Origin of the sequence: Streptomyces sp. NPDC048290, from assembly GCF_040652095.1 — a bacterium.
GTDB lineage: Bacteria > Actinomycetota > Actinomycetes > Streptomycetales > Streptomycetaceae > Streptomyces.
The window spans coordinates 131053-188723 of the sequence record NZ_JBEZLM010000011.1; the positions used below are offsets into that span (position 1 = coordinate 131053).

49 protein-coding genes are annotated in these 57671 nt (G+C 72.6%); 30 read left to right on the top strand and 19 right to left on the bottom strand.

Annotation, left to right across the window (positions count from 1 at the left end; all coding sequences use genetic code 11):
• Positions 1-379 precede the first annotated feature (379 nt).
• Positions 380-1318, top strand: coding sequence for an acetamidase/formamidase family protein (locus AB0D49_RS20610; RefSeq protein ID WP_362759130.1), 939 nt, complete (start codon positions 380-382; stop codon positions 1316-1318).
• 75 nt (positions 1319-1393) lie between these two features.
• Here the strand turns inward: AB0D49_RS20610 and AB0D49_RS20615 are convergent, their stop codons facing one another.
• Positions 1394-1918, bottom strand: a complete 525-nt coding sequence (locus tag AB0D49_RS20615) for a hypothetical protein (protein ID WP_362759132.1) — start codon at positions 1916-1918, stop codon at positions 1394-1396.
• A gap of 388 nt (positions 1919-2306) precedes the next feature.
• Between AB0D49_RS20615 and AB0D49_RS20620 the strand changes: the two genes are divergently transcribed.
• Positions 2307-3056, top strand: coding sequence for a trypsin-like serine protease (locus tag AB0D49_RS20620; protein WP_362759134.1), 750 nt, complete (start codon positions 2307-2309; stop codon positions 3054-3056).
• A 103-nt stretch (positions 3057-3159) separates the two neighbouring features.
• Here AB0D49_RS20620 and AB0D49_RS20625 read toward each other — a convergent pair whose 3' ends face one another.
• Complete coding sequence (locus AB0D49_RS20625; RefSeq protein ID WP_362759136.1) at positions 3160-4113, bottom strand: XRE family transcriptional regulator; 954 nt, start codon at positions 4111-4113, stop codon at positions 3160-3162.
• A 274-nt stretch (positions 4114-4387) separates the two neighbouring features.
• On the opposite strand from AB0D49_RS20625, the gene AB0D49_RS20630 reads away from it, so the two are divergent.
• Positions 4388-4954 (top strand): L,D-transpeptidase, encoded by a 567-nt coding sequence (locus AB0D49_RS20630; protein ID WP_362759138.1) that lies wholly within the window; start codon positions 4388-4390, stop codon positions 4952-4954.
• Here AB0D49_RS20630 and AB0D49_RS20635 read toward each other — a convergent pair.
• The gene (locus AB0D49_RS20635) at positions 4846-5454 is read right to left on the bottom strand and encodes a LysR substrate-binding domain-containing protein (protein WP_362759140.1); all 609 of its coding nucleotides are present in this window, start codon (positions 5452-5454) and stop codon (positions 4846-4848) included. The two genes, AB0D49_RS20630 and AB0D49_RS20635, sit on opposite strands and share 109 nt — an antisense overlap.
• A gap of 126 nt (positions 5455-5580) precedes the next feature.
• On the opposite strand from AB0D49_RS20635, the gene AB0D49_RS20640 reads away from it, so the two are divergent.
• Positions 5581-6657 carry a nuclear transport factor 2 family protein gene (locus AB0D49_RS20640; RefSeq protein WP_362759142.1) on the top strand — a complete coding sequence of 359 codons (1077 nt, stop codon included), beginning with the start codon at positions 5581-5583 and terminating at the stop codon, positions 6655-6657.
• A gap of 213 nt (positions 6658-6870) precedes the next feature.
• Here AB0D49_RS20640 and AB0D49_RS20645 read toward each other — a convergent pair whose 3' ends face one another.
• Positions 6871-7401, bottom strand: coding sequence for a hypothetical protein (locus tag AB0D49_RS20645; protein WP_362759144.1), 531 nt, complete (start codon positions 7399-7401; stop codon positions 6871-6873).
• 9 nt (positions 7402-7410) lie between these two features.
• On the opposite strand from AB0D49_RS20645, the gene AB0D49_RS20650 reads away from it, so the two are divergent.
• The 5 genes from AB0D49_RS20650 to AB0D49_RS20670 all read left to right on the top strand — a co-directional run bounded on the left by AB0D49_RS20650 (position 7411) and on the right by AB0D49_RS20670 (position 13758).
• Complete coding sequence (locus AB0D49_RS20650) at positions 7411-7683, top strand: hypothetical protein (RefSeq protein WP_362759145.1); 273 nt, start codon at positions 7411-7413, stop codon at positions 7681-7683.
• A gap of 174 nt (positions 7684-7857) precedes the next feature.
• Complete coding sequence (locus tag AB0D49_RS20655) at positions 7858-8301, top strand: Lrp/AsnC family transcriptional regulator (RefSeq protein ID WP_362759520.1); 444 nt, start codon at positions 7858-7860, stop codon at positions 8299-8301.
• Between the two features lie 244 nt (positions 8302-8545).
• Positions 8546-8878: a trypco2 family protein gene (locus AB0D49_RS20660; RefSeq protein WP_362759147.1), complete on the top strand. Its 333-nt coding sequence runs from the start codon at positions 8546-8548 to the stop codon at positions 8876-8878.
• 43 nt (positions 8879-8921) lie between these two features.
• Positions 8922-12347, top strand: a complete 3426-nt coding sequence (locus AB0D49_RS20665) for a tetratricopeptide repeat protein (protein ID WP_362759149.1) — start codon at positions 8922-8924, stop codon at positions 12345-12347.
• A 49-nt stretch (positions 12348-12396) separates the two neighbouring features.
• Positions 12397-13758 carry a hypothetical protein gene (locus AB0D49_RS20670; RefSeq protein WP_362759151.1) on the top strand — a complete coding sequence of 454 codons (1362 nt, stop codon included), beginning with the start codon at positions 12397-12399 and terminating at the stop codon, positions 13756-13758.
• 36 nt (positions 13759-13794) lie between these two features.
• Here the strand turns inward: AB0D49_RS20670 and AB0D49_RS20675 are convergent, their stop codons facing one another.
• Positions 13795-14220 carry a VOC family protein gene (locus AB0D49_RS20675; protein WP_362759153.1) on the bottom strand — a complete coding sequence of 142 codons (426 nt, stop codon included), beginning with the start codon at positions 14218-14220 and terminating at the stop codon, positions 13795-13797.
• Positions 14221-14339: 119 nt separating this feature from the next.
• Here AB0D49_RS20675 and AB0D49_RS20680 point away from each other — a divergent pair, with 119 nt between their 5' ends.
• From AB0D49_RS20680 to AB0D49_RS20755, 16 genes are all read left to right on the top strand, one after another.
• Positions 14340-15395, top strand: coding sequence for a WYL domain-containing protein (locus tag AB0D49_RS20680; RefSeq protein ID WP_362759155.1), 1056 nt, complete (start codon positions 14340-14342; stop codon positions 15393-15395).
• 207 nt (positions 15396-15602) lie between these two features.
• Positions 15603-16694: a hydrogenase expression protein HypE gene (locus AB0D49_RS20685; RefSeq protein ID WP_362759157.1), complete on the top strand. Its 1092-nt coding sequence runs from the start codon at positions 15603-15605 to the stop codon at positions 16692-16694.
• A 146-nt stretch (positions 16695-16840) separates the two neighbouring features.
• Entirely contained in the window at positions 16841-18625 is a 1785-nt protein-coding gene (locus AB0D49_RS20690) for a nickel-dependent hydrogenase large subunit (RefSeq protein WP_362759159.1), read from the top strand.
• Complete coding sequence (locus AB0D49_RS20695; RefSeq protein ID WP_362759161.1) at positions 18622-19170, top strand: hypothetical protein; 549 nt, start codon at positions 18622-18624, stop codon at positions 19168-19170. Before AB0D49_RS20690 ends, AB0D49_RS20695 begins: the two co-directional genes overlap by 4 nt.
• Positions 19167-19814: a DUF5947 family protein gene (locus AB0D49_RS20700; protein ID WP_362759163.1), complete on the top strand. Its 648-nt coding sequence runs from the start codon at positions 19167-19169 to the stop codon at positions 19812-19814. Before AB0D49_RS20695 ends, AB0D49_RS20700 begins: the two co-directional genes overlap by 4 nt.
• Positions 19811-20488, top strand: a complete 678-nt coding sequence (locus tag AB0D49_RS20705; protein ID WP_362759165.1) for a DUF6084 family protein — start codon at positions 19811-19813, stop codon at positions 20486-20488. Before AB0D49_RS20700 ends, AB0D49_RS20705 begins: the two co-directional genes overlap by 4 nt.
• A 114-nt stretch (positions 20489-20602) precedes the next feature.
• On the top strand, positions 20603-22027 hold the full coding sequence (locus AB0D49_RS20710; RefSeq protein WP_362759167.1) for a hypothetical protein: 1425 nt from the start codon (positions 20603-20605) through the stop codon (positions 22025-22027).
• Positions 22024-22563, top strand: a complete 540-nt coding sequence (locus AB0D49_RS20715) for a hydrogenase maturation protease (RefSeq protein WP_362759169.1) — start codon at positions 22024-22026, stop codon at positions 22561-22563. The genes AB0D49_RS20710 and AB0D49_RS20715 overlap by 4 nt, the downstream gene beginning before the upstream one ends.
• Positions 22564-22912: 349 nt before the next feature.
• Complete coding sequence (locus AB0D49_RS20720; RefSeq protein WP_362759171.1) at positions 22913-23311, top strand: hydrogenase maturation nickel metallochaperone HypA; 399 nt, start codon at positions 22913-22915, stop codon at positions 23309-23311.
• A 2-nt stretch (positions 23312-23313) separates the two neighbouring features.
• Positions 23314-24054, top strand: a complete 741-nt coding sequence (gene hypB / locus AB0D49_RS20725; RefSeq protein ID WP_362759173.1) for a hydrogenase nickel incorporation protein HypB — start codon at positions 23314-23316, stop codon at positions 24052-24054.
• Entirely contained in the window at positions 24051-26453 is a 2403-nt protein-coding gene (gene hypF, locus AB0D49_RS20730) for a carbamoyltransferase HypF (protein ID WP_362759175.1), read from the top strand. The genes hypB and hypF overlap by 4 nt, the downstream gene beginning before the upstream one ends.
• Before the next feature lie 46 nt (positions 26454-26499).
• A complete protein-coding gene (locus tag AB0D49_RS20735) occupies positions 26500-26802 on the top strand; it encodes a HypC/HybG/HupF family hydrogenase formation chaperone (RefSeq protein WP_362759177.1) in 303 nt (100 codons plus the stop codon).
• Positions 26799-27923, top strand: a complete 1125-nt coding sequence (gene hypD, locus AB0D49_RS20740) for a hydrogenase formation protein HypD (RefSeq protein WP_362759179.1) — start codon at positions 26799-26801, stop codon at positions 27921-27923. Before AB0D49_RS20735 ends, hypD begins: the two co-directional genes overlap by 4 nt.
• Positions 27916-28983, top strand: a complete 1068-nt coding sequence (gene hypE / locus AB0D49_RS20745) for a hydrogenase expression/formation protein HypE (RefSeq protein ID WP_362759181.1) — start codon at positions 27916-27918, stop codon at positions 28981-28983. Before hypD ends, hypE begins: the two co-directional genes overlap by 8 nt.
• Positions 28984-29059: 76 nt before the next feature.
• The gene (locus AB0D49_RS20750; protein ID WP_362759183.1) at positions 29060-30622 is read left to right on the top strand and encodes an SDR family oxidoreductase; all 1563 of its coding nucleotides are present in this window, start codon (positions 29060-29062) and stop codon (positions 30620-30622) included.
• Between the two features lie 90 nt (positions 30623-30712).
• Positions 30713-31516 carry a hypothetical protein gene (locus AB0D49_RS20755; protein ID WP_362759185.1) on the top strand — a complete coding sequence of 268 codons (804 nt, stop codon included), beginning with the start codon at positions 30713-30715 and terminating at the stop codon, positions 31514-31516.
• A gap of 63 nt (positions 31517-31579) precedes the next feature.
• On the opposite strand, the gene AB0D49_RS20760 is transcribed toward AB0D49_RS20755, so the two are convergent.
• Positions 31580-32572 (bottom strand): translation initiation factor 2, encoded by a 993-nt coding sequence (locus tag AB0D49_RS20760; RefSeq protein WP_362759187.1) that lies wholly within the window; start codon positions 32570-32572, stop codon positions 31580-31582.
• A gap of 70 nt (positions 32573-32642) precedes the next feature.
• Between AB0D49_RS20760 and AB0D49_RS20765 the strand changes: the two genes are divergently transcribed.
• From AB0D49_RS20765 to AB0D49_RS20775, 3 genes are read left to right on the top strand one after another with little or no spacing between them, the layout of a single operon-like run.
• Complete coding sequence (locus AB0D49_RS20765) at positions 32643-37148, top strand: peptidase C14 caspase catalytic subunit p20 (protein WP_362759189.1); 4506 nt, start codon at positions 32643-32645, stop codon at positions 37146-37148.
• 52 nt (positions 37149-37200) lie between these two features.
• Positions 37201-38610, top strand: a complete 1410-nt coding sequence (locus AB0D49_RS20770; protein WP_362759191.1) for a hypothetical protein — start codon at positions 37201-37203, stop codon at positions 38608-38610.
• 31 nt (positions 38611-38641) lie between these two features.
• Positions 38642-40627, top strand: a complete 1986-nt coding sequence (locus AB0D49_RS20775) for a pentapeptide repeat-containing protein (RefSeq protein WP_362759193.1) — start codon at positions 38642-38644, stop codon at positions 40625-40627.
• A gap of 28 nt (positions 40628-40655) precedes the next feature.
• Here the strand turns inward: AB0D49_RS20775 and AB0D49_RS20780 are convergent, their stop codons facing one another.
• From AB0D49_RS20780 to AB0D49_RS20810, 7 genes are all read right to left on the bottom strand, one after another.
• The gene (locus AB0D49_RS20780) at positions 40656-42221 is read right to left on the bottom strand and encodes a carbamoyltransferase C-terminal domain-containing protein (protein WP_362759195.1); all 1566 of its coding nucleotides are present in this window, start codon (positions 42219-42221) and stop codon (positions 40656-40658) included.
• Between the two features lie 72 nt (positions 42222-42293).
• Positions 42294-43127 (bottom strand): histidinol-phosphatase, encoded by an 834-nt coding sequence (gene hisN, locus AB0D49_RS20785; RefSeq protein WP_362759197.1) that lies wholly within the window; start codon positions 43125-43127, stop codon positions 42294-42296.
• Between the two features lie 88 nt (positions 43128-43215).
• Entirely contained in the window at positions 43216-43905 is a 690-nt protein-coding gene (locus AB0D49_RS20790) for a methyltransferase (protein ID WP_362759199.1), read from the bottom strand.
• 2 nt (positions 43906-43907) lie between these two features.
• Entirely contained in the window at positions 43908-45221 is a 1314-nt protein-coding gene (locus AB0D49_RS20795) for a DegT/DnrJ/EryC1/StrS family aminotransferase (protein WP_362759201.1), read from the bottom strand.
• Between the two features lie 145 nt (positions 45222-45366).
• Positions 45367-46341, bottom strand: a complete 975-nt coding sequence (locus tag AB0D49_RS20800) for a Gfo/Idh/MocA family oxidoreductase (protein WP_362759203.1) — start codon at positions 46339-46341, stop codon at positions 45367-45369.
• Between the two features lie 221 nt (positions 46342-46562).
• Entirely contained in the window at positions 46563-47087 is a 525-nt protein-coding gene (locus AB0D49_RS20805; RefSeq protein ID WP_362759205.1) for an NUDIX domain-containing protein, read from the bottom strand.
• A gap of 397 nt (positions 47088-47484) precedes the next feature.
• The gene (locus tag AB0D49_RS20810) at positions 47485-48312 is read right to left on the bottom strand and encodes a methyltransferase domain-containing protein (RefSeq protein WP_362759207.1); all 828 of its coding nucleotides are present in this window, start codon (positions 48310-48312) and stop codon (positions 47485-47487) included.
• 556 nt (positions 48313-48868) lie between these two features.
• Between AB0D49_RS20810 and AB0D49_RS20815 the strand changes: the two genes are divergently transcribed.
• Positions 48869-49384: a lytic polysaccharide monooxygenase auxiliary activity family 9 protein gene (locus AB0D49_RS20815; protein WP_362759208.1), complete on the top strand. Its 516-nt coding sequence runs from the start codon at positions 48869-48871 to the stop codon at positions 49382-49384.
• A gap of 110 nt (positions 49385-49494) precedes the next feature.
• Here AB0D49_RS20815 and AB0D49_RS20820 read toward each other — a convergent pair whose 3' ends face one another.
• Complete coding sequence (locus tag AB0D49_RS20820; RefSeq protein ID WP_362759210.1) at positions 49495-50283, bottom strand: trypsin-like serine protease; 789 nt, start codon at positions 50281-50283, stop codon at positions 49495-49497.
• A 630-nt stretch (positions 50284-50913) separates the two neighbouring features.
• On the opposite strand from AB0D49_RS20820, the gene AB0D49_RS20825 reads away from it, so the two are divergent.
• Positions 50914-51867, top strand: a complete 954-nt coding sequence (locus AB0D49_RS20825; protein WP_362759212.1) for a hypothetical protein — start codon at positions 50914-50916, stop codon at positions 51865-51867.
• 25 nt (positions 51868-51892) lie between these two features.
• Here the strand turns inward: AB0D49_RS20825 and AB0D49_RS20830 are convergent, their stop codons facing one another.
• The 5 genes from AB0D49_RS20830 to cseB all read right to left on the bottom strand — a co-directional run bounded on the left by AB0D49_RS20830 (position 51893) and on the right by cseB (position 57514).
• A complete protein-coding gene (locus tag AB0D49_RS20830) occupies positions 51893-53236 on the bottom strand; it encodes a Vps62-related protein (RefSeq protein ID WP_362759214.1) in 1344 nt (447 codons plus the stop codon).
• Positions 53237-53412: 176 nt separating this feature from the next.
• A complete protein-coding gene (locus tag AB0D49_RS20835; protein ID WP_362759216.1) occupies positions 53413-54393 on the bottom strand; it encodes an endonuclease/exonuclease/phosphatase family protein in 981 nt (326 codons plus the stop codon).
• Entirely contained in the window at positions 54390-55388 is a 999-nt protein-coding gene (locus tag AB0D49_RS20840; protein ID WP_362759218.1) for a D-alanyl-D-alanine carboxypeptidase, read from the bottom strand. Before AB0D49_RS20840 ends, AB0D49_RS20835 begins: the two co-directional genes overlap by 4 nt.
• A 96-nt stretch (positions 55389-55484) precedes the next feature.
• Complete coding sequence (locus AB0D49_RS20845) at positions 55485-56762, bottom strand: HAMP domain-containing sensor histidine kinase (protein WP_362759220.1); 1278 nt, start codon at positions 56760-56762, stop codon at positions 55485-55487.
• 5 nt (positions 56763-56767) lie between these two features.
• Positions 56768-57514 (bottom strand): two-component system response regulator CseB, encoded by a 747-nt coding sequence (gene cseB / locus AB0D49_RS20850; RefSeq protein WP_362759222.1) that lies wholly within the window; start codon positions 57512-57514, stop codon positions 56768-56770.
• Positions 57515-57671: the final 157 nt, after the last annotated feature.

Here is a 57671-nt window from a genome sequence, read left to right on the forward strand (position 1 = left end):
CCGTCTACCCGTCCGGTGGGTCCGGGGCACCGGGACAGGTGACCGGCAGCGGTGTCCACTGTGCCGTCTACCCGTCCGGTGGGTCCGGGGCACCGGGACGGGTGACCGGCAGCGGTGTCCACTGTGCCGTCTACCCGGCCGGTGGGTCCGGGGCACCGGGACGGGTGACCGGCAGCGGTGTCCACCGTGCCGCCCACCCGTCCGGTCGGTCCGGGGCACCGGCACATGCGGCCCGCAGTGCTCCCCGTGCTGCCCCTGAGTCACATCGATTTGCCCCACAGGCTTGATTTCCGGTCGGCCCGAAGGCAGAGTCCAGGGCAGTCGACAGCAGGTGCCCCGAGGCGCCCCGACAGGTCCCCGACCAGGTGAGGACGGTCCCATGACCCACCACCCCGTACCGAAGCGCCCCCATCGGCTCTGGTCGTCTGAGCATGAACCGGTGCTGGAGGTGGCGGACGGCGACACGGTGGAGTTCGAGCTGACCGAGGCGACCGGCGGACAGTTCACCCCGGACTCGACGGCGGGCGCGGTCGCCGGGTTCGACTGGGACCTGGTCTATCCGCTGGCGGGCCCGATCATGGTCGAGGGGGCCGAGCCCGGGGATGTGCTGGAGGTGGAGTTCCTGGAGATGCGGTCCGTCGACTGGGGCTGGACGGCGGTGCTTCCGGGGCTCGGGCTGCTCGCCGAGGACTTCCCGGACGCTCATCTGCATCTGTGGGACCTGAGCGACGGGCGGCACGCCGACTTCCTCGGGGTCGCGTCGGTGCCGATGCGCCCCTTCTGCGGGGTCGTCGGGGTCTGTCCGGACGCGCCGGAGCCGCAGAGCGTGCTGCCGCCGGGGCACTTCGGCGGCAATGTCGACTGCCGGGACCTGGTGACCGGCACCAAGCTCTATCTGCCGGTCCAGGTGCCCGGCGCGCGGCTGGCCTTCGGCGATCCGCACGCCGCCCAGGGCGACGGCGAGCTGTGTGTGAGCGCCATCGAGGCGTCGATGACCGGGGCGGCCCGCGTCCGGCTGCACAAGGGACGGCGGATCGCCGGACCGCAGTTCGAGACGGCCGGACCCGTGCGGGCCGGGGACGACCGGGCCGGGTTCTACGCCACCATGGGCGTCGCACCGGATCTGATGGACGCGGCCAGGGACGCCACCCGCGCCATGATCGACCATCTCGGCCGCACCTACGGGCTGGCCCCCCTCGACGCCTATGTGCTGTGCAGCGTGGCCGTCGACCTGCGGATCACCGAGCTGGTCGACGCCCCCAACTGGGTCGTCTCGGCGTATCTGCCGAAGGCGTTCTTCCCGGCGGGCGGCAAGTAGGGCCGTCGTCACCGGCCCGCCCGGGGTCCCGTACGGGAGGTACGTCACGGGGACCCGGGGCCGGGTGACCCGGTGTCAGCAGCCGCCGCAGTTGTAGTAGAGGACGTCCCAGTGGTTGCCTTCGTCGGCGTAGATGTTGCCCGCGCCGGACTGGTACTGGGGGGCTCCGTCGCCGCGCAGCCCGATATAGGTGAAGGTGCCCTTGATGTAGTTGGTGACACAGGTGTTCTTGCCGTAGTCCAGCTTGTAGCCGTTCCAGTGCGAGTAGGTGCCACTGGCGTGGCCCGTCTCCGTGCCGCCGGTGATGTTCAGCGCGCAGCCGGAGGACCGCTTGAGGGTCTGGGCGCCCTGTGCGGTCGCGAGGTTGAGCTGGTCGAAGGACGTACAGGTCGGCACATTGCGGTTGGAGCAGTTGCCCGACGACGACCAGGTGATGCCGACCGAGCTGAACATGGAGGTGGCGGTCGCGTGGGAGACCTTGGTGACCGCGGCTGCCTGGGAGCCGCTCTGGGCGGCCAGGGCGTCGCCCGCGCCGGCGAGCACCGTGAGAGCGGGGGCCGTGGCGAGCGCCAGGGCGGTGAGGGCGGAGCGGATCTTCATGAGGGGGGACCTTCCTGCGGGGGGCCGTACTGTCCTTGGGGGGCGGCTGGGCAGGTCGTGCAGGGAGATGGTGCCCGAGGTCTACGCGTGTCCGCCAGAGGGTGCGGCGCGCGTGATGAGCGGCCATGGCGCCGTCACCGTGGCTTCAACCCGCCGTCCGGCCAGGGGCCTTGCGGTCCGGCTGGCCGGTCTCCGCTGTCCTGATGTCCCCTTTACACGGCACACGGCACACAAGTCACTCCGGACGACCCCTTGTGCGGGCGGCGCGGGGTCTGTCAGATTCTCTCCCACGCCAAACTTGTCATGGACGTAACAGTCACCCCTGTCCGTCCATGCGTCTCCTGCGTATCCCCGCAGGGCTCCACCCCCCACATGATGGAGAAGACTCGTGCGTATCAGCAGACTCGTCCCCGCCCTCGTGACCGCCGCGCTCGGCGCGGTCGCGCTCGCGCCCACCGCCGTGGCGCAGACCCCGGCCCCCGCGCCTGCCGCCGTGAGCGGCTCCCAGGCCGAGGCGGGCACCAAGGCCCTGCCGATCATCGGCGGCGGCTATGCGAGCAACGCCCCTTGGGCGGCCCGGCTGTTCTCCAACGGCCGTCAGACGTGCAGCGCCACGATCATCGCGCCCACCTGGATACTCACCGCGAAGCACTGTGTCAGCGGCGGTGGACTCTCGTTCCGGATCGGCAGCCTCGACCAGACCAGCGGCGGCACCCTGGCCAACGGCAGCGCCGTCTACAACCACGCCTCCTCGGACCTCTCGCTGGTCAAGCTCGACCGCTCGGTCAGCGCGACCTACGCCCGGCTCGGGCAGCCCGGCTCGGTCTCGGTCAACCAGACCGTGCAGGTCTACGGCTGGGGCGCGACCTCGCAGTGCGGCTCCGAGATCAACTGCCAGTCCCAGTACCTGAAGGTCGCCAATGTCATCGTGACCGGCGGCTGCCGTGACGCCTACAACGGCAACGCGATCTGCGCCCGCCGCGGCGACGGCATCACCGCGGGCGGCGACTCCGGCGGCCCGATGATGGCGGGCGGCATCCAGGTCGGCGTCGCCTCCACCAGCGACCGGCAGACCACGACCGCGTACACCAACGTGACGGCGTACCGCTCCTGGGTCCAGTCCATCGCCGGGGTCTGACCGCCCCTGACCCGACGCGTCCCCGGGGGACCGCTCACGGCGACGGCCGGGGCGGTCCCCTGTGCGGTGCTTACGGTGCCGTGTGCCGCCGGTGGACGCGTGGTCAGCCCGCGCGGACCTGGAACACCTGGTCGGCGCCGCCGGTGCAGCGCTCCTCGATCGCCTCGGCGCCCTCGGCCGTGTCGTCCTCGACGAGTCCGATGCACCGGCTGCTGGTCGAGGGACGCAGCCGGAACCCCGGAGTACCGGAGGCGGTGGCCGACTCGAAGCGGAACAGTGTGCCCTGGGCGCAGTTCACCCGGGGCTCCAGCATGCCCTTGAGCTGATCGGCGCCCATGACCGCCAGACACCCCTTGCCCTCCTGGGGGTGGTGCCACTGGATGCGGTACAGGCCCTCGCCCATCGGCTCCAGATAGGTGCGCGGCACCGTGGCGTGGGCGCAGGGCAGTTGCACGGTGACGGCGCTGCCGTAGGCGCCCTCCCGGTCGCGTCCGTCGGTCAGGCAGAGGTCCGGGGTGCGGACCGGGTGGATCGTGACCCAGCCGTCGGGGAGCGCCGACGGCGCGGCGGCCCCGTCGTCGCCGTCCAGGGACAGCCCCCAGACGGCCAGCGCGGCGACGGCGGCCAGGGCGACGGCGATCCACAGTGTCTGCTTCGCCCCGGACCGGCCGGTGTGCGCCGCCGGGGTCGCGGTCGCCGTCTCTGTCGCTGTCGCGGGGGAGCCCGCCGGGGCCGGGGCCTGTCCGGGTCCGGGCGCCGGTTCCGGTGTGAACACGGCGTCGGCGGCGATGCGTTCTCTGGCCTCCAGCCAGAGGCCCACCCGCTCCTCCTCGCCGCAGGCACGGACGAACGCGGCCAGCAGATCGGGCCGCGGCAGTGTCGAACGGCTCAGCACATCGGCCAGGGTGCTGCGGGCCAGCACATCCCCGTTGCGGGCGGCCTTCTCCTCCAACTCGCGGTAGGTGAGCCCCGATCGGAGTTTGAGCTGCCGCATCAGTGTGAGAAGGGCGGCGGTGTCCTCGGTCTCGTCGGGCGATAAGCGCCCCAGATTCCCCATGGAGATCAGTCTGTTCCGGGCCCGGCCGGGCGGACAACGGCGGATTCCGCCATGCTCGGCTGTCCGGGACGGTGTCCGGACACCGCGCTGACCAGCCCGGACAGCCCGTGCGCTGTCCCGGACTGCGGGGGCTGTTGCGGGGCCCGGTGGCACCTCGGCAGGGTGAGGGAGCCGGCCGGGCGAACGCTCGCCACGGTCGGCTGACATCCGACCTCCGCGCGAACACACCGGCCGTCGCCGGTACTTCCTCGCGCCTTCTCACAGGGGACCACGTATGCGCAAGCACCTCACCACACTCACCGTCGCGACGGCGCTGACGTCCGGTCTGCTCGCCGGGGCGGCCGGTCACGCCGCCGCGGACCCCGGGGCGAGCGCCGCCGCCTCGTACTACCTGGTGTTCGACAAGAGCGGCGTGACCAGCTCCCGGCTCTACCTGAAGCAGAGCGTCCCCGGGCGGGACAAGGTCATCGCCGACTACAAGGCCGGATCGGGCACCATCAAGAACACCTGCGCCGTCGGGAAGGGATGGCTGCCGAACGGCGACTACAAGATCGAGTTCCACCGGAAGAACTTCGACGGGATCATCAACGGCTATGTCATCAAGCTCTCCGACAAGAGCTGCCACGCGGGCACCCGGCGCACCGAACTCTTCATCCACAGCGAGATGAGGCCGAACGGGCAGCAGGGCCGGATCGAGTCCGAGCGGTGGACCGACGAGAACCCGAACGACTACTACTCCAACGGCTGCATCAAGCTCAGGCCGTCCCACATCAAGAACCTCTTCAACCGGCTCGACGACCTGGGCTGGAGCAAGCTGAAGAAGCTGAAGGTGGTCAGCTGACGCGGTCGGCGCGTCCTGAGCCGGTCCCGCGGCGACACCGCGCGGGACCGGCTCCCCTGCCGGGCGCTCAGGGCCGGGTCGACACGAACTCCTGGGCCGGCTCCGTCATCGCCGCCACGGCGGCACCGGGCGGACGGTCCGCGCGCACCGCGAGGGACCGGAATCGCCGTCACCCCGGGGACCCCGGCCAGGGCGAACCGGGGCAGCAGGGCCACGCCGAGCCCATGGCGGACGAACTCGGCGCCGGTGGCGATGCCGGTGCTCTCCACGGCGATCCGGCGGTTCAGCGAGGCCACGGTGAAGGCGCGGTCGGTGACGGCCCGGTTCCCGTGGCCCACGGGGGAGTCCACGAAATCGAGGTCGGCCAGGTCGGTGAGCGGCACACTCGTCCGGTCGGCCAGCGGATGGCCCGCCGGTACGGCGAGGTCCAGCGCGGATGTGGTGAGCCGGGTCAGCGCCACACCGGCCGGGCACGGGCCGGGCAGAGACACCAAGGCCATGCCGGACGGCCATCACCCGGAGCGATGGGAACGGTCACCTCCTTTCATTGGACTTGATGGCGGAATGGCGGAAGCCTATTCAACGTTCATTCAACGTTCAATCAAAACGTTCGGAAGGAGCCCGCCATGAACACCGCGCCCCGCACGCCGTTCGCCCCCTCACAGCAAGCCCCGGACGGCGCCCCGCACGCCGGACGCACCGCCCCGGCGCGCCGTCGGCTGCTCACCGCCGCCATCGCCACCGCCGCCACGGCCGGTGCCGTCGCCGCCCTGCACTCCGTGCCCGCCACCGCCGCCCCGGCGACCGGCGCCACCGGCCAGGGCCAACTGCCCGGCACCACCCGCGTCCTGGGGCACACCGTCGACATCAGCAGAGCCACGCCCCGGACGGTCGGGCGGCTCGCCCGCTACTTCACCGACAAGACGAACCGCGATGTGGACGCCACCGTGGCGCACTTCACCCGGGACGTGACCTACGTGGACGCGATCCTCGGCTGGTCGTTCACCTGGCAGCCGCTGAAGGACATGTTGGGCCAGATCATGCCGACCTGGCCCGCGACCGCCGAGTCGTACCCGGTGAAGATCCTCGGGGACTCCAGCGGCGCGGTGGTGCTGTTCGTCGACAGCCCCGAACTCTTCGGTCATGAACTCAGACCGCTCGGGTTCGTCGACTTCCGCGACGGCCGGATCACCCGCTGGGTCGACTACTGGGACGGCCGCCAGCTCACCCTGGAGGACATCGCCGAACAGCGCACCCCCGCCGACCAGTTCCCCGAGGACTTCGGCGAGGGCATCGCCGGGGAGAACGCGGCGCCCGCGCTGCGGCGCACCGCGCACGCCCTGGCCGCCGCGCTGGCCTCCGGCGACGTGGACGCCGCGGTCGCGCTGTTCGGCGCCGACGGTGTCTTCGAGGACATGGTCCTGCACACGAAGGTCACCGGACCGATCGCCCTGCGCGCCTACCTCACCCGCGCCCTCCCGTCCCTGCCCTACGGCCCCGGCACCCGCGTCCGGCATGTGGTGGGCGGCGCACTGGGCGGCGGCTACGAATGGACCCGGGCCACCGGCCCCGTACGGCGCGGCGCTACCGCCCTCGAACTGGATCCTGACGGCCGTATCACCCACCTCACGGCGGTCTGGGACGGCTCCCTCGTACCGGAGGCGGAACTCAATCGCCTCCAGTCGCTGACCATCGAGTCCTGACGGCCCGCAGCGCGGCCCGGTTGATGCCGCGATGTGATGCCGTGCGGGGCGGCTGGACGCACCCGGGGCGGAACAGGTACGTGCGCGGGACCGGCGCGAACAGCGCGCTCTCCGCCTCGCCCTCGACCCGCGTCCGCCTGGCCCGCCCGGCGCTGTCCGTGCCCTGCCCCGAGACATACACGCACGTGAGGTCCGGGTTCACGGTGGCGTGGGTCAGACCGGGTAGACGACACCGGTCAGCCGCTCGGAGACGGACCACAGGCGGCGCTGGAGCCCGGTGTCGTAGGACTTGCCGTTGGAGCGGGTGACCCGCGGGTGGCCGCGCATGCCGAGGACGCGGTCGGGGCCGTAGTACTGCCCGCCGCTCGCGTGCGGGTCGGTCGCCGCGCGCAGCGACGGCAGCGCGCCCATCTCGGCGCTCTGGGCGGCGAGCGGGAGGACCAGCCGGTCGATCAGCAGCCGCAGCGGCGGGAAGGTGTCCCGTGTCAGCTCCGTGCTGGCGCCGCCGGGGTGGGCGGCGAGCGCGACGGTGGTGTGCCGGTCCGCCAGCCGCCGCTGGAGTTCATAGGTGATCAGCAGATCGACGCGCTCATGGCGCTCGCGCAGCTCACGGGCGGCCGTGCGTACGGAGGCGAGGTCACTGAGGTCGAGGCGCTGGAGTGAGAGGGCGGCGCCGGGGGTGCGGGCGGTGATCCGGGCGGCGGCGTCCTCGCCCTTGCCGAGGTCGCGCACGGCCAGCACCACCTGGGCGCCATGGGCCGCCAGCGCCGCCGTGGTCTCCAGGCCGAGGCCGGTGTTGACAAGGTGCGGGTCGCCTCCGCGACCTGCGCGGACCTCCTCCTCGGGCTGTTCGGCGACGAGGACGCCCCGGCCGGCGACCCCGAGCGGTTCGGCGTGATCCTGCTCGCCGCGCTGCACGGCATCGCCGCGCTCGCCGCCGCCGACTCCCTCCCGCCGCAGCACCGCCCCGACGACCTCGCCGCCGAGGCGGTACGCCAACTGCTGCGCGGGGCACGGGCTGACTGACCCGGGGCGGGACCGGGCGGTCCGGTGGGGGTGGCCGGACCCGGCGGGCGGCGCGGACTGCGGGGCGATACGGCCAACGTTCCCGGAGCGCCCGTCCCGGGGCCGTCGCCTTGGTACGGTCGCGTCCTCATCCCCGGGTGAAGGAAGTGCGATCACGTGGCGGCCCGTATCGAACTGGACGCAGTCGACAGGATGGTGATCCGGCGGCTCCAGCGGGACGGCCGGACGTCCTACACCGACCTCGGCAAGGAGGTGGGCCTGTCCGCGCCCGCCGTACGCGCCCGGGTGCAGCGGCTGAGGGACCGCGGGCTGCTCCAGGTCGCCGCCGTCACCGACCCCCTGAAGGTCGGACTGCCGGTGATGGCGCTGCTCGGCGTCAAGGTCGACGGCGACGTCCGCGAGGTCGTCCGGGCGCTGGAGCGCCTCGACCCCGTCATCTACCTCGTCTCCACGGCGGGCTCCTTCGATGTGTTCGCCGAGGTCGTGTGCCGCACCATGGACGAGCTGTCGACCCTGATCAACGACGGCGTCCGCGCGGCACCGGGCGTCCGCGCGGTCGAGTCGTTCCCGTACTTCGCCATCCACGCGCACCGGTTCACCTGGGACATTCCTGACTGAGCCGGAGACCCGGAGACCATGTGCCCGTTCCGGGGACCGGGTGCCCGCCTTGCGGAACACACGGATGGGACGCGCCTCCACCGTGCGAGCACGACGACCACGGCGGCATCGGGGAATCCCCAACTCCCGCCCACGCGACGCCCGTACGCGGGACGACCCGCCCGTCCGGTCGCGCGGTGTGATCGGGCGGGGCGGGTTTTGCGAACGACCGGTCCCCGCCGCGCCGGGACCGTACTGTCCTGCCATGGGATGGTGGGGACGCGGACGGCGGCGGTCCGGGCACGACGACGCCTGGGGGCTGGCCGACGCGCTCAAGAGCCTGCGGGCGGAGCTGACCGAGGCGACGGCGGCGGGCGCCGACGCGGGACTGCGCTTCACCGTCGAACAGATCGACCTGGAACTCGCCGTGGACGTACGGCGTGAGGCGGGGGGCGACGGGGGATTCAAGTTCTGGGTCGTCTCGCTCCAGGGCAGGGGCCAGCAGGCGCGCCAGACCACGCACCGCATCAGCCTCACGCTCGGCCTCGCCGGAGACCCACTGATCAGCGGCGCCGAGGACCGTATCCCGGACGAGTGACGACACGGCGGCGGGCAGCGTTTTGCGGGGGAGAGGGGGAACGGTGCGAGGGGGACTGCGCAGCGCGCGGGTGGCCGAGGTCTGGTCCCGTGCCCCGGCGCCGGGCACCGGCGGATACCGGGTCGGCAGCGGCTATCTGATCGGCGACCGCACGATCCTGACCGCGGCCCATGTGGTCGTGGACACGGACGGCACGGCGGCACCCCGCCAGGAGATCAGACTCCGGGTCGGCGGACATCGCGCGCTCCTGGACGGCGTGGTCCGCTGGTGGCGGCTCGACCGGTCCGTGGACGCCGCCCTGATAGAGATCACCGACCCGCACGGCCGACGGCTCACCAGGGCCCGGCCCGTGCGCTGGGGCTTCCTCACCGGTCAGCGGCCGGCCGTCGGCTGCGAGGCCATCGGCTTCCCGTACGCCGTGCGGCGGCCCGACGGAGGGGTCCGCGAACCGGAACACATACGCGCCGCCGTCGACGCGCAGAGCCTCGCCAAGAGCCGCACCTACCGGGTCGACGTCCTCGGCAGTGTCCCCGCCCCCGACGGGGACCCAGGCCACCTGGACCCGGTTCCCTGGTCCGGGATGTCGGGCGCCGCCCTCCTCGCGGACGACCTCGTCCTCGGACTGTGTGTCCAGGAGGCGAGCGGCTTCGCCCACCGCAGACTGATCGCCACCCGCGCCGAGACCCTCGCCGAGGACCCCGAGTTCACCGCCGCCGTGGCCACGGCGACCGGACGGCCACCGGTCCTGGAACCCGTCGAACTCGCCGGTCTGCTCGCGCCCGCCACCCCCGCCGAACCACCCCGCTCACCCGCCGGACTGCTGCGCGCGGAACACGCCGTCGTGCCGTTCCACGGCCGTCAGCGGGAGCTGGCGGAGCTGCGCACCTGGTGCGACGGCCCGGCCCCGCTCGATCTGCGGCTGCTCACCGGCCAGGGCGGACAGGGCAAGACCCGCCTCGCCCTGCGCCTCGCCGCCGGACTGCGCGCCCGGGGCTGGACCTGCGGTGTCGTCTCGGACGGGCTGCGCCCGCCCCTGCTCCCGGACACCACCGCCCTGGCGGCCGTGGCGAGCACCACCCGCCCCCTGCTGATCGTCGTGGACTACGCCGAGATCCGCGGCGAACTGATCCACACCCTCGTCGACCACGCGGCCCCCGACACCCGAATACGGCTCCTGCTGCTGGCGCGCGCCGCCGGGGACTGGTGGGACGCCACCCGCCGGGCCTCCCCCCGCCTGGCCGACCTGCCGGCCGGGCGGCGGACCGTCCATCCGCTCGGGGCCCTGGCGACCGGCGAGCGCCAGCGCCGGGACCTGTTCACCGACGCGGCCACCGGTCTCGCCGGACAGCTCAGCCGCCTCGACTGGCTGCCACCCGCCGACTGGACCCGCCTGGCCCACACCCTGCCCCCGCCCCCCGATGTGTCGCACGAGCGGTACGACAGCGTCCTCGCCCTGCACATGGCGGCCCTCGCCGCGCTGCTCCAGGCCGGGCCCGTCCAGGTGGAGACCGAGGACGGCGACGGCCCGGAGGACGTACTGCTGGCGCACGAGGAACGGTACTGGCGGCACAGCGTCACCGCGGCGCCCTACCGGCTGCCCCTGCCCGGCCGCACCCTCGCCACCCTGGTCGCCACCGCCACCCTCTGCGGCGCCCAGGACGAGCGGGAGGCCGTCGAGACCCTCACCGGCCTCGACGACCTGGCGCCGCTGTCCGACGCGGAACGCCACCGCGCCGCCGCCTGGCTCAGCGACCTGTATCCGGGCGACTCCCACTGGGGAAGCCTCCAGCCCGACCGGCTCGGCGAACACCACATCGCCCGGCAGAGCGACCGCGAACCCGCCCTGCTCGACCGGGCCCTGTCCAGGGCGGAGCCCCATCAGGCGCTCCGCGCGCTGCTGGTGCTCGCCCGCGCCGCCCGCCACGCTCCGGCCCTGGCGTCCCGGCTGCGCACGACCGTGGTGAGCCGCCCCGACGCCCTGGGCCCGCTCGCGGTGGAGGCCGCCACCCGCACCGGCCACCCCGCCCCCCTGGTCGCCACCGTGCACACCCTGGCCACGGACGAGACACTCGGCCTCGACACCGTGGCACGGCTCTACCAGGCCCTGCCCGCCATGACCCGCGCGCTCGCCGACGACGCCGTGGATCTCGCGCGCCGCCTGGTCGACGCCGTCGGCTACCCGCCCGGCACCGACGATCCGGAGCGGGCCACCCGGCGCGCCGTCGCGCTCAACAACCTGGCGAACCGGCTCGGTGCGGTCGGCCGCCACCACGAGGCCGTCCCGCTCATGGAGGAAGCCGTCGAGATCCGGCGCGGTCTGTGCGCCACGGACCCCGACACCCATGAGACCGACCTGGCCCGCCATCTAATCAACCTCTCCAACCGGCTCGCGTACGTGGGCCGTACGGCCCGCGCCTTCGAGACCGCGGAGGACGCCGTGCGCATCCTGCGCCGCCGCGCCGCCACCGACCCGGACGCCCTGCGCCCCGTCCTGGCCATGGCCCTGCCCGCCGTCGTGGACCGGCACATGCGGCTGGGCCGCCTCGACACCGCCGCAGCCGCCGCCCGCGAAGCCGTCGACCTGTACCGCGCGCTGAGCGCCGACGACCCCGACACCTATGACTCCGAACTCGCCCTCGCCCTTAACAACCAGGCCAATGTGCTCGGCGAACTCGGCCGCCACGAGGAGGCGTTGGACGCCGCCGCCGAGTCCCTGCGCCTCACCCGGCGACTCGCCGAGGACCGTCCCGACGCCTACCTCCCCGACCTCGGCATCTGCCTCAACAACATCGCCCTGCGCCACGCCGTGCTGGGCCGTCCCGCACAGGCCGCCGAGGCGGGCCGGGAGGCGGTCGCGATCCGGCGCGCCCTCGCCGAGGCCCACCCGGAGCGCCACCTCCCCTACGTGGCCACCTCGCTGAATGGGCTGGCCTGCGATCTCGCCGACTCCGGCCAGGACGAGGAGGCGCTGGAGGCCGCGGCGGAGGCGGCCCGGATCTACGGCACGCTCGCCGCCGACGACCCCACCGCCCACGAGGGGGACTTCGCGATGGCCTCGCACACCCTCGCCCAGCGGCTGCGGTCCCTGGGACGCCTGGCGGAGTCCGTCGAGCACAGCATCCGAGCGGTCGACATCCGGCGTCGTCTGGAGCGGTCGAGCCCCGGCGCGTACACGGCACAACTGGCCAAGGCGCTGCACGGCCTGGGCGCGTCGCTCGCCCCGCTCGGCCGGACCGACGAGGCCGCGTCCGCCCTCGCCGAGTCCGTCACGGCGTGGCGCACCCTCGCCGCGACCTCCGGTACGAGACCGGTGTCCCCGGCGGAACTGGCCGACGCGGCGACGGACTGGGCGGAACTCCTCCTCACCACGGGCCGCGCGGAGGCCGCCACCGCACTGGAGATCGCCCGTGGCGCGGCGATGGACAGCGGCGACACGGCCCGGATCGCCCGCGTCGAGGCGCTGGGGTGAGGGGCGGGAGCGCGCCCCTGTCGAACAGGCCCGCGCCTACAGGGAGCCCATGACAAGCCTCGACCATCCCCAATTGTCCGGGCTGGGCCGGAACCCGGCAGCCGCTCAGGACGTCCTGGTACGCCTCGCCGCACACAGGGCGGGCCGACATGGGATAGCCCTGCGGGGCGGGCGGCTGGCGGACGCCGTGGTCGAGGCGCTGCTGACACACGGCGACGCCGACACCGCGGTGCGCCTGCACGGGGACCGGATCTCCCCGGAGATGCGCCGCCAGATCGCCGGGCATCCCGATCCGGCGATCCGTGACGCGTACGCGGGCTTCGTCCGGCACATGGTGGACCGCGAGGTGTCGATCGGCATCGACGCCCTGGAGGAAGCCTATGGCCGGCCCCGGACGGCACTCGTGGGCGCGGACGGTCCGCGCCTGCGCGCCGCGGTCGCGCGAGCCTGGCCCGACCGCCCTCCCGCCGTACAGCTACGACTGCTCGCCGACCCGGCCGCGCAGGTCCGTGCCGCCGCCACCCTTCACAGGGAACCGGGTGTCCCGCCCGACCGGCGGGACCGCTGCCTCGCCGACCCCGCCGTGCGGATCAATGTGGCGGCCTACATCCCGCTCACCTGGGAGCAGTTCACGCGGCTCATGCAGAGCGAGGGAGAGAAGGTCCATCAGGCTCTCGCCGGGAACCCGCATCTCTCGGCGGAGATGGTCGCCCGGCTCCTGGACAGCGACGACCCGTGCGTGCGGGTCGCGATGGCGCAGAGCCGCCATGTGGACGCCGAGACCAGGGACCGGCTGTACGCACGCGTGGAAGCGGAGTACGCGGACGGCAGCCTCGACGCCGATGTGGCTCTGCACTGGAACTTCAGCGAACCGGACTGGCTGCGCACGGCGCCCCTCAGCGAGCGGTTGACCTATCTGGACTGCCGCCACCCGCAGTTCCGGCGTGTACTGGCCTCCTGCCGCGACCTGCCGGAGGAGGCATGGCGTCGGCTGGACGACGACCCGGACCTCGCGGTCCGCCGGGCCGCCGCCCGCCGGCCGACCACACCACCGGAGGTGCTGGAACGGCTGGTACGGGCACACGGCGACATGTTCCACATCCGACCGCTCCTCGTGGAGCACCCCAACTTCCCCCGGCACACACTGCGCACATTCCTCGACGAACCGAGCCCCGGCGTGCGCCACCTCGCCCTGCAAGACCCGGAACTCCCCGTGCCGGGCCTTGAACGACTCGCCGCCTCCACCGAGCCCTTCCTGCGCCGAGGGGTCGCCGGTCATCCCCACATCACGGACGGGCTGCTGGAGCGACTGCTCACGGACCCGGACCCCGAGGTCGCCGACGCCGCCGCGGCCAACCCCGTGCTACGGCCGACCCGGATGCGCGGCATCCTCGCCGCCGTCGACCTGTGACCCCCGCAGGGGAGCGGCGCGGGCCGGTCCGGATGCTCAGGGCGCCGGATACGGCTGCGCCACATCCACGACCCATGTCACCTCGAAGCGGTCCCGGAGCATCCCGTACAGCGGAGCCCACGGCGCCGGGCCCAGGGGCCGTACGACGGTGGCGCCGTCGGCGAGGCCCGCCCAGAGGTCGCTGATCTCGTCCGCGGACCCGCCGCGCAGGGAGACGAAGAACGCGTTCTCCCCCTGGTCCCAGGGCAGGTTCCCCGGCACGTCGTAGGCCATCACCCGGAATCCGTTCGGGGCGTCGACCTGACCCCACATCACCTGGTCCGCCTCGGACGGGTCCTGGACGGCGCCCGCGTCCTTGTAGGTGACCAGTGCCAGGTCGCCGCCGAAGACGGACCGGTAGAAGGTGAGCGCCGCACGGGCCTCACCCCGGAAGTTCAGATGGGTCACTGCGCTGACGGTCATGGGGAACTCCTCGCTGTTCGGTAGGGGAAGGGACGGTGTCGGTGCTCCCTCCCGGTGCAGGTGACTCTCGCACCGGTAGCGGCCAGGATGTGTCCGCTACCTGGGGCAGCCTGGCCCGTATGCCGAAGACGTCCGCCCGACTGCTGTCCCTGCTCTCCCTGCTCCAGACCCGCCGGGACTGGCCGGGAGCGCTGCTCGCCGAACGACTCGATGTCAGCCCGCGCACCGTGCGCCGTGACATCGACCGCCTGCGGGAACTCGGCTACCCCGTGCACACCACCAAGGGCCCCGACGGGGGCTACCGCCTCGCCCCGGGCACGGAGCTGCCGCCTCTGCTGTTCGACGACGAACAGGCCGTCGCCCTCGCCGTCGCGCTGCGGACCGCCGCCACGACCGGCGCCGGTGTCGAGGAGGTGGCGCTGCGCGCGCTCACCACCGTCCGCCAGGTCATGCCCGCCCGGCTGCGCCACCGCGTCGACACGCTCGCCGTCACCGCGATCGACCGTGCCGCCGCCCGGCCGTCCCGTCCGGTCGACAGCCGGGTCCTCACGGCCCTCGGCGACGCCGTCCACGGCCGGACGGTACTGCGCTTCGACTACGCCGCCCCCGGCGCGACGGACGACGGGGCGCCGCCGCGCCGGGCCGAACCGCACCACCTGGTCACCTGGAACGGCCGCTGGTACCTCGTCGGCTGGGACCTCGACCGCGAGGACTGGCGGACCTATCGCGCCGACCGGATCACCCCGCGCGTCCCGGCCGGGCCCCGCTTCACGCCCCGGCCGCTGCCGGGCGGTGACGTGGCGGCCTTCGTCACCCGCCGCTTCCGGGGCGCCGACGGCTCCGTCAGCTCCGACGGCTGCGACGGCTCCGATGACTCCGGATGGTGGCCCTGCCGGGGCGAGGTGCTGCTCGGTCTGCCCGCCGCCGCGGTGGCCCCGTACGCCGGTGACGCGGTGGTCGAGGCGTATGGCGCGCACCGCTGCCGACTGGTCGTCGGCTCCTGGTCCTGGACGTCCCTGGCCGCCGCCGTCGGCCGGTTCGACACGGACATCGAGGTCGTCGGCCCACCCGAGCTGAGCGCCGCCTTCGCCCGGCTGTCCCGGCGCTACGCCCGCGCCGCGCACGGGGACGCCATGGACGCCGGGGATGCCCAGGACCCATCCGCCCGGCGATGAGCCCCACGCCAGCCCCCCCAGCCCCCGCGTCCGTCTCCACCCCAGGTCACCGGCCGTGCGGACGCACCAACCCCCACCCCCCGATCGAGCCCGATGTCACCGGAACGGCCCGTGTCGGCATCCCATCCGCTCCGAACCTCTGGTAGCAAGAGACGAGGCAGTCGGAAAATCCGCCTTTGTCCCCTACCTCCCTGAGGAGGCGGTCTCATGACTCCGGCCAAGCCCAGCGGTGTGGACGCGGCACCCGACGACGGCGCCGCGTCCACCGACGAGACCCCCACCATCCATATCCTCTGGATCAACGCCGGGCTGAGTTGCGACGGCGACTCGGTCGCGCTGACGGCCGCCATGCAGCCGAGCATCGAGCAGATCGCCCTCGGTGTGCTGCCGGGGCTGCCGAAGATCCAGGTCCACTGGCCGCTGATCGACTTCGAGTGCGGTCCGGTCGGCGGCGCCGACACGTTCATCGAGTGGTTCTTCAAGGGGGAACGGGGCGAGATCGACCCGTTCGTACTGGTCGTCGAGGGATCGGTGCCGAACGAGGCGATCAAACCGGAGGGCTACTGGTGCGGGTTCGGCGACGACCCGGAGACCGGCCAGCCCATCACCACCAGCGAGTGGATCGACCGGCTGGCGCCCAAGGCGCTCGCGGTCGTCGCCATCGGCACCTGTGCCACGTACGGCGGTATCCACGCCATGGCGGGCAACCCGACCGGCGCCATGGGCGTGCCCGACTATCTGGGCTGGGGCTGGAAGTCCCACGCGGGCATCCCCATCGTGTGTGTACCGGGCTGCCCCATCCAGCCCGACAACTTCGCCGAGACGCTCACCTATCTGCTCTACCAGGCGGCGGGCTCGGCCCCGATGATCCCGCTGGACGACAAGCTCCGCCCCAGCTGGCTGTTCGGCGCCACCGTGCACGAGGGCTGCGACCGCGCGGGCTACTACGAGCAGGGCGATTTCGCGGGCACCTACGACTCACCCAAGTGCCTGGTCAAGCTCGGCTGCTGGGGGCCGGTCGTCAAGTGCAACGTCCCCAAACGCGGCTGGATGAACGGCATCGGCGGCTGCCCGAACGTCGGCGGCATCTGCATCGCCTGCACCATGCCGGGCTTCCCGGACAAGTTCATGCCGTTCATGGACGAGCCACCCGGCGCCACCCTGTCCACCAAGGCCAGCGGCGCCTACGGCGCGGTGATCCGCAGACTGCGCCATGTCACCGAGCAGACCGTCGACAAGGAACCCAAGTGGCGCCGCACCGGAGTCAAGCTCACCACCGGCTACCAGCCCCCATGGTGACCGCGGCCCCCGGCACCGACCCCCGCCACTGACCCGCCACCGGCCATCACGGCGACCCCGGCCCCCCGCCCCGTCGCCGTGGTGGCACACGCCCACCCCCAGCCGCACGCACCCCCACCCCGCTTCCGGAAGGCACGGCACAGACAATGGCACCGACGACCAAGGCGGCCGGCGACGGCAGTGGCCTGATGGAGATGTCCTGGGACCCGATCACCCGGATCGTGGGGAGCCTGGGCATCCATACGAAGATCGACTTCAAGCAGAAGCGGGTCGCCGAGTGCTACAGCACCTCCTCGGTCTTCCGCGGCTACAGCGTCTTCATGCGCGGCAAGGACCCGCGCGACGCGCACTTCATCACCAGCCGCATCTGCGGCATCTGCGGAGACAACCACGCCACCTGCTCGGTGTACGCGCAGAACATGGCCTACGGGGTCAAGCCCCCGCACCTCGGTGAGTGGGTCATCAACCTCGGCGAGGCCGCAGAGTACATGTTCGACCACAACATCTTCCAGGAGAACCTGGTCGGGGTCGACTACTGCGAGAAGATGGTCAAGGAGACCAACCCGGGCGTCCTGGAACTCGCCGAACGCACCGAGGCCCCGCACGCCGCCGAGCACGGCTACCGCACCATCGCCGACATCATGCGCTCGCTCAACCCCATGGAGGGCGAGTTCTACCGCGAGGCGCTCCAGGTCAGCCGCTACACCCGGGAGATGTTCTGCCTGATGGAGGGCCGCCATGTGCACCCCTCCACGCTCTACCCGGGCGGCGTCGGCACCAACGCCTCCGTCCAGCTCTTCACCGACTACCTCAGCCGCCTGATGCGCTATGTGGAGTTCATGAAGCGCGTCGTCCCGCTCCACGACGACCTGTTCGACTTCTTCTACGAGGCCCTGCCCGGGTACGAGGAGGTCGGCCGCCGCCGGGTACTGCTGGGCTGCTGGGGCGCGCTCAACGACCCCGAGTACTGCGACTTCACCTACGCCAACATGACCGACTGGGGACGGCGGATGTTCGTCACCCCCGGGGTCGTCGTGGACGGCAAACTCGTCACCACCGACCTCACCGAGATCAACCTCGGCATCCGTATCCTGCTGGGCAGCTCCTACTACGACGACTGGCAGGGCCGCGAGCAGTTCGTCACCCACGACCCGCTCGGCAACCCCGTCGACCCGCGCCACCCGTGGAACCAGCACACCCTGCCCGCCCCGCAGAAGCGGAACTTCGACGACAAGTACAGCTGGGTGATGTCGCCGCGCTGGTTCGACGGCAAGGACCACCTCGCCCTGGACACCGGCGGCGGCCCCATCGCCCGACTGTGGGCCACCGCCCTGGCCGGACTGGTCGACACGGGCGGGGTCAAGGCCACCGGACACAGTGTCGTCATCAACCTGCCCCGGACCATGACCCGGCCGGAGACCACCTTCGAGTGGAAGATCCCCAAGTGGAGCAACGCCCTGGAACGCAACCGGGCGCGCAGCTACTTCCAGGCGTACACCGCCGCCCTCGCCCTGCACTTCGCGGAGAAGGGCCTCGAAGAGGTCCGCGCCGGACGCACCCAGACCTGGGAGAAGTTCGAGGTCCCCGACGAGAGCATCGGGGTCGGCTTCACTGAGGCGGTACGCGGGGTCCTCTCCCACCACATGGTGATCCGGGACGGCAAGATCGCCAACTACCACCCGTACCCGCCGACCCCGTGGAACGCCAGCGTCCGCGACCCGTACGGCACTCCCGGCCCCTACGAGGACGCCGTGCAGAACACGCCCATCTTCGAGGAGAACCCGCCGGACAATTTCAAGGGCATCGACATCATGCGCGCCGTCCGCAGCTTCGACCCCTGTCTGCCCTGCGGGGTCCACATGTACGTCGGCGGCGGCCGGACCGTGCAGAAGATGCATGTGCCCACCGGTCTGAGCGGACTGGGCGGATGACCGCGGCCCACTCACCGGCCCACGCCGAGCGGGCCGGACGGCGTATCGAGGAGTCGCTCGACCGGCTCCGGGCCGGCGGCGACCCGGCCGCGTCCGCCGCGGCCGAGGAACTGGTCAGCTCCCTCATGGAGTTCTACGGCGCCGGACTCGCCCGGATCGTGGAGCTGCTGGCCGCGCCCGGCGACCGGCGCGGCCCCGCCGACCTGTTCGGCGACGACCTGGTGGCGAGCCTGCTGGTGCTGCACGATCTGCACCCCGAGGACCTCACCACCCGGATCGGCCGCGCCCTGGACCGTGTGGGCAGCGCCCATGGCACCTCCCTCGACCTCACCGGCTTCGACGAGAGCACGGGCACGCTGCGGCTGCGCGCGGTCTCCGGCGCGGGCTGTGGCTGTGCCGCCGGGACACCGGACGTGCGGCGGGCCGCCGAGGAGGCGCTCGCCTGTTTCGCGCCCGAGGTGACCGCCGTAGAGGTGACCACCGAGTCCGCGCGGCCCGAACCGGCGCTGCTCCAGATCGGCACCCGTCCGGGGACCCGCGCATGACCTCTGCCCCGGCCGCGAGCCCCCGGCACGGTCTGCGCCGGTTCCTCACCGAGCGCCCGGCACCGGCCGAGCGCTGCGGACTGTGCGCGGCACCGGTCCCCGACCCGGACCACCGCCACTTCGTCGACACCGGGCGGCGGGCGCTGGTCTGCGCCTGCCGGTCCTGCTTCCTGCTGATGGAACGGCCCGGCGCGGGCGGCGACCGGTTCCTCCCGGTGCCCGCCCGCTGGCTCACCGACCCCGCACACCGCCTGGACGACCATGTCTGGGACACCCTGCGCATCCCCGTCGGTGTGGCGTTCTTCTTCCGCAACACCGCCCTCGACCGGCTCGTCGCCCTCTACCCCAGTCCGGCGGGCGCCACCGAGAGCGAACTGGAACCCGAGGCATGGACCGCCGCCCTCGGCACCAGCGCCCTCGCCGGGCTCCTCGCCCCGGACGTGGAAGCCCTGCTGCTGCGCCGCACCGGCGACGGCTACCGCTGCTACCTCGTCCCGATCGACGCCTGCTACGAACTCGTCGGCCGGATGCGGATGCTGTGGCAGGGCTTCGACGGCGGCGCCGAGGCACGCGCCGCCCTGGACGCGTTCTTCGCCCGCACCGAGGAGCGGGCCACACCCCTGACCGCGACGGAGGGGACATGAGCGCCCTCGACTTCCACTGTGTCTCGGTGCGCGCCGACCGCTACGCCGCCGGGCCGACCCTGGTCTTCCGGCTGCGGATCACCCACGGCGGCGACGAACCGGTGCACGCCCTCGTACTGAACTGCCAGCTCCGGGTGGAGCCCGCCCGGCGCGGCTACGACCGGGCCGAGACCGACGGCCTGGTCGATCTGTTCGGGGAGCCGTCCCGGTGGGGGAGCACCCTCCAGCCGCTCCAGTTCGCCCAGGTCCCGCTGATGGTGCCCGGCTTCACCGGGGAGACCGAGACGGACCTCGTGGTGCCCTGCACCTACGACATGGACGTGGCCGCCGCCCGCTACGCCGCCGCCCTCCACGGCGGTGACGTACCGCTGCTGATGCTGTTCTCCGGGACGGCGTTCACCGGGGCGGGCGGCTTCCGGGTGCAGCCCGTGCCCTGGGACCGGGAGGCGTCCTTCCGGCTGCCCGTGGCGACCTGGCGCGAGATGGTCGAACAGCACTTCCCCGGCTGCGGCTGGCTGCGACTGCCCCGCGACACCATGGACGCCCTGCTCGCCCACCGCTCCCGCGAGGCCCTGCCCTCCTGGGAGGCGACCGTGCGCGACCTGCTCGCACGGGCCCGCGCCACCGGCCCCGCCGCCGCCCTCACCGGCACGACGGGAAGGACCGCCCCGTGACCGCGACCGTGTCCGCCCCGCACACCGGGACGCGTACGACGGGAAGGACCGCCCCGTGACCGCGACCGCGTTCGCCCCGCACACCGGGACGCGTACGACGGGAAGGACCGCCCCGTGACCGCGACCGCGTTCGCCCCGCACACCGAGGCCCGGCTCGCCCTCGCCCGGCAGGTCGCCGACGCCGTGCTCTTCGAGGGCTATGTCCTCTACCCCTACCGGGCCTCCGCCGCGAAGAACCGGCTGCGCTGGCAGTTCGGTGTCCTGGTGCCGCCCGGCTGGGGCGCCGAACGCGGCGAACACTGCCTCCAGCAGACCGAATGCCTGCTGGAACCCAGGGCCGACGCCACCCTCGCCGTGGAACTGCGCTTCCTGCGCGCCCGCCGCCGCACCGTCCAGCGGGCCCGCCCGGACGGCGGCTTCGAGACGGTCGCCGAACTCCGCCTCGACGACCGGACCCTGGTCCCCTGGGACGAGGGCGTGGAGGAACGCGTCACGGCGGTCGTCCCCGTCGCCGACCTCCTCACGGGCGGTGTCACCTTCCCCTTCGAACGGCCCCCCGGCACCGAACACGAGACGGTCCTCGACCGGGACGGCCGGATCGCCGGGCGTACCGTCCACCGCCACGAGCCGCTCGCCGGGCGGCTGCGGCTGACGGCCCGTGAACTCGACGGCCCCTACCGGGTCGTCCGGCTGACCGCCACCGTCGAGAACACCGCCGACTGGACCCCGCCGCCCGACGGCACCGACGACCGGGACGCCGCCCTGCCGCGCTCCCTGGTCGCCGCGCACCTCCTGATGGCCGTAGACCGGGGCTCGTTCCTGTCGCTGACGGACCCGCCGCAGTGGGCGCGGGCCGAGACCGCCGCCTGCCGCAATCTGCACACCTGGCCCGTCCTGGCCGGTGAGCCGGGCCGCGCGGACCTGGTGCTGTCCTCACCGATCATCCTGGAGGACCATCCCGCGATCGCCCCGGAGAGCCCCGGAGCGCTGTACGACGCGACGGAGATCGACGAGATCCTCGCCCTGCGCACCGCCGCCCTCACCGACGAGGAGAAGCGCGAGGCACGCGGCACCGACGACCGGGCCGCCGCCGTGATCGACCTCGCCGACTCCCTGCCCCCCGAGGTGCTGGAACGCCTGCACGGCGCCGTCCGCGGACTGCGCGCGGCGACCACCCCGGGCCCGTCCACGACCGGCTTCCCCGACGAGTACGGCGTCCCGCAGCCCGACACCCCCTGGTGGGACCCGGCGAGCGACACCGGCTTCGACCCCGCCCGAGACCGGACCCTGGTGGCCGGACGACCCGCGGGCGCGGGCAGCCGTCTCGTGCTACGCCCCGGACTGCGGCGCACCGACGCCCAGGACCTGTTCCTCGCGGGCCGCACCGCCACCGTCGAGTCGGTGCTGCACGACGTGGACGGCCTGGTGCACCTCGCGGTCACCGTCGACGGCGACCCGGGCGCCGACCTGCGCCGCGCCCAGGGCCGCTATCTGTACTTCCAGCCCGATGAACTCGCCTGGCCCGAGGAGCCGTCATGACCGCACCACCCGCCGACGGCCGGGTCCTCGTCGCCGGTCTCGGCAATGTCTTCCTCGGCGACGACGCCTTCGGCGTGGAGACCGTACGCGCCCTGGCGTCCCGCCCGCTGCCCGCGCACACCGAGGTCGCCGACGTCGGCGTGCGCGGGGTACACCTCGCCTACCGGCTGCTCGACGGCTACGACACGCTGATCCTGGTGGACGCCACCGCCCGCGGCGGCACCCCGGGCACCCTCTACGTCATCGAGCACGAGGACGATCCCGCCGCCGTCGCCGCGGCGGCCACCGCCCCGCTGGACGGCCACCGCATGACCCCGGACGCCGTCCTCGCCCAACTCGCCGCGCTGTGCGCCACAACCGGCGCCCGCCCGCCGCGCCGCATCCTCGTCGTGGGCTGCGAACCCGCCCGAGTCGAGGAGCGGATGGAGCTGAGCGAGGCCGTCGCCGCCGCCGTGCCGCACGCCGTACGGCTCGTCGAGGACCTGCTGACCGCCGCCCCGGAGAGCGCCCAGCGCGCCCCGGCCGCCACGCCGTGAAGTGAGGAGAACACCCGTGAAGAAGATCGTCGTCGGCACGCTGGTCGCCGCTCTCGCCGCGATCGTCGTCCAGACCCTGCCCGACCTGCTGCGCTATCTGCGCATCCGCCGGATGTGACGCCGACCGGGCCGGGCCGAGTGCGCCGTGGCGGGCGCGGGCGACCGGGCTGCGGCAAACGACGGACGTGGCATGGCCGCGACGGCGTGCCGGTCCCCGGGCCCCCGGTCCCGCCCCTCTAATGGAACGCGGTCGGGCATATGCCCGGGGACACGGCCCAGGAGACGGCCGCACGATCCCCCAGGGACGCGGCCCGGTGTCCGCGCGAGGACCGTGCCGGGACGGAGAGAGATGCACGAGATGTCCATCGCCTTGGCGGTGATCGAACAGGTGGAGGAGGCGGCCGGACGCGCCGGTGACGTCACCGCCGTGCGCACGGTACGGCTCCAGGTCGGCGAACTCGCCGGTGTGGTGCCCGAAGCCCTCGCCTTCTCCTTCGAACTGGCCTGCGCGGGGACCCTCCTGGAAGGCGCCGAACTGGTCGCCGAGACGGTACCGGGGCGGGCCCGCTGCGCGCCCTGCGACCACGAATGGGCTGTCGGTATGCCCCCGCGGCTGAGCTGCCCCCGGTGCCGGGGATCGGGCACCGACCTGCTGTCCGGCCGCGAACTGCGCATCACCTCGGTGCGCTGGGACGACGGCGCCACGGCGGCCGAACGCACCCGTGAACCCAGCTTCGAGGAGCGCTGAACATGTGCCGTGCGGTGGATCTGCACCAGTCCGTGCTCGCCCGCAACGACGAGTCGGCGGGAGCCCTGCGCGCCCGGCTGGCCGCCCGGGGCACCACGATGGTCAACCTGCTGTCCAGCCCCGGCAGCGGCAAGACCGCCCTGCTGGAACACGAACTCACCCTGGCCCGCGAACGGTCCGTACCGGTCGCCGCGCTCACCGCCGACCTCGCCACCGACAACGACGCCACCCGCCTCGCCCGCTCCGGCGTCCCCGTCCGGCAGGTCCTCACCGACGGCCTGTGCCACCTGGAGGCCGGGATGCTCGGCCGCTACCTGGACGGCTGGCTGCCCGACCCGGCGCGACTGCTGTTCGTGGAGAACGTCGGCAATCTCGTCTGCCCCGCCTCCTACGACCTCGGCGAGACCCTGCGGGTGGTCCTCGCGTCCGTCACCGAGGGCGAGGACAAACCCCTCAAGTACCCCACCGCCTTCGGCCTGGCCCATCTGGTGGTCGTCACCAAGACCGACATCGCCGCCGCCGCCGGATTCGACGAGACCGCGTTCCGCGCCCATGTCGACCAGGTCAACCCCGGCGTCGAGATCCTGCTCACCTCCGTACGCGACCGGACCGGACTCGGCACCCTGCTGGAGCGGGCACTGTCCGCCGCCGCGACCGGCACCCCGCCCCACACCCCGGTCATGGCCGGCCGTGTCCCCTCCCACGCCGGGCACGGCCACGCCCCGGTACCCGCCTCCTCGTGAGCCTCACCGGAGCCGAAGAGGGCACGGTCCTGCGCCGCCGGGTCACCGTGAGCGGAGTGGTCCAGGGCGTCGGCTTCCGCCCCTACGTCCACACCCTCGCCACCTCCCTCGGACTGACCGGGCATGTCACCAACACCCCGAGCGGTGTGGTCGTGGAGATCGAGGGCGGCCCCGACGCCGTCGACCGGTTCTGCGTCCGCCTCGCCCCGGACGCCCCGCCGCTGGCCCGCGTCGACGGTGTCGACCACCACGACCTGCCCGCCACCGGCGACGGCCTGTTCACCATCCTCGCCTCCCGGCCCGGCGGACGCTCCGGCGTCCTCATCCCCCCGGACACCGCGACCTGCGCCCCGTGCCTCGCCGAACTCACCGACCCCGCCGACCGCCGCCACCGCCACCCCTTCGTCAACTGCACCTACTGCGGACCCCGCTTCACCATCGTCGCCGGACTGCCCTACGACCGGGCGCACACCACCATGGCCGGGTTCCCGCTCTGCCCGCGCTGCGCCCACGAGTACGCCGACCCCGCCGACCGGCGCTTCCACGCCCAGCCCCTCGCCTGCCCCGACTGCGGCCCGAGGCTGCGGCTGCTCGTCCGCCCGCCGGGCCCCGGCGGCGCCCCCGAGGAGGTCACCGGCGCCGACCCGGTGACCGAGGCCCGCCGGATGCTGGCGCGGGGCGCGATCCTCGCCGTGAAGGGACTCGGCGGCTACCACCTGGCCTGCGACGCCACCGACCCCGGCGCCGTGTCCCTGCTGCGCGCCCGCAAGGCCAGAGGCGGAAAGCCCTTCGCCCTGATGGCCCGCACCGCCGACGACATCACCCACCTCGTCTCCCTCGGCGACGAGGAACGCGCGCTGCTCACCGGCCCCACCCGCCCCGTCGTCCTGCTGCGCCGCCTGCCCGGCACCCCGGCCGACGGCCCCGTCCCGGCGCCCCCGGTCGCCCCCGGCAGCCCCGACCTCGGCGTCATGCTGCCGTACACCCCGCTGCACCATCTGCTGCTCGGCCTGCCGGGCGACCCCGACGGGCCCCCGCTGCTCGTCATGACCAGCGCCAATCTGTCCGGCGAGCCCATCGTCACCGACGACACCGAAGCCCTGGACCGGCTCGCCGCGCTGGCCGACGGCTGGCTGGTCCACGACCGGCCGATCCAGGTGCCGTGCGACGACTCCGTGCTCCGGGTCTGCGACGGACTGCCGATGATGGTGCGCCGCGCCCGCGGCTACACGCCCCTGCCCCTGGACCTGCCCGTCCCGGTCCGCCCCGCCCTCGCCGTCGGCGGCGACCTCAAGAACACCTTCTGCCTCGGCGAGGGACGCCGGGCCTGGCTGTCCGCGCACCTCGGCGACATGGACGACCTCGCCACCCAGCACGCCTTCACCCGCTCGGTGGCCCACCTGGAGGCCATCACCCCCGTACGGCCCGCCCTGCTGGCCGCCGACCGGCACCCCGGCTACCGCTCCGTGCGCTGGGCCCGCACCCACGCCGAGGGCCGCCCCGTGGTCCAGGTCCAGCACCATCACGCGCACATCGCCGCCGCGATGGCCGAGCACGGACTCGACGGCAGCCGACCCGTCCTCGGCGCCGCCTTCGACGGCACCGGCCACGGCGACGACGGCGCGGTGTGGGGCGGCGAGTTCCTGCTCGCCGACTACACCGGGTTCGTCCGCCTCGCCCACCTCGCCTATGTGCCCCAGCCCGGCGGCGACGCCGCCGTGCACCGCCCCTACCGCATGGCCCTGGCCCATCTGCGGGCGGCCGGCCTCGACTGGGCCCCCGACCTGCCCTGCACGACCGCCTGCCCGCCGGACGAACTCCGCGTCCTCGCCCGGCAGTTGGACCGTGACCTGAACTGCGCGCCCACCTCCAGCATGGGCCGGCTCTTCGACGCGGTGGCGTCCCTGGCCGGTGTCTGCCAGCGGGCCGACTACGAGGCGCAGGCCGCCATGGAGCTGGAAGCCGCCGCGCTGGCCGCGCCCGGCGCGGACGCCACCGGCTACGCCTTCGCCGTCCGGGCGACCCCGTCCGGACACGGCCCGGTGCGCGCCGACCCCGCCCCGGTCCTGGCCGCCGTCGTGGCCGATCTGCGGGCGGGCGTGCCCACGGCGTGGATCGCCGCCCGCTTCCACCGCGCGGTCGCCGCCCTCGTCCACCGGATCTGTCTGCTGGCCCGGGACCGCTGCGGGGTCGACACCGTCGCCCTGACCGGCGGAGTGTTCCTCAACTCCGTACTGTCCTCCGCCTGCGCCACCGCCCTCACCGGCGACGGCTTCACCGTGCTGCGCCACCACCTGGTGCCGCCCGGCGACGGCGGCCTGGCCCTGGGCCAGCTGATGGTGGCGGCCCGCACCACCACGCCGCCCCCCGCCCCGGCCCGGGACGCGGTCACCCCCTGACCCCCCCCTGACCACCCCCGCACGACCCCACAGCGAGGAGAGGCCCATGTGCCTGGCGGTACCCGGCAAGGTGCTGGACATCGGTGAACGTGACGGCACCCGGGTGGCCACCGTCGACTTCGGCGGCGTGGTCAAGGAGGTGTGCCTGGAGTACCTGCCCGACCTCCAGGTCGGCGAGTACGCCATCGTCCATGTGGGCTTCGCCCTGCAACGCCTCGACGAGGAGTCCGCGCGGCACACCCTCGAACTCTTCGCCGAACTCGGGATGCTCCAGGAGGAGTTCGGCGACCCCTGGGAAGCGGCGGACCCGGCCGCCGCCCCGCACGGCGGCGAGGAGGCCCACCGGTGAGGTACATCGACGAGTTCCAGGACCCGGAACTGGCCCGAAGACTGCTGGACGAGATCCACGCCACGGTCACCCGGCCCTGGGCGCTGATGGAGGTCTGCGGCGGCCAGACCCACTCCATCATCCGGCACGGCATCGACCAACTCCTGCCCGAACAGGTCGAGTTGATCCACGGCCCCGGCTGTCCCGTATGCGTCACCCCGCTGGAGATGATCGACAAGGCACTGGAGATCGCCTCCCGCCCCGGAGTGATCTTCTGCTCCTTCGGCGACATGCTCCGGGTGCCCGGAACGGACCGCGACCTGTTCCAGGTACGCGGCGCGGGCGGCGACGTACGGGTCGTGTACTCCCCGCTGGACGCCCTGCGGATCGCCCAGCAGAACCCGAACCGCGAAGTCGTGTTCTTCGGCATCGGCTTCGAGACGACGGCCCCGCCCAACGCCATGACCGTCCACCAGGCGCGCAAGCTCGGCATCCGCAACTTCAGCCTGCTGGTCTCCCATGTGCGCGTACCGCCCGCCATCGACGCCATCATGAACTCGCCGAGCTGCCGGGTGCAGGCGTTCCTCGCCGCCGGACATGTCTGCACGGTCATGGGCACCGGCGAGTACCCCGCGCTGGCCGACCGCCACCGGGTGCCCGTCGTCGTCACCGGCTTCGAACCCCTCGACATCCTCGAAGGGGTGCGCCGCGCGGTACGGCAGCTCGAACGCGGTGAGCACACCGTCGAGAACGCCTACCCGCGGGCCGTGCGCGACGAGGGCAACCCCGCCGCCAGGGCCATGCTGGAGGATGTCTTCGAGGTCACCGACCGCCCCTGGCGCGGCATCGGCGTCATCCCCGGCAGCGGCTGGCGGCTCGCCCCGAAGTACCGCGAGTTCGACGCCGAGACACGGTTCGCCGTCGACGGCATCGCCACCGTGGAGCCCCCCGAGTGCCGCAGCGGCGACGTCCTCCAGGGACTCATCAAGCCCCATGAGTGCGAGATGTTCGGCACCCGCTGCACCCCGCGCACCCCGCTCGGCGCCACCATGGTCTCCACCGAAGGGGCCTGCGCCGCCTACTACCTCTACCGCCGACTCGACCCCACGCCCGCGCCCCGGGAGGCGAGCCCCGTTGCCTGAGATCACCGACCTCCTCGACGTGACCGGCTGGACCTGCCCCGCCCCGCTGCGCGACCAGCCCCGCGTGGTGATGGGCCACGGCGGCGGAGGCACCCTCACCGGCGAACTCATCGAACAGGTCTTCACCCCCGCCTACGGCTCACCCGTCCTGGCCGGACACGGCGACTCCGCCGTCGTCACCCTCGGCGGCGCCCGCCTCGCCTTCACCACCGACTCGTTCGTCGTCCGGCCGCTGTTCTTCCCCGGCGGCAGCATCGGCGACCTCGCCGTCAACGGCACCGTCAACGACCTCGCCATGAGCGGCGCCCGCCCCGCCTACCTCTCCTGCGGATTCATCCTGGAGGAGGGCGTGGAGATCCCGGCCGTGGCCCGGGTCGCCGACGCCATCGGCGCCGCCGCGCGGGCCGCGGGCGTGGAGATCGTGACCGGCGACACCAAGGTCGTCGAGTCCGGACACGGCGACGGGATCTACCTCAACACCTCCGGCATCGGCCTCGTCCCACCCGGCGTGGACCTGCGCCCCTCCCGCGTCGTGCCCGGCGACGTGGTCATCGTCAGCGGGCCCGTCGGCCAGCACGGCGTCGCCATCATGAGCGTCCGCGAGGGCCTGGAGTTCGGCGTCGAGATCGTCAGCGACTGCGCGCCGCTGACCGACCTGGTGATGGCCATGCTCGCCGTCACCCCCGACCTCCACGTCCTGCGCGACCCCACCCGCGGCGGCCTGGCCGCGGCGCTCAACGAGATCGCCACCGCGTCGGGCACCGGCGTCGTCATCACGGAACGCGCCGTGCCCGTCCCGCCCGCTGTGGCCAACGCCTGCGCCGTCCTCGGCCTCGACCCGTTCTACGTGGCCAACGAGGGCAAGCTCGTCGCCTTCGTCCCCCGCGAGCACGCCGACGCCGTCCTCGCCGCGCTGCGCGCCCACCCGCTGGGCGCCGGGGCCGCGGTCATCGGTGAGGTGGTCGAGCAGCACCCCGGCATGGTCGTGGCCCGGACCGGCCTCGGCGGCACCCGGGTCGTCGACATGCCCCTGGGGGAGCAACTGCCCCGCATCTGCTGACCCCGGCGACCGCCCCGGTGCCGACACACCCCGCCCGTGCGCGGCACCGGGACCCGCCCGCCCGACGGGAGTGAGCATGACCGACAGCCCCCCGCATCCACCGGCGGACGGCTCCGCGCTGCTCTGTCTGGTCACCGGCGCCAGCGGATACATCGGGGGCCGCCTGGTGCCCGAACTCCTCGACGCGGGCTACCGGGTGCGCTGTCTGGTCCGCACCCCGGCCAAGCTGCGCGACCACCCCTGGGCCGACCGGGTGGACATCGTCCGCGGCGACGTCACCGACACCGACTACCTGGCGCGGGCGATGGACGGCGTCACCGTCGCCTACTACCTCGTCCACGCCCTGGGCTCCGGACCCGGCTTCGAGGACACCGACCGCGAGGCCGCCCGCGCCTTCGGCGCCGAGGCCCGCCGCGCCGGACTGCGCCGCCTGGTCTACCTGGGCGCCCTCACCCCCGCCTCGGTCCCCGAACAGGACCTCTCACCCCATCTGCGCTCCCGCGCCGAGGTCGGACACCTCCTCCTCGCCTCCGGAGTACCCACCGCCGTACTGCGCGCCGCCGTCATCATCGGCTCCGGCTCGGCCAGCTTCGAGATGCTGCGCTACCTCACCGAACGCCTCCCCGTCATGGTCACCCCCCGCTGGGTCCGCACCCGCATCCAGCCCATCGCCGTCCGGGACGTCCTGCGCCTCCTCACCGGCTGCGCCGCACTGCCTCCCGACGTCAGCCGCGCCTTCGACATCGGCGGCCCCGAAGTGCTCACCTACCGCGACATGATGCGCCGCTACGCCGCCGTCGCCGGACTGCCCCCACGGCTGATCGTCCCCGTGCCCGTCCTCACCCCCGCCCTCTCCAGCCACTGGGTCGGCCTGGTCACCCCGGTACCCGCCGCCATCGCCCGGCCCCTGACCGAGTCCCTGCGCCACGAGGTGGTGTGCCGGGAACACGACATCACCCGGTACGTCCCCGACCCGCCCGGCCACCCCCTCGGCTTCGACCGCGCCGTGGCCCTCGCCCTGCGCCGCATCAAGGACGCCGAGGTCGCCACCCGCTGGTCCTCCGCCGCCGTCCCCGGAGCACCCAGCGCCCCCCTGCCCGGCGACCCCGACTGGGCCGGAGGCAGCCTCTACACCGATGTACGCCAGCGCCTCGCCGACGTCGGCCCGGAGACCCTGTGGGACGTCGTCGAGGGCATCGGCGGCGACAACGGCTGGTACTCCTTCCGCACCGCCTGGGCGCTGCGCGGACGGCTCGACCGGATGGTCGGCGGCGTCGGCCTGCGCCGCGGACGCCGCGACGCCCGGCACCTGAGAGCCGGGGACAGCCTCGACTTCTGGCGCGTCGAGGAGATCCAGCGCCCCCGGCTGCTGCGGCTGCGCGCCGAGATGCGGCTGCCCGGACTGGCCTGGCTGGAACTCCGGGTCGAGGGCGACGGCCCCGTCCGCTACCGCCAGCGCGCCCTGTTCCACCCGCACGGCCTCCTCGGCCACCTCTACTGGTGGGCGGTGTCCCCGTTCCACGCACTGGTCTTCGGCGGCATGGCCCGCAACATCGTCCGCACGGCGGAACGCGGCACCTCCGGCGCCCCCCGCCCCGGACTCCGGGCCCGACTCCGCCGCGCGACACGGAGAGGCTGACCGACGGGACGGCGATCACCCGCTCCCAGGGCTTGACCAGGAACGCGGAGCAATCGGATCGTTCTCCCCAACGATCAAGGGGTGGGAACGATGACGGTGCACACGTACGCCCGGCGCTGCGAGGAACTCTTCGTCCTCGGCGGCTACGCCGCGGCACGGGCGACGGCACGGGAAGGACTCGACAAGGAGGGACCCGACCCCGTGCTCCAGCCCTGGCTGGGCCTCGCGCACGCCGCCGAGGAGGACGACGACCACGACGACGAGGCGGAGGCGGCGTACGAGGAGGGGCTGCGGCAGTGGCCCGACGACCTCGGACTCCTCGTCTCCTACCTGGAACTGTGCCAGCGCGCCGACGAATGGGAGCACCCGGCGCGGGGGAGACGCGCGGAGCCCCTGAAGCGGCGGATCGCCGAACTGGCCCCACCGGGCTCGCCCGAGGCACAGCAGGTCGCAGCCGCCGTGGGCTGGGCAGGCCGCGGCTACTGGGAGGACGCCGAGGCCCGGCGCGCACGCGCCCGGCACGAGCGGGCCGAACTGAGCACCGACATCAAGGACCCGGTCCCGTACGCGGAGCCGGGCGCCGCACACCCCGAGGACCTTCGGGCCGCGACCGTCGCGGCGGTCCTGGAGACCCTGGACGGCCCCCGGAACGCCCTCCTGCGCCTGGTGCTCCACCACCGCGTCGCCTGCTACGGCGTCACCATCGTGCTGGCCCTGCTCACCAACCAGATCCTCATCCGGACCGGCACGGTCTCCTTCAGCCTCTGGGGCTGGTTCTGGTATCTCCCCCTCCTCCTGACCGAACTGAAGCTCAAGCAGGCCAGGCGGCTGGCGAGGGAACGGGTCGTGGAGGCGGTACGGGCCCGGCACGCGGCGGAGCCGGACGACGCGTAGCCCCCCGCGCGCCCTAGCTGACCGCGCCCCCTCAACGCCCCCGCGCCCCGCCCGACCGCCCCCTCACAACCCCCGCGCCGCCATCACCCGCTGTTCCGCCCGCTCCACCTCGAAGCGGCCCGCCGGGTCGCCGCCCGCGCGCTGCACCGCGCCGCGCACGAGGGCGAGGTAGAAGAGGGTCGGCGCGCAGGGCGTCCACCGGCCCTCGGGTTCGTCCGCGATGAAGCCGAGCACCGACTCCGGGTCGGCGTCCACGAACTCGAAACGGTCGTGCTCCCACTTGTCGGCGATCCCGCGCGACCAGCGCAGCCGCAGCGCGGCCTCGTCCAGCTCGGGCAGTACCGCGCGGAAGAAGCCCGCCCATTGGTGGTTGACCAGATCGAGTCCGAAACCGAGGAGTTCCAGCTTGAGTTCGTCCGTCCGGTGCACGGCGAGTTCCTCGTGCAGGGCGCGGCGGGCCACCGCGTGCAGACTGATCGGGCTGAAGCCGTCCTTGGGCAGATCGTGCTCGCGCGCCAGGCCCTCGTTGGCCGAGGAGTTCCAGCGCGCGTTGTTCGGCCCGGCCACCTGGGCACTGCGCCGGGAGAACAGCATCTTCGTGTCCTTGCCGGTCTCCAGGGCCACATTGACGCCGAAGCTGCAGTTCATCCAGGCCGGAGCCTCGACCGGGTCCCTGTCCTCCAGATACTGCTTGCGCAGGGTGAGCCCGTTGTCCTGGCGCCGCTCCAGATTGAGCGACGTGGTGAGGAAGTCGAAGTAGTCGGCGTCCCGCAGCGACAGCGACACCACCGGCTCCTCGGCGAGATGGGTACGCGTCACCACGACCCGCTCCACGGCGAACCGCGCGTTGTTCCAGCGGTGCGGCAGACCGCTGGCCTCCTTGCGTTCCTCCTCCGCCTCGATGGAACGCCGCCAGCCCCCGATCTCCTCCGGGAACTCCACCCGCTCCGGGGTGTAGCGGACCCGCACGTTGTCCTCGTCGATGGGCCGCGTACCGTCCCCCTCGACGAGATGACAGCCCGTTGCCCGACCGACCATGGTGAATCTGTCACGCATCGTCAACTCCAGTGGAAATAAGGTTGGATGGAACGACGGGAATGCCGTCGACTGCATGATACGGAGCGCTGTGAGCGATCAGCTGACGCGTGTGAAGGCCGAGCGGCGCTCCGCCTCCCTGGTGGGCACCGTCGCGGTCGCCGACTACACCCACCCCGACGAGGCCACCCGCCGAAGGCTGCGCCGCCCCCTGCTGGCCGACGTACGGAGCCGCTTCATCCGTACCGCCGACGAGGAACTCGGCTACGGCGTCAGCCTCCCCCTGGACCGCGCCGGTGCCACCCGGCGCCAGCTGTGGAGCGGCCTGGAGGACTTCCTCGCCGCCCCCGCCGAACGCAAGATCCTCTACTGGACGGGCCACGGCGTGCAGCGCGCCGCCGACGGCTACTTCCTCGCCTGCTCCGACTCCTGGCGGTCGGGAGAGTTCCAGCCCGAGCGGGCCGTCTCCCTGGTCGACCTGGTGGACCGCCTGCTGCGGCCCGGACACGACACCGACACCTTGCTGATCGTCGACGCGTGCTCCTCGCACAGCCTGCACTCCCTCAACGAGGCCCTGCGTCACGCCCTGGACCTGGAGCGGAGCGCGGCGGTGTACCGGGCGCGGGCGACCGGCAAGGGGGGCTTCGCCGTCATCGGCACCTCGGGCGCCGACGCCCAGGTCCCCGAGGGCCGCTGGGTCCGCTGGCTGGAAGAGGCCCTGGCCCGACCGGACTTCGTCGCCCCCGACCACGCCCGCCCCTTCGCCCCCTCCGCCCTCTATCTCCCGCTGCCCTATCTGCGGGCCGCCGTGGACGCCGGGGCCGCCGCGTCCGGACTGGACGACCCCGCCCAGCGCCCCGGCTATATCGAGGTGCGCGGGCTGCCCAACGACTTCCTGGACAACCCGTACTACGAGCCCTCGGGCGGCCCCGAGCACCGCACCGCCCGGCTGTCCCGGCGCAAGCCGTGGATCGAGGCCGAGCAGTTCGGACTGGAGGAGGGCAGCCACCTCAGTCACCACTTCGCGGGGCGGCGGGACGCGCTGAGCAGGCTGGTGCGCTGGATGGAGACCCACCCGGGCGGCCTGCTGGCGGTGACCGGTCTCGCCGGGACGGGGAAGACCGCGCTGCTCGGCAGACTGGCCCTCAGCTCCCTGGAGAGCTGGCGCCGGACCCTGGGCCCCACACTCGATCACGCCATCCTGCCCCGGCCGGGAACCGTGCACGCGGCCCTCAGCTGCCGCGGACAGTCCGCCCACTCCCTGGCCGCGGCGCTGCGCGAGGTGCTGGGCCAGGTCGACGAAGCACTGCCCCTCCCGGCGGACCCGGTGGCCTCGACGGCGTACGCGGACGCGTTCAGGGCACTCGTCGGGCGGGCCGGGTCGGTGAACCTGCTCTTCGACGCGCTCGACGAGGCCCTGCCCGACCAGGCCCACGACATCGTCCGGCAGCTGCTCAACCCGCTGTCCCGGCTGCCGGGCGTCCGGGTGGTCGTCGGCACCCGCGCCCAGCCCCGCCGTCGTACCACCGCGTCCGCCGCCGAGGAGGAGTCGCTGCTGCACGCGCTGGAGCAGAGCGTCGAACCCCTGGTCCTCGGCGACGACGCGGAGGCACGCGCGAGCATCACGGGCATGGCGATGTCCGTCCTCGACGCGGACCACTCCCCGTACCGGGGCGACGGGCGGGCCAAGGAGGACCGCCTCTGGACGGCCGAGACCCTCGCGGCACAGAGCCAGGGCTCGTTCCTGGTGGCCCGGCTCGCCGCCACCGCACTCGCCCACCGTTCCCACACGGTCACCGAGTCCGACCTCCTGGACTGGATCCGCGCGGGCGGTATGGACCTGCGTGAGCGGCTCGCCGCGGAGACCCGCGACCTCGAAGAGCAGCCGGGCGCCCGGCGGGCCCGCGAGGTGCTGCGCGCCCTCGCCGTGGACCAGGGAGCCGGACTGACCCCCGACGACACCTGGCTCGCCCTCGCCAACGCACTGCGCGACGACCACACCCCCGAACTGACCCCGGACGACGTACGCCAGGTCAGCCGCTTCGCCGGGGGAGGCATCGTCGCCGCCCGCGCGTCCGGGCCGGGGGAGGAGGCCCAGGGCGTCCGCCACCAGCTCGCCCACCCCAGCTACGGCGACTACTACCTCCGCGACGCCCGGCTGACCACCCCGGAGGCACACCGCAGGGTCGTCGCCTCCCTCCGGGCCCGCACCGGCGGCGACTGGGGCGGAGCCGACCCCTACACCACCGAATATCTCGGAGCGCACGCCGCCCAGGTCGGACCGGCCGCCCTGCGCGACCTCTTCGAGGATGTGCAGTTCCTGCTGCGGACCAACCCCCATGTCATGCTCCCGCTCGCGGCGGGCCTCGCCCGCGACTGCGACGGAGCCGCGCTCTACGGGCGGGTCGCCGGGGCGTTCCCGCGTGCCTCCGCCCCGCTCCCGGCGCCCGTCCTGCACGCCCGCAAGGCGCTGACCAGCGCCACGGCCTTCGTCAGCCACCGGGACGCGACCTTCCGCGGCCTGCGCGACCTGGACGGCTTCCTGCCCTGGCAGGAGTACTGGACCGATGTACGGCCCGCACCGCCGGAATGGCGGCGGGCCGCGCCCCTGGGCGGAGCCAGGGCCCTGAGCTGGCGCGCGGGCAGCACGGTCGCCGCTGTGCCGCCCTCGGACACGCTCACCGCCGCCGGGCTGGGGGAGATCCAGGTACTGCACCCGGAGTCGGGCGCCCGGCTGCTCACCCGTCGGCTGCCCCGGTCCGAAGGCGACCGCGCGAACGCCCTGAGCGAGGTGCGCGAGGTGGGCACCGGACCCCGCTGGGCCACCGTCGCCCAGGACGGACAGGCCGTGTACTTCTGGGGTGTCGGTTCCCGCGTCCCCGACCAGGAGTACCGCTGGGGCGGCACCGTGGGCGCCCTCGCCACCGCCGAGGTGGCCACGGAGACCGTCGCGCTGGCCGCCGACGGCTCCCGCATCTGGGTCTGGTACTGGAACAGCGGTCTCCAGCAGGTCGGCACCCACCTCACGGACATCCGCGCCGGGGACGTACGACAGCTCGCCGCACTGACCCTCGGCACCCGCCTGTTCGTCCTGGCCGCCGGAAGCACGGCCGCGCTGCTGGAGGTGGACCGGGGCCTCAACCGGGTCGGCGGACTGCGCCCCGAGCAACTGCCCCTCGGTGAGCTGGACGCTCCCGCGCTCTCCGCCGCCGCGGTCGTCGCCCCCGGTCGCGGCACGGCACCGGAGCGCGGCTGGCTCGCCGTGTCCGACGGACAACGGGTCCGTGTCTGGTGCTGCGAGACCGACGCCGCCGCCCACGACGAGCCGCCGACCGTACGCCAGGTGACCGACTTCCGCTCCCAGGCGAAGGCCCTGGCCTTCGGCCGGTACGGCGACGAACTGCTCCTCGCGGGGTACGAGGACGTCCGGGTCCGTATCTGGTCCGTCGAGGAACCCGGCCGGGGGACCGCGTTCCAGCTGGACGCGCCCCGCGAGGGCGCCATGGCCTTCGAACCGCACGGACGGGGACGGCTCGCGGTGGCCGACGGACCGGACATCCGGTTCGTGGACCTGGTCCCGGCGCTGGACTCCGCCCACGAGACCCTGCGGCGGCCGAGCAACGAGCGCCCCGCGGTCGCCCTCGCCCCCGCACCCGGCGGTCCGCCGCTGCTGTGCCGGGCCTGGGGCGAGACGGTCCGTGTGTCTCGCCCCGCCCAGGGCGCCCCGGCCACCCACCCCGCCACCGACCTCACCCACCCGGCCCGGGTGACGGCGGTCGACGCGGTACGGGTCGCGGACGGCTGGACGGTGGCCGCCGCGGCGGGCCGCACCGTACGGCTGTGGCGGCTCGACGAGGAACTGACCGTGACGGACCGTCAGGACATCGCGCTGGGCGGGGACGCGGGCGAGCCCGCGCGCGCCCTCAGCCTGGTCGCCGACCCCGGCCGGGCGACCCTGCGGCTGTGCGTCGCGGACGGCTGGCGCCTGATCCGCCACGAGATCCCCTCCGGCGACCCCGCCGCCGCACGCCCGGCGGACCCGATCCGCATCGACTCCGGTTTCTGCGGCATCGACACCAGGGTCATGCGGGACGGCACGTACTGGCTCGCCGGGGACCTCGGGGACCAGCTCCGCGTGTGGCGGGAGCACGAGGAGGGCGTCGAGCAGCGCATCCGCAAGGCGGCCACCCCCACCTGCCTCGCCCTCGGCGAGCTGTACGACGCGGAGGACGCCGAATCGCTGCCCCTGCTGGCCTGGGCGGACGGCGGCACCGTCTACGTCAAGGACTGCTCAGGCGAGGGACTGACCCCGCCGGACCGTCTGGAGGGCTCCTTCCCGCAGGTCACCTCACTGGTGTTCGCGGGGGACGTGGAACGGCCCGTGCTGCTGCTCTGCGCCCCGCGCACGATCTCCCGCGCCTGGGACGTCTGGTCCCGGCGATGGCTGACCGGACCGGGCGTCCCCTCCCGTGGCTACGACGTCCAGGCCGTCGCCGCCGCCCCCGACCCGGAGGGACTGGTGCTGGCCCTCCAGGGCAACGACCGCTGCGACCTGATCCGGCTGTCACCCGCATACTTCGGGACGGGGCAGCGGTGACCGGGGCCGGGACGGAACAGAGCATCGCGACGCGAGCGAGGGGGAGAGCGGAATGGAACACGACCTGATGGTCTTCGTGCCGGGATTTCTCGGCACCCGGCTGTGCCGTGACGGCCAGGACGTCTGGGCGCGCAGTGGTGAGGCGCTGATCCAGGCGCCGCCCAATGCCGCCGCGCTGGCCGACGTGGCACTGCCCGAGGGACTGGGCGACCAACTGCCCGAGGACCGTTTCCGCCTGGACACCACCGCACTGCTCATGTCCCCCGACTCGGTCCCCGGCCTGATGTCCTGCCCGGGGTACCCCGACCTCCCGGCCGCCCTCGGCGACCCGCTCCCCGCCCAACTCACCGCGTTCACCTACGACTGGCGGCTCTCCCACATGCTGGCCGCCCGCCAGTTGAGGACCTGGGTGGCGCGGGAACTCGACCGGTGGAGCGCCCAGGTCGACGCCCACTACCCGGACCGTCCCGACGATCCGCGCGTCATCCTGGTCTGTCACTCCACGGGCGGTCTGATCGGCCGTCACTACCTGGAGTGCGAGGACGGCCGGGGCACCGCCCGGACCCTGGTGACCCTCGGCACGCCCCAGCACGGCCTGGCCCAGGCCGCCCGGCTGCTGGCCGGAGCGGCGATCCCCGGCACCGGCGGCCCGGACGCGGACGCCCGCGCCCGGCTCAACGAGGTACTGCGGGACTGGGCCGCCCACCTGCCCGCCGTGGCCGAACTGCTGCCGGTGTATCCGGCCCTGCGCGCCGAGGGAAAGACCCGGACGCGGTACATCACCGACCACCGCCGTCCGGTGCCGGGCCTGCCGACCGACCTGATCGGGGACGCCCTCGGCTTCCAGGAGACGTTCCGGGCGGCGAGCGACGGGCACCGCCGCACCGACCCCGGCGGCGGCCTCCCGTACGCGGTGCACTGTCTGGCGGGTGGTGAGCATCCGACGCCGGAGACCCTCACCGTCTCGGCCGACGGGTCCCACCTCACCGACGACGACGGCCAGGGACCGGGCGACGGCACCGTGCCGAGCCGGTCCGCCACCGCCGACTGGGCCGGGACCGAGCACGACGGCCCCATGCTCTGGACGGGGCTGCGCAACGAGGACATGGTGAGCCCCGCCGCGCTGCGGGACGTCCTGCTCGCCGTCCGCCGGGGAGACCCGCCCGGCGGGATGCTCGCCGGTTCCGGGGGCATCGCCCTGCACTTCCCGTCCCCCGCGGTCGTCGCGGGACAGCCGTTCGCGGTGGAACTGCTGGGACACGACCTGCTGCGACGCAATCTGCGGACGTTCATGTGGCGGTCGGGCAGGCCGGTCAGAGAGCCGGTCCGGTTCGAGGAGCACGGCACCGACCGCTACCGGGCGGTGGTCCTGGCGACCCCCGGCCGCTGGTGGATCGAGGCACAGGTGGACACCCCGGCGCACTCCGACCGCAGGGAGATCACCGTCTACCGCGCCGAGTGAACGGCCCGCGCACGACACGAAGGGAGGAACCATGACCCCGCCGCCCGACACCCATGACGCGTCCGACTGGCCGCACTGCGGACACGACGACGGCACGGACAGCCGCTGCCGGGGCCGCAGCACCGGCACCGGTGCGGCATGTCTCGCACACCTGGACACCGGGCGCCGCACGACCTACCTCGCCGGGCTGACCCCGGGCGCCGACCTGGACCACCGGGGCACACCCTTCACCCAGGACCTGCTGGACGAACTGCTCACCGCCCTGCGCGACCCGGCGACAGCACGGGCCCGGATCGGTCGGGCACGGTTCGACGAGGCCCGCTTCACGGGCGAGGTGGCCTTCGACGAGGTCGACTTCTCCGGCGTCTGCTCCTTCGCCACGGCCGAGTTCGACAGCGGCGCCCGCTTCCGCGACACCCGCTTCGCAGACGACCTCAGACTGGAGAACGCGCACCTCACCGGCGACCTGTCGATCGAATCACCCGAAGTCGGCGCCGACGCCTGGTGCTACGGGACCCGCGTCGACGGCGCCCTCCGGTTCCGCGTGGCCATCGTGCGCGGCACCGCCATGTTCCACGGCGTCACCACCGGCGAGGCCCACTTCACGGGCGTGCGCTTCAAGGGTCCTGCCCGCTTCGACGACTGCGCGGTGGACGGCCCGGCGTACTTCGACAGCGCGGTCTTCGGGGACGGCGCCGACTTCGACCGGGCGGCCATCACCGGCGCGGCCTGCTTCGACGGGGCGCGCTTCGACAGCGGCAGGGTCTCCTTCGACGGAGCAGAACTGGGCGGCGAGGCCCAGTTCTCCGAGTCCCGCTTCGCGACCGGAGCCACGTTCGACGGGGCGGGCTTCGGCGGCGACCTGGTGTTCGCCCACGCCCGGCTGGAGGGAGACATCCACTTCCGCAGAGCCGCGTTCCGGGGCACGGCCAGGATCGGCCCGCTGCTCCGCCCCGGGCTGGTCGACCTCTCCGACGCGGTCTTCGACTCCGCGGTGACCCTGGAGATCGCCGCGGACCGGCTCCGCTGCCGCAGGACCCGCTGGGCGTCCACCGCCGCGCTCCGTCTGCGGCACACCGCCGTCGACCTCACCGACGCCGTCCTCGAATTCCCGGTCACCGTGGCGGCCCGCTCCACCCGCTTCGTCTCCGCCTACGGCGAACCCGTCGACGAGACCGACCTGACGCCCGCCCCGGTACGGGTGGTGTCGATGAGCGGAGTCGACGTCGCCCACCTCGTCCTGGCCGACGTCGACCTGACCGAGTGCCGCTTCGTGGAGACCGTCCACCTGGACCAGCTCCGACTGGAGGGCCGGTTCGTGCTCGCCCCGCCGCCGGAGCCGATCCACTGGCGGGGCGGGCTCCCGGTGCGCTGGACCCGGCGCCGGACCCTGGCCGAGGAACACCACTGGCGGGCGACCCGCTACGCCACGGCCGGTTGGACACCCGCCCCGGCAGGCGTCGAGACCCACGACCCCGCCGTCCTCGCCCCCGTCTACCGGCAACTGCGCAAAGCCCTGGAGGACGGCAGGAACGAACCCGGCGCCGCCGACTTCTACTACGGCGAGATGGAGATGCGCCGCCTCGACCGGGAGGCGCCCCGCTCGGAACGGATGCTGCTGGGTCTGTACTGGGCGGTGTCCGGGTACGGTCTGCGGGCGCTCCGTGCCCTGACCTGGCTGGGCCTCGCCATGACCGCCACCGTCGTCGCCATGATGCTGTGGGGCCTGCCCCAGCAGGACCCGGACCTGGAGTCCCGGGGCAGCATCACCGGCCACCGCGTCACCCTCACCACCAAGAAGGCGGACCCGTCCACCCCCCAGGGCTCCTACGGCAGCCGTCTGTCGTCCGCCCGCTTCGACAAATCCGTCCGGGTCGTGGCCAACTCGGTCATCTTCCGCGCCTCAGGACAGGACCTGACCATCGCCGGAACCTATGTGGAGATGACCTCCCGCCTGGTCGAACCGGCCCTCCTCGCCCTCGCGGTCCTGGCCGTACGCAGCCGGGTGAGACGCTGACCGGCACCGGGGGACCGCGGCGGTCCCGTCACCGCCTCGGAGTGATGAAACTGTCGTTCACCACGTACCCGTCCAGACCGTGCAGCTCCCCGTACGCGAGCAGATCGCTGGTGCGGTTGATGAATCCGCGCCCCGAGTAGTTGAGCGAGGTGTTGCACAGAACGCTGAAGCCGGTCAGTTCGCCGAAGGCGGTCAGCAGCGCGGCCATACCAGGATTCGCGGCCGGATCGACGGTCTGGGTGCGCGCCGTCCCGTCGACATGGGTCACCGCCCGCAGCTCACCCGACTCGACCTGACTGAAGTACAGCATGTACGGATCGGGCACCCCGCCCCCGAACCAGCGGCCCGCGTCCTGCTCCAGACAGATCGGGGCGATGGGACGGTACCCCTCACGCTGCTTGATCTTGTTCAGCCTGACCGTGGTCTCCACGGTGAACGGCGCGGCCAGGATCGACCGGTTGCCCAGCGCCCGCGGCCCGATCTCCCAGCGGCCCTGCGCCCAGCCGATGATGTTCCCGTCGCGCAAGTAGCGGGCGACCTCGTCGCCGCGCACCGGACGGACCTCGTAGCGCCGGGTGTCGAACGGGAGATCCTCGACGAACTCGCCCCCCGCGTAGACGTCCCAGTCCAGGTCCGCCGACCCGGTGTAGTGGTGCTGGGCGTCGATGGCGGTGCCGATCGCGGAGCCGCTGTCGTTGGGACACGGCGGGACGAACACCGCCGGGAACAGCCCGCACTCGCGCCAGCGGCGGTTCCACTCGCAGTTGAGTCCGCAGCCCCCGGAGACGAGCAGCGGGAGACCCTCCGTCAGATGCTCCTGGGCATAGGTGTGGAACCGGTCGAAGATGGCGTCCGACAGCCGGGCGGCGAAGCTCTTGTAGGCGTCCGACTCCACACCGATGTTGTGGAACGGCGAGTCGGTCATCCGGTCCTTGAGACGGCCGGTGATGACCTGCCGCTGCCCGAGGATGAAGTCGATCACCTTCTGCTCGGCCGGGGTCGGCGGCCGGTTCCCGGCGAACCCGGCCAGCGCCATCTGCTTCCCCGCGTCCTGGAACCGGACGAACTCCTCATGGGGACTGTACTGGGGGTCGGCGAGCGCGAAGCCGTACGAGTACTTGTTGCCGGGGTAGGTGAGCACCTCCTTCAGATGGGTCACCCGCCCGCGCTCGTCGATGCGGTAGAAGGAGCCGATGTTCCCCTCCCACACCAGGCTGTAGAACGGCTGGTCGCGGCGGAACGCCGCCATCCCGTAGGAGGTCATGATGTGGGAGCGCTCATGGGTGGAGGAGAACAGCCGCACGCTCTTCCCGAAGAACCGTCCGGCCTGGTCCGTGATCGCCGAGTCACCCACACCGAAGTACCCGGCGCGCGACGGCTGGTCGGTGGCCTGTGTCCCCTTGATCCAGCCACTCATGGCGACCACGTCGGGCTGTTTGTCCAGCCGCTCCGCCGCCACCGCGAACGTCTCGGCGGTCAGGGTGCTGTACCGGAGGAACGAGTCCTTCTCCGCCTCCAGGGAGAAGAGCAGCTTCCCGTCCTCGACGGCCGCGATCGCCCCGTCATGACCTTCCTTGAGGGAAAGAATCAGCATGATGTTCGTCCGTTTCTCTGTGGATTCCCGTTCGCTGTGGATTCCTGATCCGGCGGCCACCCCGAGGCTCCGTCACACCGGACCGTCGCGATCGTCCGCGTCGCCGCCGCTGTCGGCCATGACCGACAGGGCCTTCAGGGCGAGCCGGTGCAACTCCGGATTGGCGGACAGGGCGCCGGTGCCACCGCTCGGCGAGGCGCCCAGGAGATCGGTACACACCCCACCGGCCTCCTCCACGAGGATCTGCACGGCGGTGATGTCCCAGGGATTCACGACCGGCTCGGCCGCGATGTCGAGGGTTCCCTCGGCGACCATGCAGTGCTGGAGGAAGTCACCGAAGGCACGGTCCTCCCAGCACTGCCCGGCCAGCCGCAGATAGGCCGCACGGGAGTGGAAGACGTCCCAGGTGCGGACGCTGGTGGTGGACAGATAAGCCAGGGCGAGACGGCTGTGTCCGGAGACCCGCAGCGGCACCGCGGCACGGCCGGCCGCGCCCCGCCGCAGCCAGGCGCCCTGTCCCGCCGCCGCCCACCAGCGGCTGCGCAGCGCCGGGGCGCTGATCACCCCGACGGTGGGACGGCCGTCCTCCAGCAGGGCGATCAGCGTGGCCCAGACCGGCACGCCACGCAGAAAGTTCTTGGTCCCGTCGATCGGATCGACCATCCAGGTCCGCCCGCCGCCGCGCACGGAGCCCCCGGTCTCCTCCCCGGCGAAGGCGTCCTTCGGCCGGGCGGCCCCGACCGCCTCCCGTACGGCCCGCTCGACGGCGGTGTCCGCGTCGGTCACCGGCGTATGGTCCACCTTCTCCCGGACCTGGAGATCGAGGGCCCGGAAGCGGCGGCCGGTGATGCCGTCGGCGACATCGGCGAGGTGAAGCGCCAGGTCGAGATCGGACCGCCCGGTCATGGAGCGCCTCCCGCACAGGTCATGGACGCCGGTGGTCGTCCCGGACCCGGCCCGCACCGGGCGGCCGGGTCCGCGGGGGACACGGCCCTCACCGCGGGTGCAGTTCGAGCACCTGGTACTCCATGACCCGGACCTCCTCGATCCGGCGCACCCGGCGCAGCACCTCGATCCGCATACCCGCCTTCTCGGCCAGCTGGTCGAGCCGTTCACGGTCCCCGAGGTCGGCCGTCCCCAGCAGCAGCCTTCCCCCCTCGGCCAGATGCGCGGGCGCCCCCGCGATGTACCGGGCCTGCCCCTGGTAGCCGGGATCGAACACGGCCGAATGCAGATCGGTGGAGAGCGCGTAGCCGTCCTCGACATAGGTCCAGGGGACGTTCCAGAAGACGGTGTTGAAGCGGTCGTCGGGCCCCAGCGCCGCGTACATGTCGCTGTGCAGCACCCGCACCCGGTCGCCCACCCCGTGCCGCCCGGCGTTGACGACGGTGTTGGCGACGGCCTTCTCATTGATGTCCAGCGCGGTCACGGAGGCACAGCCGCTGAGCGCCGCCGTCACGGCGATGACCCCCGTACCGCAGCCGATCTCCAGGAACGAACCGCCCCGCGGATAGGGCACGATCGACGCCAGCACCTCCGTGGCGGCGCTCAAGGTGCTGGGGAACACACCTCGGTGCAGGCTCCACTCCCGCCCCAGCAGCGTGAAGGAGTCCGGCAGGTCGTCCCCGACGAGGGCGTGCTGAAGGGCCCGGACCACGTCCTCGGGCGTCTCCTCGACGGACATGCTCACCACCTCTGCGCCGGAACGGACCGACGGGACGGATCAGCCGCGTACCGCACGAGCGCCTCCCGGTGCCGCCCCACCTTGCGGAAGGCTTCGGCGTACTGGTCGATGAGCCGGGTGTCCCCGGGCCAGTCGGTGAACGTGGGCAGGGACAGCGCGTGCCGCTCGACATGCTCGGCGTGCGAACCGGCCTCCGGGACGCTGCCCTTCTTCGGCGTGCCGGGGAAGAGCGGGTTCTCGGGGCGGGCGTACAGCGGCAAGGTGGACAGCCGGGGACCGGAGGGGGCGCCCACCTCCATGCCCTCGGCGCGCAGCGCCTCGATGAGTACGGAGCGGGGGACACCGCCCAGTTCGGCGGGCCGGTACAGCGGCTTGTAGCCGTACCAGGCGCCCATGTCGACCTGCTCGCTCACATGGACCGGCTCCAGATAGGGCACGTCCCCGAGCTGCTCGCCGAAGTAGCGCAGACAGCGGTGCCGGGCCTCCTTGCGGGCCGGGAAGGCGGCGAGCGCGTGCCGGGCGACGATCGCGTTGAACGGCGACATGCGCAGCTTGAGCCCGAACCCGGTGACCCAGTGCGCCCGCAGTTCCTCGTCGACGACGCTGTCCCGGGACCGGTCCCGGTAGTGCCCGAGGAGCGTGGCACGGTCGTGCACCTGGGGGTCACTGGTGACGAGGATGCCGCCCTCGCCCGCGTAGACGGCCTTGTTGGCCTGGAGGGAGAAGACCGCCGCGTCCCCGAACGTGCCCACTGGCCTGCCCTTGTAGCGGCTGCCATGGGCGTGCGAGCAGTCCTCCAGGACCCGCAGCCCATGCCGCTCCGCGATGGCCAGGATCGCGTCCATGTCGCAGGGGTGGCCCCACTGATGGACCACCGTGACGACCTTGGTGTGCTCGGTGAGGGCGGCTTGCAGCGCCTTGGGGTCCAGACCGCGGGTGTCGGGGTCGATGTCGGCCAGCACCACGTCACCGCGCAGCGCGAAGACGGGACTGAGCGCCGCGTGATAGGTGAGCGCCGGTCCCACGACGTCCACGCCCTCGCGCACGCCGAGCGCGAAGTAGGCGGCGAGGAGGGCGCTGGTACCGGAGTTGAAGGTGACCGCGAAGCGGGCGCCGCCGTCCAGGAAGGCGAGGAAGTCGGCTTCGAGCCGTCCGATGGGGCCGCTGTTGCCCTTGATGGAGATGTCGATGTCACGCTGCCCGGCCAGCTCGGACAGCTCCGCCGCGGCGGCGGGCGGCGGCCAGACCTCGTGCGGCAGCGGTCGTTCGACGGCGGGCGGTCCTCCGAGGAGGGCGAGTCGTTGCGCGGTGGTCATGGGTCCTTCCGGTGGTCGGAGGTGAGGTGGGGGTGGGAGGCCGGTGGATGTGGCCGCCTGGAGGGCATGGCGTGGTGGGGTGGGGTGGAGGGGCGGGGTCAGGCGCACCGGTCGCGGCCGACCCGGCTGCGGCGGAGGGGCGGGGTCAGGCGCACCGGTCGGCGAACCGGCTCCGCTCCCGCGACCGGTCCTGATAGATCCCGTCGATCGTGCGCACGGTGGCGAGCTGCCGCTGCACATGGTCCTGGCGGTAGCGGTGGTCGTCCAGGTGCTCCAGATGATGGGTCAGCATGGACCGCACGGCATCGGTCTTGGGACCGGCCCAGGTGTAACGCTCCAGCGGCAGCCCTCCGACGGCGTGCAGGGTGGCGAGGCCGGGGACGACGGTCAGCGCGCCGTCCGAACCGAGCACACACAGTCGCTCGGCCTTCTCGTGGTGATGCCGCGAGATACGCAGCGAGCCCGCCAGCCCGGTGGACGGATAGCTGCACTGGAGACTGACGAGATCCTCCAGCCGGCGGTCCCGCGTCTCCTGGTACTGGTGCGCGAAGACGGAGTGCGTCCGGGGCGGTTCGGACGCCGGGAACAGCCCGCACAGCGCGTCGATGAGGTGATAGCCCATGTCGAGGAGCACCCCGCCCATCGCCAGCCCCCGCGCGGCACGCCAACCGGCGGTCGGCTGGGCCAGGTTGAGGTGGTAGTCGTACGAGAACCAGTACGGCTCGCCGATCCGCGCGAGGTTCTCCCGGGCGAACTGGAACACCGGGTCGAAGTTCCGTTGCAGCAGTGTGAAGACACTGCGGTCGGCCCGCTGCGCCAGCTGCACGAGTTGCCGGGCCTCCCGTTCGGTGACCGCGAACGGCTTCTCCTTGATGACATGGCTCCCCTGGGCCAGCAGTTCCGCACACACCCGGAAGTGCTCACTGTGCGGCACGGTGACCACCGCGGCATCGAACTCGACCGTCCCGAGCGCCTGACCGAGGACGTCGTAGTGCGGGAATCCCCACGCGTCGGCCAGTGACCGGGCGGCCGGGGCGGGGTCGACCCCGCCGACCACGTCCGCGCTCTCCCGCACGAGCGGCAGATACTCCTGCCCCTGATGCCCGGCGAACCCGACCATCAGTACTCGAATACGTGGACGATGTACGCCGTTGTTTAAATTATCGCAGGGCATACGGAATATCCCTCTCGCGGAATGCCGGGTGAGGATGCGGAATGCCAGGTGGGATGCGGGATGCGGGATGCGGGATGCGGGATGCGGGCGCCGGACGCGTGGTTCGCGCGCCGGACGTGGCACAGAACCCGTGCGGACCCGCACCGGAATAGTGACCGCACCGGACGTCAGTGAGTCGCGCCGCGCTCCCCGGAAGCATCGGCGAGCCATATATGCGCGGCCGTCACCACATCCTTGATGAAGGTGCTTCCGCTGAGCAGGGCGTTCTCGTCCAGCAGCGAGACGTCCCCGGCCCCGATCCAGGCGAACTCGGTGTGCTTGTCCGCCTCCAGCCGGGGCGACGACAGGTCCCCGGCCACCTCGACGACATAGTCGGACTCGATGTGCCGCAGCCCGTCCGCCGACCACTCCTGGTGTGCCACCCGCGCGAGAACGCGGCGCAGCCGCCACCCGGTCTCCTCCGCGATCTCCCTGCGGAGCGCCTCCGCGAGCGACTCCCCGTCCTCCACGGCCCCGCCGACGACGTCCCAGCACCCGGGGAAGAGCCGCCGGTCCGCGGAACGCCGCTGCACGAAGACCCGATCGCAGGGGTCGCGGATCAACGCGCCCACCATCAGCCGGGGTCCGGTCACCTCGGCCATATGACCCGACCCGGCGGGACGGGCGCCGAGGTGCGGCCCCCAGCGGCGCACGCGATGACCGGACGTATCCACGGCGGTGGCCGGAAGGGTCGCTGAAGGGGCTGGGCGAGGAGACGGCTGATCATTGGTTCTCTCATTTCACTGGCACACAGAAAGCGTGCGCGCGGTACGCCCGGCGATGACCGACCCTGGATACGGACGCGATACGCGGGGCGGAAATCGGCGCGGCCTGAAGCTCGATAGGATCGACCGGAAAATATATTCGGACCGTCGACTTGTATGCCGAAGTCCCGGGGTCGCTATTGACTCGTTCTCTTTGCTCCGTGGCAAAAAATTCCCGTACCGCGCTTTCGTTAAACAGCCGTTTTCTGCCATCGGTTGTTGTGCGGTGCATCGAGTTGGCCGGATCGGTGATTCACCGGCGGCTCACCGGTGGCCGATCGGCGGCTCATCTGCGGCGGGCGACGAGGATGACATAGCCGATCTGCGGGAGCGCGCCGAACCGCGGAAGGGAACGGGTGGAGTTGAAGAACGCGTAATGGGGGTCGTCGGCCGAGGGCACGACATCGGCGAAGGCGTCGGCGAACGCCTGGTAGGTGCGGCGGACATGGTCCCCGATGTCGTCGAACTCCACCAGCTCCAGACCGGCGCTGTCGAGCGCCGCGCGCAGCTCCGCGGGCTGTGGGAAGGAGGGTGACTGGAAGGCGCGGCCGGTCCGGCGCACGATCTCCGCGGCCTCACCGGTCACCGGTACACGCAGCAGTACGTCGGTGACGACCAGCGGGCTGCCGGGGCGCAGGGTCCGGGCGATCTCGGTGAGGGCGGCGGTCCGGTCGGGGATGTGCATCATGGACTCGATGGCCCAGGCGCCGTCGAAGGAGTCGGCGGTGAAGGGCAGTTGGCGGGCGTCCGCGTAGCGGAAGTCGGTCCGGTCGCCGAGCCCGGTGGCGACGGCCCGCGTACGGGCGAGAGCGATGTCCTCGACGCTGATCGAGATGCCCGTCACGCGGGCGCCGGTGGCCCCGGCGATCCGCAGGGCGGGCCGTCCGGTACCGCAGCCGACGTCCAGGAAGTGTCGGCCGGGTGCGGGGGAGAGCCGCTGCGCCACGAGGTCGGTGAGCCGGTCGGTGGCCTGGTCGAGCGAGCGATCGTCGGAGTCGTCGTCCCAGTAGCCGACGTGGATGTTCCCGTCGACGGCGGCGGGCTCCGGGTGGTGCGGGCGGATCTCGGCCGGTGAGGGAGCGGTGTCGTGCAGGCATGGGTCATGGGTGGTCATCGAGGTCTCCCGAGGTGGGGGGGGGGGTGTTGGTGGCGGGAGGTGGGGTGGGGTTCGCCGCGGCCGGTGTCTCACCTGATGCGCGGTCAGTTACACGTGTGACCTCTCATGCCGCCACGGAGACGATGCCTTTGAGGCTGGGGCCGTGTGTGGGTCACTGGTGGGGGTGGGGGGAGCGGGGGGAGTCGAGAGCGTCTATGAGGTGTGTGCCGTGGACGCTCACCCGTGGGTGCCTGATGCTGTTGGCCATCGAGCGACCATCTTCCTGGAGGAGACACAGTTCGTCCAGGGTGCCCTGGGGGAGGGGACCCGGTGCCTGTGCCCGCCGATCAGGGTGCTCGCGTGTGGAGTTGGCGGGAAAGCGTCCTGTTCGACTCCCTGCCTCATTCCCCCTCTTGACCTCGCTCCTCACTTCTGTATGGTCTAGACCAAGTCGCGGTAGGGGAAGCCGGAGTGCGCTCCGGTGTCAGTGCGCGACGGTATGCCGTCCGTACCCGCCCGTGACGTGAGATGTGCACTCGGTACGACCGACGTATCCCCCCACCAAGGAGAGCGCATGAAGAGCAGAAGGACACTGGCTGTGGTCCTGGGAGTGTGTGTCGCTCCTCTCCTGACCGTGAGCCTGTCCGCCGGTACGGCGCAGGCCCACGGATACATCTCCTCGCCGCCGAGCCGTCAGGCACAGTGCGCGGCCGGTACCGTCTCCTGCGGTGCGATCAAGTACGAACCGCAGAGCGTCGAGGGCCCCAAGGGGCTGCGCAACTGTCACGGCAACAACGCGGCCTTCGCCGAACTGAGCAATGACTCCAAGGGCTGGACCGTCACCCCCGTCAGCCGTACCACCAGCTTCAACTGGCGTCTGACGGCCCGGCATGCCACCAGCACCTGGCAGTACTACATCGGCGGAACCAAGATCGCGGAGTTCAACGACGGCGGTGCGCAGCCAGGAGCGACCGTCACCCACCAGGTGAACTTCGGCGGGTTCACGGGTAAGCAGAAGGTCCTGGCGGTCTGGAACATCGCGGACACGGCGAACGCGTTCTACGCCTGCGTGGACGTCAACATCCGCTAGCCACCGCAGCTCGGAGGCGGTGCCGAACGGGATGTTTGGGGGCGCGTGCGCCGGTGGGACGTACGGGGTTCAGCGACCCCGGGACCCTCCGGCGTACGCGCCCGTGACACCTACTGGAGCGCGGTGACGATGGCGTTCAGGTCGGACGCCTCCAGCTTGGACACCTTCGGTGTGAAGACGTCGACCCAGGCCAGCGAGCACTGAGCGGGGTCCGCGGCGCCGGTCCACACGGTTCCTATGATCACGCCGTTCTGGTTGATGACCGGCCCCCCGGAGTCACCCGCGCAGGTCAGTGCCCCTTGCCCCTGGACATTGAAGTAGGTGGCCGGGGTCTCGTTGATGATGGTGAAGTTGCCCTGCCGGAGGCTCATGTTCTCCGAGGGGTCGGTGATCCCGTATCCGTCGGCACGGACCTGGGTGCCGTTCCCGTAGTGCGTGTTCGTGTCGTAGGGGAACGGCAGGGACCCGTTCACGAACTGCGTGAGCTGGAAGACGACCGAGTCGGTCAGCTGGTTGCCGATGGTGACCCGCATGAACTGGCTGACGCCGTACAGGGTGCCCTGGCCGGGCTGGTTCCCTCCGTTGTACACGCGTAACTCGTCCGGGGTGGTGACCAGTTGGCCCGCCGGGTCGGTGAGACAGTGCCACGCGGTGAGGACGAGCCTGGTGCTGCGTGCCGACGGGTTGGTGCTGATCAGTGAGCCGGAGCAGATGCCGCCCGAGTGCGGATCGTCGTTGATGACGGACACCATGCCGCCCGCCTGGGTCTGCCAGTCGAGCGGTTGGCCGCCCGCCATGGCGGAGGCCGGTGTCTGGAGGCCGAGAAGCCCGAGGGCGGAAGCGGCCAGGACGGACAGGAGTCCGGTGACCGCCTTCCTCGTGCGCAGCCGTACGCCCATGGTGATTCCCTTCGTGATCGTGGCGCGGGCACGGCGGCACTCCGGGTCCGTCGTGCGCGCGTTTCCGTGGGCCGTCGTGCGCCCGAGCCGCGTCGATCCGGCCGGGTGGCGTTCCCCGTCCGGGCGTGTGCCACGGACACCCGCTCGGTGCGCTGCCGCCGGCCCGAACACCGTAGGTACGGCTGACGTGACACATCCAGAGTTCTTCCGGCCACCACGCCGGACGGGGCTCGACTCCCGCTGTGGAGAGCCTGGTGTGACGGAAATCCGTCGGTCCGGGTCGGCCGGCCCAAGGGGGCCGCAGGGTGATCGGATCGTTGCCGTAGCGTCTGCGACCACAGCGTTCACCGCGCGGTCGGACAACCAGTCGGCAGGGTCGGCCTCGGACCTGCTCGCGCCCTCGTGCGCAGGGTCCAGGCGGCAAGGGCGAGGACGGGTTCGAAGATGGCCAAGACGGTGTGGAGAGCGGTGGTGGCCGGTGGTACAGGCGGTGCGGATGCCCGAGCGGGCCGCGGTCCCGTTACCGCCACCTTCCTGACCACCGGCGCACCCCGGCCGGAGCGGATGGCAGACTGCCATGGTTGTCCATGGTCATCGACGGCCGCAGGACGGACTGGAGAAGGGGCAGGGATGAGCGCGAACACCCGTAGCGCCGGTGGGGCATGGCGGACGGTCACGGCGGCGGCGGTGGCCGTGGTCACCCTCCTGGGCACGGCGGCCTGCGGCGGTGACGAGGACGCCGCCGACGCCGAGCCCGTCCGCGGGCTCTCGGGCGCGCTCGCGGGCATCCCCCAGGACCGGGCCGAGAACGTGTTCACCTACTGGGACGTGTCCCAGCTCCGTCCCCTGATCAAGGGCGACCAGGAGCTGTACGGCCCCGCGCTGTCCTCCCTCGGCATAGCCGAGTTGGAGGACATCCGGTACGAGGAGGAGCTGACGGCTCGCGAGGTGTTCGGGTTCGACGAGACGCAGGTCGAGACCGCCGTGCACATCGACGGGGACTCCGCCCGGCTGACCGGACGCTTCGACGTCTCCGCCGTCACCGACGCGATGAAGAAGAACGGGTGGACCGAGTCGAAGACCGACGGCGGAGCGTTGTTCGCCAGCGGCGAGTCCAAGGTCGCCGTGTCCTCCACCGTCCGTTCCAGGACCTTCGTCAAGGACGTCGTGCCGCCGCCGCTCGCCGCGCCCGAGAAGTCCCTCCTCGCAGATCCGGCCTACCGGGCGGTCGCCGACTGCGTCGGCGACGGCACCTACTTCGCCTTCTTCCACATCAAGAACTACGACACCCACCTGCCCGGACTCACCCTCTTCGCCGTCGGCGGCCACGCCGCGGACGACGGCACCTCGCGGGAACGGCTGTGCGCGCTGACCGAGTCGCCGGAGGGCGCCCGTACCGTCGCCGACGCCCTGCGGACGGAGACCGCCGCCGGGGAACGGTACGCCGGAGCATCGGTCGAGGTCGGCGACGGCCCCACTCCCATGGTGACGATGGAGTGGGCGAACAGCATGGCCTCCGGCCTCAAGCCCGGCGGCCACGCTCAGACCCAGCAACTCTCCAACGTGCTCAGCCCGCTCGGCTGAACCGGGTCGACGGAAGCCTCACCGGTCAGGTGTTGGGATAGGTGCTCCGGACGAGTGCCGTGTGGTCGGTGAAGCCGAGCCCTCCGTTGGGGTCGATGCAGGTTCCGTCGGGGCGGCACGGGGCGATCGTGGACTTGACGGCCCAGAGCGCGGCGTTGCTCTGGGCCGGAGCGGAGAGGGTGTCGGTGATGGTGCCCGAGACCATGACGTCGACCTCGGTGGTGGTGGAGTAGCCGAGTTGTTTGGAGACGGTGGAGGACATCGAGAACTGCCCGCCCGCCGAGAATCCGGCGGAGCCGTCGGACGACGCCTCGATGGAGACGTCGACACCGACCTGGTAGCCGACGGTGACTCCGTAGCTGGCGGAGTAGGTCTGGCTCTGGCTGTCGCTGACGCCGACCGTGACCGAGACCTCCTGCGGGGTCGACGGGTCGGCACCGGTCTGGTTGTTGATGAACTTGACCAGGGTGTAGTCGGTGTAGTGCTTGAGGGTGTAGAAGGCGTTCCCTGCGACGTGCTGGTCCACTGTCAGTTCGGTGTCCTTGATGGCTCCGAAGGGGACGACTACCGAGTAGTCGTTGACCGGGGTGGTGTTGTCCGGGGGGACGTCGAAACTCGTGAGACTGGGCGGCGGAGGCGGGTCGCTCACCTTGATCTGCGGGACCGGCACCATGAGGACCGTGGGCGCGGGGCTGGAGGGCGGTGAGTCGCTGGTGCCGCCGGTGCTGATGAAACCGGTGATGCTGAACAGGGCGTGGTCGGCGGCCTGGGAGAAGGTCTGCCCGTCGAGGTTGGCGGTGACCGACCAGAACGATTCATCCGCCGGCCGTGAACCGGCGCCGTCCGTGTCCCACAGTTTGGGGCCGTAGCTGCCCTGGTGGGTGTAGTCGGCGCGGACACAGGCGAAGCTGTTCCACGGGGGCTTGGAGCTGTCCGGGGCGAACCAGTCGTCGTAGTTGCCGGTGAAGATGTCCCCCAGGGCGACATAGCCGTCCGGAGCGACGGGGCGGTACGCGCTGCCGTACATGGAGGCGCCGGTGTGCTCGTCGTACCACATGCGGTTCCAGCTGGTCGGAGGCTTGAGGACGCCCGTGTTGCCGTGGTCCTTGGCGATCAGTCCGACGCGGTAGCCATTGGGGTCGCCGCTGTAGTCCGAGACCGGCCAGGACATCCCGCCCAGCCAGCACCAGCCCCCCTCGTCCTGCGCCCACTGCGGCAGTACCGGATGCCAGAAGCGACCGTACATGGAGGCGCCGCTGCCGTCGTCCTGGTAGTCCAGGGAGAACTGGTCGGTGAACGCGATACGCAGTTCGCCGTAGTCGTACCAGTACGTCTGCGACGCGGGGGAACCAGCCTGGGGTGACGACATGCCGTCTCTCCTTCGCACATGAGCGCGGACCCCGGCGAGCGGCCGGGAGGGCGGTATGCCTCATGGTCGTGGGCCCGGACGTCGTTGGGTAAGGGAGCGAAATCGCCAACCGCACATGCCCCTGGGAAAGGCCGGGACCCGTGTTGACGGGCCCCGGCCGGACTGCTTCCCGCCGGTCAGAACCTCAGGGACGCGGCCACCGGGAGGTGGTCGCTGCCGGTCGCGGGCAGGGTGTGCGCCGACGCAGGGACCAGGCCACGGGCCAGGACATGGTCGATCCGGGCCAGGGGGAACGCGGCGGGCCAGCTGAAGCCGAACCCGGCCCCCGCCGCCTCCTGCGCGGACGTCATCCCGCGCAGCAGGGGAGCCAGCGCCCGGTCGTCCATGGTGCCGTTGAGGTCACCGAGGAGGAGGGCGCGCGGCGAAGGGTCCCGGGCGATGACGTCGGCCAGCCGCCGCGCGGCGTCGTCACGGCGGGCGGTGGCGAACCCCGCCCACGGGGACAGACGCACCGAGGCGAGATGAGCCACGTACACCCTGACCGGGCCCTCGGGTGTGATGAGGGTGGCGCGCAGGGCGCGGGGCCACGGCATGATGTCGAGGGCTTCGGCGCCGCTCATCGCGTACGTGCTCCACAGGCCGACCCCGCCCTGGAGGGTGTGGTGCCGGTAGCGGGCGGGCAGCGCCCGCGCGAACGTGTCCCATGTCTCGGGGGCCAGTTCCTGGACGGCGATCACCTGGGCGCCGCTCGCCGCGAGCGCGCGGGCCGTGCCCGCCGGGTCGGGGTTGCCCTCACCGACGTTGTGGGTGACCACCGTCAGCTCACCGCCCGTACCCCGCTTGTCGGCGAACGTCCCCGCGTACAGGGTCACCCAGATCAGCGCCGGGACGAGCACTCCGGCTACGGCGAGCGCGGAGCGGCGCAGCAGCGCGCACAGGAGGAGGGGCGGGAGGGCCAGGGCCGACCAGGGCAGGAAGGTCTGGGCGAGGCTGCCGAGGTTCCCGGGGGTGTCGGGCAGCAGGGGGTGGGTGAGCAGGGCCGCCGCGCAGAGGACGCCCAGTCCCGTGGTCCGTCGCCCGCGGCGCGGGTCGGTCCAGCGGCGGGGGCCGGCCGGGCGGGGGTCGGTGGGTGCGGGGCGTTCCGCCGTGACCGTCATCGCCGGGCTCCCCGCTGTGCGGCGGCGACCAGGCGCTCCGTCACGTCGAAGGCGCGCTGGAGGCCCTGGGCGGGGTTGGTGTCCGGGGCCTGGTGGAGCACGACTCCGAGGATCAGCCCCTTCCCCGTGCGGTCGTCCACGGCCCCCGCGTCCTCGCCGGTCGCCGTCGCCGCCCACATCAACGCGCCGCCCGCCGGGGTGCTCGAACCTGTCTTGACGCCGACGACGCCGTTCGTCCCCAGGAGCCGGTTGGTGTTGGCGATCGTCCCCACGCCCTGCCCCACGGTCACCTCACGCGTGCCGACGATCTCCCGGAACACCGGGTCCCGCATGACCGCGCGCGCCAGCCGCAGCTGATCGTCGGAGGTGCTCGTGGTCGTGGGCTCGATCCCGCTCGCACCGGTGTAGGTGGTGCGGGTCATCCCGAGGTCGGCCGCCGCGCGGTTCATCTTCGCGGTGAACGCGGCCTCACCGCCCGCGTCCCAGCGGGCCAGCAGCCGGGCGATGTTGTTCCCGGACGGCAGCAGCAGCATCTCCAGCAACTGCCGCTGACTGAAGCGCTGCCCCGCGTGCACGATCACGGTCGACTCCGAGCCGGAGAACGACTCGTCCTGGGCCCGCCGGTCCACCGTGACCAGCGGCCCCGACTCGCCCTCCGCCAGCGGACGCCCGCTGAGGATCACATGCGCGGTCATGACCTTGGCGACGCTGGCGATCGGCACGGGGCGCTGCGCCCCGCTGCTCCCGGAACGCCCGCTCACCGTGTCGACGACACTCGCCTGACCCTCCTCGGGCCAGGGCAGCGACAGCGCGTCATGTGACTTCGCCGACGGGGGCGTCGTCGCCGCGGTGGCGTCCGGTCCCGTGTGGCTGCTGACGACCCAGCCGCCCAGCAGGGTCAGCATCAGGGCCGTCACCGCACCCCACACGACGAGTGTCCGTGCCGAGGGCGGGCGACGGCCGGTGGACGGGCTGGGGCTGTGCTGGACACGCATGGGCTGCCTCCGGGAACGAGCGCGCGGAACCGCACGCACCCCTCACCCTGCGCGGACGGAATCTCCGGACCCCGCAGACGACCCATCGGCCACCGCTCAGGAATGTGTCCGCCGTGTATCACCCGGCAGCCGCAGGACGGCGACCGCCCCGCCGTCCGCCGCGTTGGCCAGGTCCAGCGTCGCCCCGATGACCCCGGCGTGACCGAGGGCGATGGTCAGCCCCAGCCCGTGCCCGTGGCCACGCTCGGGCGCCCCGGTCCGGAACCGCTGCGGCCCCTCGGCCAGCAGCACCTCGGGAAAACCGGGCCCGTGGTCGCGTACGACGACGGTCCCGCCGTCCACCCGGACCTCGACGGGCGCCCGGCCATGGCGATGGGCGTTGATCACCAGGTTGGCGATGATCCGGTCCAGGCGGCGCGGGTCGGTCGAGATCCGCCGGTCGTCCACGACGACCGTATGCGTCGGCTGCCCGGTCCTGGCCACCGCCGCCTCGACGACGCTGCCCACCGGGACGGGCCGCGCGTCGGCCGCCTCCGCGCCCGCGTCGAGCCGGGAGATCTCCAGCAGGTCCTCGACCAGCGCGCGCAGCACGCCCACCCGGTCCCGTACGAGATCGGTGGCCCGGCTCTCGGGGAGGAGGTCGGCGGAGGTGACCAGACCCATCAGCGGTGTCCGCAGCTCATGGGCCACGTCCGCGGTGAACCGCTGCTCGGTCAGCAGCCGCCGCTGAAGGGCGTGGGCCATCGAGTCGACGGCTCCGGCGATCTCCGTGATCTCGTCGCCCCGCCGGTCACCCGCTCCGGTCCGGGCATCGAGGTCGCCGTCGGCGATCCGGCGGGCGGTGCGGGCGACCTTGCGCAGCCGCCGGTTGAGGAGCGCGGTGACGACGAGGGAGAGCGGGACGATCACCAGGAGGGTCGCCGCCGACACCTTCACCATGGTCCGGTCGAAGGCGGCCAGATTCATCCGCTCGCTGCCCATGTGCATCTTGACGGCGAGCACCTCGCCGTCCACGGACCGCGCGGCCCACATCCAGGGGTCCTCGGGGCTGCGGGTGTCGTACCAGACGGCCGGATCACCGGGCCCCTCGACCTGCTCGATCAGCTCGGACGGCAGCTCCGCCGGGTCCCACACCGTGCCCTGCGGGGGTGTGCCCACGGCCCGGTACTCCGCCACGGCCGACGCGAGCGCCTCCACCGCACGGCTGGCGCCCTCCCGCTGATGCCGGTCGGCGGTCGCGTTGTGCACGAGAAGACCGACGGCCAGAGCCACGGCGCAGGACGCGGTGACCACCAGCGTGGCGATCTGCCAGCGCAGGGATCTCCAGTTCCACAGGCTCCGCCACAGCCTGGCGGCCCGCTTCCGGGTGTCCACCGTGCTCAGCGCCGCAGCTTGTAGCCGAAGCCGCGGACGGTCTCGACCCGGTCCGCGCCGATCTTCCTGCGCAGCCGCTGCACACACAGGTCCACGACCCGGCTGTCGCCGTCCCAGCCGTAGTCCCACACATTGCGCAGCAGGGTCTGCCGGTCCAGGACGATCCCGGGATGCGCCGCGAACTCCAGCAGCAGCCGCAGCTCGGTCGGCGCCAGAGCGATCCGCTCCCCGCTCCGGAACACTTCGAGTCCCCGGGTGTCGACGGTCAGGTCCCCGAAGGTGAGGTGGTCCTCACTGGCGGCGTCGGCAGCCGCCTGCCGCTCACCCTCGACCGGACCGGGGGCGGGTGTGAAGGTGGCGCGGCGCAGCAGGGCGCGAATCCGGGCCACCAGTACCGGCATGTCGACGGGCTTGACCACATAGTCGTCGGCGCCCGCCTCCAGACCGGATACGACATCCAGGGCGTCACCGCGCGCCGACATCATCAGCACCGGTGCCTGACTGGTCTCCCGTACCTTGCGGCACAGCCCGATGCCGTCCAGCTCGGGCAGCATCACGTCCAGCAGCAGCAGGTCGGGAGTGTGCTCGCGGAAGTGCTCCAGCCCGGTGAGGCCGTCGGCGGCGGCCCGGACGCGGTAGCCGTAGCGCTCCAGCGCCATGGTGACGGAGGTACGGATCACTTCGTCGTCCTCCACCAGCAGCAGCGCCGGGGCGTCCCCGGCCCCGGCGGCGCCTTCCGCTTCCGCGTTCACTGTGTCCCCTCCAGGTGTCTGAGCTGCACACCTTAGCTTCGCGCGCCCGCGGTGGCCCTGACCGGGTCGTGATGATGAGGCAGGAGAGCACGACTGACCTGCGCCGACAGGACACGCCGCCCTGGCGGGCGGTCACCCTGCGGGTGCCCGTACCGGC

What these genes read in the sequence shown, in the direction of transcription:
- AB0D49_RS20650 (WP_362759145.1), top strand. Translation starts at nt 7,411, where the DNA reads ATGGGCCGCCAGCGCCGCCGTGGTCTCCAGGCCGAGGCCGGTGTTGAC.
- AB0D49_RS20625 (WP_362759136.1), bottom strand. Translation starts at nt 4,113, where the DNA reads ATGGGGAATCTGGGGCGCTTATCGCCCGACGAGACCGAGGACACCGCC.
- AB0D49_RS20800 (WP_362759203.1), bottom strand. Translation starts at nt 46,341, where the DNA reads ATGGTCGGGTTCGCCGGGCATCAGGGGCAGGAGTATCTGCCGCTCGTG.
- AB0D49_RS20660 (WP_362759147.1), top strand. Translation starts at nt 8,546, where the DNA reads ATGGGATGGTGGGGACGCGGACGGCGGCGGTCCGGGCACGACGACGCC.
- AB0D49_RS20615 (WP_362759132.1), bottom strand. Translation starts at nt 1,918, where the DNA reads ATGAAGATCCGCTCCGCCCTCACCGCCCTGGCGCTCGCCACGGCCCCC.
- AB0D49_RS20770 (WP_362759191.1), top strand. Translation starts at nt 37,201, where the DNA reads ATGGAACACGACCTGATGGTCTTCGTGCCGGGATTTCTCGGCACCCGG.
- AB0D49_RS20795 (WP_362759201.1), bottom strand. Translation starts at nt 45,221, where the DNA reads ATGACCACCGCGCAACGACTCGCCCTCCTCGGAGGACCGCCCGCCGTC.
- hisN (WP_362759197.1), bottom strand. Translation starts at nt 43,127, where the DNA reads ATGACCGGGCGGTCCGATCTCGACCTGGCGCTTCACCTCGCCGATGTC.
- AB0D49_RS20750 (WP_362759183.1), top strand. Translation starts at nt 29,060, where the DNA reads ATGACCGACAGCCCCCCGCATCCACCGGCGGACGGCTCCGCGCTGCTC.
- AB0D49_RS20735 (WP_362759177.1), top strand. Translation starts at nt 26,500, where the DNA reads ATGTGCCTGGCGGTACCCGGCAAGGTGCTGGACATCGGTGAACGTGAC.
- AB0D49_RS20840 (WP_362759218.1), bottom strand. Translation starts at nt 55,388, where the DNA reads ATGCGTGTCCAGCACAGCCCCAGCCCGTCCACCGGCCGTCGCCCGCCC.
- AB0D49_RS20705 (WP_362759165.1), top strand. Translation starts at nt 19,811, where the DNA reads ATGAGCGCCCTCGACTTCCACTGTGTCTCGGTGCGCGCCGACCGCTAC.
- AB0D49_RS20675 (WP_362759153.1), bottom strand. Translation starts at nt 14,220, where the DNA reads ATGACCGTCAGCGCAGTGACCCATCTGAACTTCCGGGGTGAGGCCCGT.
- AB0D49_RS20700 (WP_362759163.1), top strand. Translation starts at nt 19,167, where the DNA reads ATGACCTCTGCCCCGGCCGCGAGCCCCCGGCACGGTCTGCGCCGGTTC.
- AB0D49_RS20685 (WP_362759157.1), top strand. Translation starts at nt 15,603, where the DNA reads ATGACTCCGGCCAAGCCCAGCGGTGTGGACGCGGCACCCGACGACGGC.
- AB0D49_RS20670 (WP_362759151.1), top strand. Translation starts at nt 12,397, where the DNA reads ATGACAAGCCTCGACCATCCCCAATTGTCCGGGCTGGGCCGGAACCCG.
- AB0D49_RS20815 (WP_362759208.1), top strand. Translation starts at nt 48,869, where the DNA reads ATGAAGAGCAGAAGGACACTGGCTGTGGTCCTGGGAGTGTGTGTCGCT.
- AB0D49_RS20635 (WP_362759140.1), bottom strand. Translation starts at nt 5,454, where the DNA reads ATGGCCTTGGTGTCTCTGCCCGGCCCGTGCCCGGCCGGTGTGGCGCTG.
- AB0D49_RS20775 (WP_362759193.1), top strand. Translation starts at nt 38,642, where the DNA reads ATGACCCCGCCGCCCGACACCCATGACGCGTCCGACTGGCCGCACTGC.
- AB0D49_RS20720 (WP_362759171.1), top strand. Translation starts at nt 22,913, where the DNA reads ATGCACGAGATGTCCATCGCCTTGGCGGTGATCGAACAGGTGGAGGAG.
- AB0D49_RS20830 (WP_362759214.1), bottom strand. Translation starts at nt 53,236, where the DNA reads ATGTCGTCACCCCAGGCTGGTTCCCCCGCGTCGCAGACGTACTGGTAC.
- AB0D49_RS20835 (WP_362759216.1), bottom strand. Translation starts at nt 54,393, where the DNA reads ATGACGGTCACGGCGGAACGCCCCGCACCCACCGACCCCCGCCCGGCC.
- AB0D49_RS20630 (WP_362759138.1), top strand. Translation starts at nt 4,388, where the DNA reads ATGCGCAAGCACCTCACCACACTCACCGTCGCGACGGCGCTGACGTCC.
- AB0D49_RS20610 (WP_362759130.1), top strand. Translation starts at nt 380, where the DNA reads ATGACCCACCACCCCGTACCGAAGCGCCCCCATCGGCTCTGGTCGTCT.
- AB0D49_RS20790 (WP_362759199.1), bottom strand. Translation starts at nt 43,905, where the DNA reads ATGTCCGTCGAGGAGACGCCCGAGGACGTGGTCCGGGCCCTTCAGCAC.
- AB0D49_RS20820 (WP_362759210.1), bottom strand. Translation starts at nt 50,283, where the DNA reads ATGGGCGTACGGCTGCGCACGAGGAAGGCGGTCACCGGACTCCTGTCC.
- AB0D49_RS20825 (WP_362759212.1), top strand. Translation starts at nt 50,914, where the DNA reads ATGAGCGCGAACACCCGTAGCGCCGGTGGGGCATGGCGGACGGTCACG.
- hypB (WP_362759173.1), top strand. Translation starts at nt 23,314, where the DNA reads ATGTGCCGTGCGGTGGATCTGCACCAGTCCGTGCTCGCCCGCAACGAC.
- AB0D49_RS20715 (WP_362759169.1), top strand. Translation starts at nt 22,024, where the DNA reads ATGACCGCACCACCCGCCGACGGCCGGGTCCTCGTCGCCGGTCTCGGC.
- AB0D49_RS20680 (WP_362759155.1), top strand. Translation starts at nt 14,340, where the DNA reads ATGCCGAAGACGTCCGCCCGACTGCTGTCCCTGCTCTCCCTGCTCCAG.
- AB0D49_RS20810 (WP_362759207.1), bottom strand. Translation starts at nt 48,312, where the DNA reads ATGACCACCCATGACCCATGCCTGCACGACACCGCTCCCTCACCGGCC.
- AB0D49_RS20695 (WP_362759161.1), top strand. Translation starts at nt 18,622, where the DNA reads ATGACCGCGGCCCACTCACCGGCCCACGCCGAGCGGGCCGGACGGCGT.
- AB0D49_RS20690 (WP_362759159.1), top strand. Translation starts at nt 16,841, where the DNA reads ATGGCACCGACGACCAAGGCGGCCGGCGACGGCAGTGGCCTGATGGAG.
- AB0D49_RS20760 (WP_362759187.1), bottom strand. Translation starts at nt 32,572, where the DNA reads ATGCGTGACAGATTCACCATGGTCGGTCGGGCAACGGGCTGTCATCTC.
- AB0D49_RS20640 (WP_362759142.1), top strand. Translation starts at nt 5,581, where the DNA reads ATGAACACCGCGCCCCGCACGCCGTTCGCCCCCTCACAGCAAGCCCCG.
- AB0D49_RS20755 (WP_362759185.1), top strand. Translation starts at nt 30,713, where the DNA reads ATGACGGTGCACACGTACGCCCGGCGCTGCGAGGAACTCTTCGTCCTC.
- AB0D49_RS20780 (WP_362759195.1), bottom strand. Translation starts at nt 42,221, where the DNA reads ATGCTGATTCTTTCCCTCAAGGAAGGTCATGACGGGGCGATCGCGGCC.